Source organism: Mesorhizobium sp. LSJC269B00, from assembly GCF_000502815.1.
In the GTDB taxonomy this organism is placed as follows: domain Bacteria; phylum Pseudomonadota; class Alphaproteobacteria; order Rhizobiales; family Rhizobiaceae; genus Mesorhizobium.
In genome coordinates this window covers 111409-160503 of the sequence record NZ_AYVN01000013.1, presented here as the reverse complement: position 1 = coordinate 160503, position 49095 = coordinate 111409, and the positions used below count along the sequence as shown (strand labels likewise).

The window sequence follows — 49095 nt, the reverse complement described above, 5'->3', positions numbered from 1 at the left end:
TCTGCCACTTCAGCAAGGTGGCCGTAGTCGCAGTAGCGGCTTGAGCGATTTCTATGGGCGTTGCAACCATCGCATTCTCCCTAAAAAGGCAATGGTAAACGCAATCTTTATAGGCCCAACGAAACCCTTCTCCAATTAAAAACGACCATACGGCATACGGCAAAATGGCTATTCGTCGGGGCGCTCGACGGCAGCTTCGTCGACCTCGGCCTCCATCTCGTTGTTGACGGTTTTGGTCTTGCCAAAACCGTCCATCGCCACACCGTCAAAGCCCTGCAGCCACGCGTCGGCATGTTCCTGCCAGTAAGCTGGCACCTCACGCTCCTTGCCATCCTTGCGCGCTTGGGCGCCGTACATCCAGGCGTAGGTGGCGCGTTCCTGATCTTTCTTAGGCATGGCCATTTGCATCATCCTCCCGGAAATCCAGCAGCCTTGCGTGCCGCAGCTTCTCTTCGCCTTTGAGGGTCTCGACCCAGCCAACCAGTCCGGGCTTCAGCCACTCGGCCTTTTCCTTTTTATGTCCCTTCGGGACCGGGCCGCCAACCTTGCCCTGGACACGATCCCAAAGCGCTTGCCGCTCAGCGGCATTGAAGTTGACGAGTGCGCCGCCTTTGTAGAGGCCCTTTTCAGCCATGATCACCTGGATAGCTTTGCCGCGCTCGCGCTGTGCACCGATGATTTGCATTTCCTTTTCCTCAAAGCACTTGATCTTGCGCCAAGCGCTCGTTTGCCGCTGCGATATGGACTGCCCTTGAGCTTCGAGACCATGCCTTCTAGCCCGTCTCGTCGACCAGGTGGCAAACGGCGTCACCAGTGCGGCATCGCTCCGCTGAATTGAATGCGCCCGCCGGCAGGGATCATTTCGTGCAGGATCTCGCCGCGATCTTCGGTCGGCATCCCGCGCAGGTCATGATGCGTGGAACCCTGCCGGTTGCTGACCGTTCTCCGTCAATGGAAGCCCCGAACCAACAGAGCCAAACGATCCTCGTGGTTGACGGCGACGTCATCGCCCGATGCGTCATCGCGGACTATCTCCGCCACTGTGGCTACAGGGTGATTGAGGCCCATTTCGCACGTGAGGCGCAACAAGCGTTGAACTATGCGGAGTTCGGTGTGGACACCGTCTTGTGTGACGTTGACCTGCCGGGCAACATGAACGGGTTCCAACTGTCGAAGTGGGTTCGCGAGAACAAGCCCGAGGTCAAAATAGTGCTTTCTGCCGCAGTGGAACGAACTGCGATCGCGGCGGGCGACCTTTGTCAGGAAGGCCCGCACCTTGCGAAGCCGTATGAGCCGGCCAACGTAGTGGACCATATCAGGCGACTGCAGCGTGTTTGGAGCTTACGATCCAGGAACCCTAGTGCAAAGCGCAATTGATCTCTGTCCAGACGCCGAGAGGCTCGTCTGCATACCAATGGTGATTTAGCCCTGCGAACTGGACGCCGCTCAAAGGAAGAACGGCGTATAAGCCGCAGTCCTGCGTGCGGCCGCAACAGTGGACGGTTGTCGCGCGCAGGACGGAGGAAATTCGCCCTCCTGCCGCGGGCGGTGAACGGGATACCGTAGGAGCGTCAGCATAGCGCCGGCCACAGGACGGGACGCGGCACCGACTGTCCCCGTCCGGTAGTCCGCATGTTTTGGTCGAGCCGACCGGCTGAGATCGTGCGCATTTTGGTTCTCGACGGCACGGCCGCTGATCGGCGATGATGCGAGGACCGAGTTGCCTGGAAGAAATCGATCTGGTCTTGCACCTTTTTTGCTTCCTCATTCGCAGGGCAGCTTGTGATTTTCCAGCCTGACAGACCCTCCCCTGTCTATAAGAAATTTCCCGACGCAAGAGCGCACGTCCAACACAGTGCGGGCTCCAATGCTCACCGGCAGCGCGAGAATGGTAACCACCTACCTTGAGGGGAGCGCCACGTGCGTATTCAACGATGCAGGCGCTGCCAACCTCGGCATCCCCGGGAATAGCAGGCTTATAAATGTTATATCGTTGATCAACGCTATCGGCGCAGCCGCCGGGAGATGGACAGACCGCGTTCCAGCTAGGGGGATCGATGTTCCAGGCTAAAGGCATTGGCATGCCCGAATTAGAAAAAAGACCTGAATCCCGTAAAGCAGCAACAAAATGCCGAAAGCTATCCAGAAGCCGGGTCGCGTAAGCAATGCCAGATCTTTTCTTAGCTGCTCCATTCACATCAACTAACATGGCCAAGCGTCGTTCCCGTCCGCTGGGGACAAATTTCAACTAAGCTAATAGGCTTCGTCGCATAATGGCCGCGCCACTGCGGATCGAGACACCTCAGCGCCCCGCATGAGCACGCGCAACTCGATCGGAGGCGCAAGGAGAAAGTTCGGAACGGTTCCAAGAACCCCAAGCAAATTGAGCGCCGCAGCGGACGATAAGGTTCACGCATATCCCGGCGAACATCCGCACAGCAATGGTCAACATCAACGGCAGAAGGGCGTCCGAAAAGAAACGCATCTCTGCGTCACCGCCTCATCGAGAGTCACCGCTGCGGCATCTTGAATAAAGGTCGGCGATCCGAAGAGCATGCATTGCGCAAGATTTTCTAAATGACCTGATGCCGAGACCGGCCCAAGCGTCCACCCTAGCCTCCAGCCGGTCATTGCATGAGACTTCGACAGGCTGTTCACAATTATCGTCCGCTCTCTCATTCCGGGAATGGATGCTATTGAGGGAACTCGCCGTCGAACACTGTGCTGCGGTAAACCTCATCGCTGATGATCCATAGATTGTGCCGCTCGGCAAATGTGGCAATGGTTCCAGATCGTCCCTGCCGAACTCATATCCGCCGGGATTGTTTGGGGAATTCAGCAAGATCGCCCGCGTTCGATCTCCTACCGCTGCACTGAGAATATCCTCGGATGCCTTCCGCCGCGCATTTTGCAGCGATAGTTTGACGGGTCGGACCACTGCTCCACCGGCGCGTATTGCCGCTTCGTATGTAGATACCAAGGCTCAAGGCAAAGCACCTCGTCGCCAGCTCCGGCAACGGAAGCTTAGTGTGATTGGGCGGCCAGGCGGTCGGTCCCAATTCGTTCGAATGATGCGCTTGCCTCGCCAAGGTCGCATGGTGAGTCAGCCGGCAAACCAAAACACTCAACCGCCGGTTAGGCCCGGCCGCCTGATGCGCCCCACAAGAGGCTGTGCCGGGCCGTTCGTCGGGGCTTCTGCACCTGAGCGTTAATGTGCCCAGGCAACACACCATCGACGCCAAGACGATGGCAAGAAGGGGAGTCGCGCAGTCCTCAAGAATAAGTCAGCAGGCACCTAGACCGATGTAGGGCCTTCCAATCGCAGCTCTCGGCTCCTCGCGGCGCCGGCGCCCTGGCATCGTTTGATTGAACGAAGACGCTGAGTTGAGCTCTCGATACAAAAGCATCTCAGTCCTCGTGCCTCAATGGTTCCGGGCATGCGGCTGCAGGGGATGAAGTCATGAAGTTCAGGGATTTGATCAGACGCGCCGAGGACAATGTGGAGAGGTCGTTCGACGATCTCGAAGCTGACTTGGCTAACGCTGTCGACCAGTGCCTCGATTTGGAGGATGTCGCCGACGTGCCAAACATGGCAGGCGACAACAACGAACAGGATGACAGCGTACGGAGTGAGGGCGGTGCCGGCGACGACGATGATAGCTCGCCGATACCAGCGCATCGGCTGACCTCACACACGCAGAGCCGAATTGCTGCCGTGAGCTCGTTTAACGGCTTGTTCCACGATGCCAAGCTCCATTTCGAGGACATCAACGCAAAAATCTCCGAAATTACAGGCACATGTCAACTGACGTTCGAGTTTTTTCACATCCTTCACGCGGACATTCTCCGTGCGAACGAACTGGAGCTGGCGAATCAAAATCTGATCGCAGATCAAAGGAACTTGTCGGAAAGACTCAATGACCTGAACAGACGGTACTGTGAGCGTCAAGGCACCATCGAGACATTGCAGCAGCGCCAGGCAAGCCTTGTTCAGGAGTGTGAAGTGCTCCGTGGCGCGTTGGCCGCGGCAAGGCTGGAGCTGGTCGAAGCGGCGAACACCACCACAAAGAACGAAGCGGAATTTGGCGACCTCACGAACATGCTTGCCGCCGCAAATGTCGAGGCCGACAGGCGCTCCCGAGAGAACAAACAGCTGCGTGAAAAAAATGTGAGCCTGTCTATTGACCTGGAAAAGGCCATGAAGCGGGAGGAAGAGGCACGGCATAGGCTGGATGCCTTCTCGACGATCCATGCCAACGAAGCTGCGCGAAATTCCGAAATGCTGAGTGCGCTCGGCAAGAGCGAAAAAGAGGCAATCAAATTGCACACCTCACTCGAGGTTGCGCAGGCCAAGTTATGGGAGGTGACCGAAGCAGCCAGGATTATGCGGGCGGACATGGATGGCGAGCTTCAACGCTGCCAGGCTGAGAACCGAGGATTGCGCTCAGAAGTTCAAAGCCTCCAATCGCGCTTCGAACTCGCCTCAATCGCAAACAACGAGGCCGCGGCCGAGATCGCCAGGCTCCAGCTACAATGGAGCGACGCCCTGGCGGAAAAACAGGTGACTGACGAAAGGTTGGCCGCACTCGCTGAGGAGGCCGAAACCAACAAGGTGAACCTTTCCAAGATCACCGCAGATTTTGCGCAACTGTCCATGCAGCAGGCGTCCGATCAGATTGAACTCGATGTGAGACGGCAGGAATGTGAGGACTTGCGGGTCGAAATTGCCTCGGTCAATGCTCGGGTCAGGGAATTGCTGCCCTACAAGAGGTCGCATGGAAGCGCGAACGCCTTGCCGCATACATCTGACGTGGCAAATGTAGCGGTGACTGCAGACCGAACGGTGCATGCCGCACGCCGTGTCCGCCGGAGGGCCCTCGCCGCGTCGTAGGGGCAAAGAACCTCTCCTCGTGAGGCAATTGCCCCTGTCGATGATCGTGGAACGGTATGCGCTCTTTGTTGCGCAAAAGATGACAGGACGCTAACGCTGTTGTCGGAGCAGGACTTGGTGAGGCGGCCAGGAAAATCCTGTTGGGGCCTTGTAGCCGGGACAATGTCCCCAGACGAGCTCGCGCGTCGTCCGCCGGCGTCACCCCTGTCCGGCATCACGTCGCCTACCAGCCAGTATGTCAGCAAGCACGCCTGCAGTGTGCCCGCGGTCGACCGCCCACAGCCGCCATGTCATTGCCGGAAAGCCCTCGACATCTGGTCGGTAAGCGGCTTCAGCAGATAAGACCAGACGCTGTGTTCGTCCGTACTTATGTGAACCTCCGCTGGCATACCGGGTTTGAGCACTTTGGCATCGGTCAGACAGGTGGACTTGTCTTCGACATTGATGCGCGCCGAGAAATAAGAAAGCTGGCGCTGTTGATCTTTTATCAGGTCCGCCGAGATGCGCTTGACAGACCCTTGGCAGGCAGGCGTAGTGCCGGCGTCGAAAGCCGGAAACCGGATCGAGACCCGCTGACCTGGACGAACGTCATCTATGCGCGACGGCGCAATCAGCGCGTCGACGACAAGGTTGCCGGTGTCAGGGACAATCATCATGAGAACCTCGCCCGCGGCAATCACGCCGCCGATCGTGTGAATGGAAGATTCCTGTACGGTTCCCGATTGCGGCGCGCGGATGGTGGTTTTGGCCAGTTCGTCCTGTGCCACAACCTTGCGCTCGCTGAGTTCGGTTTGCTTGGCTTCCGTTTCACGAAGTTCGCTCGTTACGTCACTACGCCTTTGTTCATCGAGCTGAAGAATCTGCAATTCGGTCTCGCTGATCCGGGCCTGCGCCTCGGCAACTGCCGCCGCGAGGCGCCCTGATTCTCCGTGCGCCCGGGTGGCATCCAGTCTGATGTTGCTAAGTCGCTCTTTGGACACCAGTTTCTTTGTAAAAAGCGCCTGTACATCGACAAGATCGCCATCCAGCAGGACCACGGATTGTTCTTCCGCGGTCTGTTGCGCCTTGAGGCCCTCAACTTGGCGTTCGAGTTGCTTTGAGCGGCTTTGCAATTGTGCCTTCTGCCCGTTGAGGGCCGTAGCGCGGCTGTCGAACAGCGTGCGCTCGCCGTTCACCAGCGCAGCCAGCTCCGGCTCGCCCATTCGCGCTTGAAGGCTGAACGGAAGCTGCATCTCCGACAGGCCTTGCCGCTCTGCCTCCAGCCGCACAAGCCGAACCGTTGCCCGATCAAGATCCTTGCTAATTATCTGCAGATTGGCTCGTGTCAGTGTGTCGTCCAACCGTGCCATCACATCGCCGGCCCGTACATGATCCCCGTCTTGCGCGAAGATGCCACCTATCGTGCCGCCCGTCAGATGCTGCACCTTCTTTATGTTGCTCTCGACCACCACGGTCGCCGGCGCAATTACCGCGCCAGCAATCTTGGTCAGACCGAGCCAGAGCCCGCCGCCGGCAAGCAACATAACCGTGACCGCCGCACCCAGGATCAGGTTGGCCCCGATTCCATCGCGCGTGCCCGAAATCGCGTTGCGCCGGCTCCCATTGCCGATCGGGGCCGATGGAGCCATCGTCGCCTCAGACAAAAAAATATTCCTCATGCGTGACCGCTCACCCCTTTGTGCATCGCGACGGCCGCTGCCGGGCGTTCAACCGGCGCAGCAAAGGGGCGGATGACGTTGGCCAGGACCTCCTCGCGTGAGCCGAAGGCGTGAAGCATCCCATTGGACATTACGAGTACCCTGTCGATGTTGGTAAGGGCAGAAGGACGGTGCGCAACTACGATGACGATGCCTCCACGTCTGCGCACTGCCAGGATCGCGCCGGCCAAGGCGGTATCGCCATCGACGTCCAGATTTGAATTCGGCTCGTCCAGAACGACAAGAAACGGATCGCCGTAAAGTGCCCTGGCAAGCCCTACGAGTTGCCGCTGTCCAGCCGACAACGCTGTTCCTCCCTCGCCCATGCGAGTTTGAAAACCGTTCGGCAATCGCAGGATCATTTTGTCGACGCCCGCTGCCTTGGCAGCTGCGAGCACGCCCTTGGCGTCGCCCTTCCCGCCAAATCGCGAAATGTTATCGGCAACCGTTCCATCAAACAGTTCGACGTCCTGGGGCAGGTAGCCAATATGTGCGCCAAGACGTTCTTGGTCCCATTGGTCAAGCGAGGCGTCGTCCAGCCTCACCGTGCCGCGAAGTGGCTGCCAGACGCCCACCAGCGCGCGCACAAGCGTGCTTTTGCCAGAACCGCTCGGGCCGACAACGGCCATTCCCGTCCCTGCAGCCAGGCGGAAGCTGACATTGGCTACCGTCGGTTTTTGCTGGCCCGGTGGCGCTATAGTCAGGTCCTCGACCGCAAGCTCCGCTTGGGGGCGCGGAAGTTCCATATGTTCATCCCGGTCAGGAAAAGCGGCCAGGGCCGTTGCCAGTTGCGAATAGCTTTGCCGGAACGCGGCGAAGCCTCGCCAGTTCGCGATAGCGGCGTCAACAGGAGCCAATGAGCGGCCCAGCAAGATGGAGGATGCGATGATCACGCCTGGCGAGGCTTCGCCTCCTATCACCAGGTAGGCACCCAGTCCGAGAACGCAGGACTGCAAGGCCAAACGCAGTGCCCTAGAGAGTGCCCCGGTGGCGCCGACGACGTCGGAAAGCTTCTCTTGGTGCCTCAGATATGCGTTATTGATCTCGCCCCAGCGGTGGGCAAGCCGTGCGGAAAGGCCCATCGCGCGTACGACCTCCGCGTTGCGGCGTCCGGATTCGGCGAGATTGCGCTGCGACACCAGCGTCTCGGACGCGCGTGTCACCGATGTGCGGCCAAGAACTTCCGCCATGACCGTGAGCAGCACGACAATGATCGCACCGCTTGTGGACAACACACCGAGCGCGGGATGCAGGAAATAGATGATCAGCAGGTAAAATGGAATCCACGGCGCGTCGAAGATGACAGTCGGCCCCATTCCGGAAAGGAAGCCGCGTAGCTGATCGAGATCACGGAGGGGCTGTATCCGGTTCGCATCCTGCCCGCCAAAGAGCGGCAAGGACAGCGAGAGGCCGAACACCCTCTGCTTCAAATTCCTATGGACACGATTGCCCACTCGAACCAGCAGGCGCAGCCGCACGAAATCCAGCAGCCCGTAGACAGCGTAAAGACCCAGCATTCCGATGGTGAACCCGACAAGCGTCGGAACGCTCTGCGAAGGTAAAACGCGATCGTAAATTTGCAGCATATAGACCGAGCCGGTCAGGGCGAGAAGGTTTATGACTGCCGAGAAGACGCCGACGCCTACCAGGCCAGGCACGGTCCCAAGCATTGCGCCTCGCAGATCCGACGAACTCCTTCCACCAGGGTTCATGGGTTTCGACCTCCCGTGAGAGATCGTTGCGCAAGCTCACTGGCCCCACTGGGCACGGACATTCTCTTGCTGTTCAGGAGCGTATCCCCTTAGCCTTCTAATATTACGCCCCACTAACATGATTGGACTTTAGTCAAAATGTAGCAAAATCGTGGCGCTGACCCGAGAAACCCGGAACCCACATATTAAATCGGGGGAAAACTGCCGTTCCACCGTATTTAGACGGGGTTTCATGCCGGGCGAGCCACCCCAAGAAAACCGCTGCCTGCCGTTTTCGGGGCTTTCTCGGGATTTAGCGCTTCCTCGCAACAACCAGGAAGTGTTGCGCCAGCTGGCCAGGAACGCAAAGCCTTCTGCAGGCCTTCTCGACAGGCTGCATCATCATTTCACAGAACCCTGGCAACAGGTTTCCCGGCCGAGGCAGGTAACCGTACGGTATCGTCTGCTCGACGGTGAATCCCGAGGCAGTCAGGAGGGCCTTGAACCTCGCTGCGCTCAGCGTGTGGCGAATTGTGCGTCCAGACACTCGATTGAGCAGCCGGCACGCCAGGCCGACGGGCGACGTCGCATTCATGTGAACGTTGCACACAAGCCGCCCGCCATCTTTCAGGTGCTCATTGATCGCTTTCAGTGCATGCCATTTCAGTTCATCCTCTGCGTTCAGGAAAAAACGAAATGCGGTTACCACATCGAACGTCATACCCAACTGCTCCCTTGTAACGTCGACGTGACGCAAACTCACATTGGGCGGTACTTGAGCGCTGTCGAGCATAGTTCTGGAAACGTCGGCGCCAACCACCTCGCTGAAGAGGCCGGCGGCTACCTCGGCGATGCGACCTGTTCCGCATGCGAAATCGAGGCAGTTTCGGCTCGCTCCGCTCAAGGGGCGAAGAACGTCGAGGATCAGGGGCTTTTCGATGTTCCCCCAAAGCGCGCCATAATAGCCGGAACTGTGCGTTTTGTTGTAATGTAGGCCGTAGCCGGGCGCGCAATGGCTGGTCCTGTAGCCGTCCGACACCCAGCCGCCCTGCGCATTGCTCTCCTTGCTGGACGTAAATTCATGCCAATTTCCGGACTCACCGGCGCGCGACCTGGACCGCACAATTCGCGCTGACGGCATATGGGAAGCATAACTTGCAGACTGCGTCATCTGATCCGCGTTCGTTGAGGGTGTCAGGGTCGCTCCCTGGTTGAAAATGCGCCTCACCTTGGATCTCCGTTCAGTTGGGTTCGCCCCCCGATAGAACAGTAAGCTCCGCACGGACTGCGGCTGACGCCCTATTGGACCGCCACACTTTGCAGTTCACTGCTGAATCTGGCTTCGACAGTATCCCCCGGCAGCACAATGGCATCTTCGTCAGCCAACAGCTTGCGCCATTCATTGCCGATCTTGCGCACGATGGTCACCTGGGCCCGTACCGTTTCGCCGGCAATCGGCAATGGCTGTGTGGATGCTCCAGTCGGCTGCAGCTTCTCGCTGGCGGCATGGAGCCTGGCGGTGACATCCGCCAGCCGGGCGTTGGTGTCCTTCAGATCCGTCAGCAAGCCAATCCTCCTTTGATTGTCGTTGCGTTCGTGCTGTCTGACAAAGTCCTCCTGCTGGCGCCGCGCCCTCATCAGCTCGACCGAGGTTTGAAGCGCGCCGCTTGAAGACAGAAGCAACGCGCGCCTGACATCCGCGAGCCGGGTGTTGGTCAGATTGCCTGCATCGAATGCCTTCGTCACTCGCGCCAAATCTTGCTCATCCGCCTTCACGCTCTCGCCCTCTACTCGTTCGCGTTTCTGCAAAACGTCAATCTGCTCGGCAGCGTCCGTCCGGCCCTTCTCCAGAAAATCCTGTTCCTGCCGGAAATCGCTCAGCGCAACCTTCAGCGCCTCTGCTTCAGCCTGTGCCATCGCGGCTACAACGCTCGGCGAAAGAGGTGATCCCTGTGGTGTCTTCTTGTCGAAATCCGCCTGGCCCTGAAGCTCGGCGCGAATGCGGGCAGCGTGAAGGTATTCTTTCGTGTAATCTCCCCAGAGCATTTCGTAATCGCGCTTGAGATCAACCGGATCAGGCCCGGCCTGGCCTGCCCGTGATCGCAAAAGACTGAAGCCGCCGGAAACGGCCAGCGCCTGCCGTACAGTCATGAGCGGACGGTAGGCCTGTTGTCCTGGGGTGAGCACATCGCCCGTTACATAGATCGGGCGATAGTCCGCTATGATTGCTGTGACATCGTCGGGCTCGACAGTAACTGTCTGCTCCCGCCCGTCAGTCAGACGCACGTGAAAAATCTTGCTTGGCAAGAGCTCTTGCATTCGCCTTTGCAATTGAGACGCCGTCAGGCCTGCGACCATGATCATCCCCGCCTCCGGAAGGGCGATATTGCCATCCATCTGGACTACGGCGCGCTGCGTCCGATCAGGGATCGGCGCTATTCCTATCTCGACCGTATCGCCAGGTGAGAGTTGATAGGGCTCGACCTCGCCTGCGCAAGCCATCGAGGTTAGCGACATCATCACGACTGCGCCAAGAACGTATCGTCTACTGAAGGTCATTTGCGACAATCTCCTTCCGGTCGAACACCGGCTTCAAAGGCCATTCAACACGAGTAACGAAATCGTATACCGGGCCACCGGGCACGCCCCAGTTGCTGGACCAGACCACCTGGGTGCCGTCTGGAGACGGAGAGGCATGCGTCTCGCTCCAGTAGTCGAAGGGCGCGTTGTGCGTGTCTGCGACACGGCGGACCTCTCCACTGCCGTCTAGACGCAGCGCAATGACTTGCTGAGCGTAAGGCGCCCAATCCGGGTGCTGCGATAGTTCGGCTGGCGCGCCGCCATAACTCAGAAACACCCAGCCGGGCCTGCCGAGCGACCTGAGTGACGCATGCATGGCCTCGCCATATTTCATCAGCGAGGTAGCCTTGCCATCAGCCAAGCGGCGCTTGATCACCTGATATTTGTCAGGATCCGATTTGCTGATCCCGACATAGATTTCGCTTCCGTCGGAATCGACCGTCATGTCGCCATGGCCTGGTCGATGGTGCTCCATCCACTTCTGGCGCAATATGCCGTCTATGGAGAAGACGAAACTCGCTTCGATTCCGTCCGGTAATTGCTGGGAACACAATATGTTGATTCCGAGTGGTGAGATCGAGCAGGAGCCGGTTGTTCCCGGGAATTCGGCAAGATCGATATCGGGGAATTTCTGCCGTAGCTTTAGATCGTAGCCAAAGACCACCGCTCTGCCGTCATTGTTCGTTGCACGCACCGCAATCCGGCTGCCGTCGCGGCTCGGATTGCCTTTGTTGGGTCCAAATTTGAGGTTGGAGTACGCTGCGGAGGCAAACACGACGTCCTCATGATCGGTACGTGGCGCCCATGTCGCAATCTGCCGGCCCCCGACGCAGATCATCAACTCGGGATCGGTGGGATGCCATTCGCATTCGGTAGCGCGGTTGCGGTGGAACAAAGGCAAGTAGGTTTGTCCGTCGAGAAAGCACAGGCCACCGCAACCATTGGCGATCAGGAGCAGGCTCTGGTCGGCATTCCAAGCCTGTGCGCTTGAGTAACGGTGGGTGCAGTACTTCTTCCCGCATACACCTGCCCGGCCGAGAACGCCCGGTCTGGTGATCCGTGCGAAAACCATGCCAGACCAAGGATCCCTTGTTTCGTGCACATAGCCCGGCAGGTTGTCCACAACCGCTGTGGCCGCCGCCTCCGCTGCCTTGCTTTGACGGCCGCCGGCAACGTAGATGTTGGGAGATATGGCACCGGCAGCCAGCAACAGCGCCAACGCATGACGGCCGCCCAGGGTCATGTCATGTAACCCACTTCGCGCCGTACCCGGCCTTCACTAAGGCGCTCGCGCCACCACGTGATTGTTCGCTCCAGCCCATCGCGCAGGCTGGTCTGTGTCCGCCATCCAGTCTCACGTTCAAAGCGCGAGGAATCGGCGAGCAAGGCGCGAACTTCGGAATTTTGCGGCCTCAGGCGGCTTTCATCACGACGGACCGGCTTTTTGCAATCGGTCAACTCAAGAACAATGGCCAATACGTCCGAGACGGTCGCAGCGCGTTGGCTGCCAGCGTTGTACGCGTGGCCGAACTCGAGCTGGGCGAGACCTGCGGTCAGGAACGCTGTCGCGGTGTCTTCGACATAGGTCAGGTCGCGGATCGGGCTGGTATCCCCGACCATGATCGCAGGACATTTCGGGTCGAGGACTTGCCGGATAATGGTCGGCACGATGGCGCGCTCACTCTGGCGCGGGCCATACGTGTTGAAGGGTCGCATGATGACCACAGGGACATCGAACGACCTGGCGTAGGACTCCGCCATCATGTCGGCGCCGATTTTGGATGCCGAATATGGTGACTGTCCCTGCAGGGGGTGTGTTTCGCCGATCGGCATGGTTTGGGCAGTTCCATAGACCTCGCTCGTCGAGGTATGGATCACCCGCTCCGTCTCCCATAGGCGCGCCGCTTCGAGGACATTCACCGTGCCTAAGATGTTGGTTTCCACATAGGACTGGGCAGCGGCGTAGGAGTATGGAATCGCAATAAGCGCCGCCAGATGAAAAACCGCGGCTTGGCCGCGCATGATCCGGTTAAGGAACGCACTGTCGCGGACGTCACCACGGACGAGCCTCAACTGGCTGCGGATGGTGTCCGGCAGATCGTCTAGCCATCCATGGCTGTCAAAGGAATTGTAAAGGGCAAGGGCTGTGACATCTGCCCCGTTGCGAACAAGCGCCTCCGTGACATGCGAACCGATGAATCCGTCCGCGCCGGTCACCAGGACTTTCTTTCCATTGTAGCTCATCACTGCGCATTCTCTTGGCTGTTTGGAACGCTTCCCTTGGATATTCAAACGTCGATCGGCGGTACCGGAACCCAACCGACCACTGCCAGCACTCCCCGCACCATCCACGCGAGGTCGGAGACGATGGTGCGTCGCGGATAATATGAGAGGTCCAGTGTTGCCTTGGCGGGGAACATGACCTCCCGGTAGAACACGATCGGATCCACGGATTGGGGGAAGTAATGTGCTTCGTGCCGAAAAACGACCTGGGCTGGACCCAGCAGGCCTGGCTTGTATTGCAGCACGGCCCTAAGCTCGCCCCGGAAACAATCGGCGAAAGCTAGGCTCTCGGGTCGTGGACCGACTATCGCCATTTCGCCTTTGAGGACATTCCACAGCTGCGGTAATTCGTCCAGCTTCGTCGCTGCGAGAAAGCGGCCAACGGTGGTCATGCGTGTATCGCCCACGACCGTCAGCGCAAGGCCTTGAGAGCCGCAGTTCACACCGAATTTGCGAAATTTGTACATGCGGAAGGTTCGGCCGCCGGCCCCGATGCGGGTCTGAGCGAACAAGATCGAGCCACCGCCCTCGAGCAGAAGCGCTCCGGCGATCAGCAGCATCAATGGCGCCAATGCGACGGTAGCGATGCCCGCCACCGCAAGATCGATTGCGCGTCTCGCAAAGCCGTGATCAGGATTTGGAACGAACATCCGGTGAAAGGCAGGGTCTAACGCATTCATGCAGCAGTTCCTCTTTGGGCGCCTGCTTTGAGCGCGCCTGTTTTGAGCGCGGCTGCCAGGGCAGCCACGACTGATTCGGCGGCGGCGGAAGTGACCTGGGGGTGCAGCGGAATTGTGAGCTCTCGCTGAGCGAAATCCTCTGTGTGGGGCAAACTCACGCCGGGAAGGCGCTCGCGGTAGAACGTCATTTGGTGCACCGGCGGGTAGTGGATGGTGGTTTGTATGCCCTGTGTCCGCAACTCGTCGATGACATCCTGCCGGCTCACGTAGCGCGGCAGGACGATCGGCATGATGTGGTAAGCCGACGTCCGGGGTTCGCTGAATGGAATGACAATAGCTGGGCAACGGTCCGCGATCAGGCGTCGGTACAAGACAGCTATGATACGCCTGATTTCGTTCCACTCTTGCAGGTTCTGCAGCTGAACCAGGCCTATTGCCGCTCGCATCTCGTCCATTCGGTAGTTGAACCCAAGCATCGTGACATCATATTGCGGCGTACGACTGTTCAGCCGCTGATGCGTCCCCGTGGTCATTCCGTGCCCGCGGGCCAGGCGAACCCTGTCGAGCAGATCGGGGTCACGTGCAATCACGGCGCCCCCTTCGGCCGTTGTCATGTTCTTGTTGCCATAGAAGCTGAACGCGGCCGCGGCGCCGAAGGTCCCGACTTCCCTAAGCCCGGGCGCGTGCGCAGCGTCCTCGATGATATGCAGCCCGCGAAGCCGGGCGAACCGCTGCCATTGTTCCCGATCGGCGAGATACCCGGCGAAGTGAACGAGAATGACCGCTTTCGTGCGCGTCGTGCACCGCGCTTCGGCTTCCGCAACCGAGATCAACGGCACGTCGACGGACTCGATGTCGACGAAGACCGGCGTCGCCCCTACATACAGCACCGCATTCGCCGTCGCCACGAACGTCAGCGAAGGAACCAGTACTTCGTCGCCAGGGCCGATGCCCAAAGCATGGAGGAGAAGATGGAGCGCTGCGGTGCAGGAACCAACCGCGACGCAATCTCGCGCGCCATGCATGCTGGCAAAGGCCTGTTCGAACTCTCGTACCCTGTCCCCCATCGTAAGCCAGCCGCTATCAATCACCTGCGACAGGGCTGCCTTCTCTGGCACGCCTAGGATCGGGGCGCTCACCAAGAGCATCTTGACCTCCTGAAAGCCTTGTTAGTGGCTAGACCTCTGCATCAGACTATCATGCGGCTGCAGCGGCAGCCGCGACCTCGATTGAGGACGACTGATCTTCCCAGGCAATTGCCTGTGCATTCTGGAAGTCATCGACACGACCGATGTCGAGCCAAAGACCGTCATGCTTGTAAACATGCACGGTCGTGCCGCCCTGCATCATCTGCAGCATCAGGTCATCGAACCCAAATGGGATCCCGGACGGAATGAACCGCAGGACATCTGGGTTCATGCAGTAAATCCCCATGCTGACGAGATGGGAAAGCGTCGGCTTTTCCCGGAAGAGCTGGACGGTATTGTCGATCTCGTCGATGACCCCGAAGTCCATCTTGATATGACGGCACGCCGTGGCGATCGTAACGGGATCCCTATGCAAGCGGTGCGCGGCTACAAACCGGCTCAGGCTTAGATCTGTGAGGACATCGCCGTTCAGAACGACAAATGTTTCGTTCAGTTCATCCCTAATCAGAGAGAGAGGTCCGACGGTGCCGAGTGGCTCCATTTCCTGGGTATATTTGATCTTCAAGTTCCATTGCGATCCGTCGCCGCAGACGCTCCGGATCAAATGTCCTAGATACCCTGTCGTAATATATACCTCTTCAATGCCGTTGCGCCGCAGCCACTTCAAAAGCAACTCAAGAACAGGCCTGGCCCCTATCGGCATTAATGGTTTCGGCAGGACCGATGTAAACGGTCGAAGGCGCGTACCCATCCCACCACATTGAATCACCGCTTTCATTCGATCCTCCTGATCTGCAGTTGGCTTTGTTCGGGATCGGTGTTCCATTGTCCGGCCAGGGCACACCCTCAAATCCGGCCAAACCTCGGCGGCAATCCGAACATCATATGCGAAAAGGTATGTGACAGCCGGGGCGGCTGTCGTCGTGCATTCGAATGGTAGGGATTCAAAACGTTCAAGGTATTAGATGGCCACGAGATCAACAGCCGATAGAAGCGCGATTGGGCACTGATCATGACGCCGATAAAAACGAAAGCAGTTGCTTTCAAGAAAGCTGCGATCCGCCAGGGCCGGACCGGCCTACAGGTCCGGCGACAGCGGGTGGCGACATAACAGATGTCACATGATTACGATGGTCCTGAACAGCTGGCTTTGGACCCAGAAATGGGAAGCCGGCATCGTTTTGCGGACGGGCTCCGCACGCCAGGGTTAAAAATCTATGGATGAGCTTCGCAATTTAGTATTATATTAGACGTTCTGGATGTGCGTGGATGGGACGCTGCGGACATCACTGTGATGCGTTGACCAGTGGATGGCCGCCATTTTAGGACCACCACGGATTGTCGATCATAGGCGAATGGGAGGTTCCAGCGGGTTTTCTCGTCGGGAACCGAGTAACGCGTTGGGGTAGTTGCATGGCTCGGATCGTCATTGCCGACGATCACGGCTTATATCGGCGTGGCCTCCGGCTGGCACTCATGGCTGGAATTCCAAGCGCCGAAATATTCGAAGCTTCGTGTTTCGATGCCGCGGTCAATCTTCTAGAGGAGCAGGCGTCCATCGATCTTGCGATCCTCGATCTGAACATGCCTGGGCTGTTCCATCAGGAAGTGCTCAGCGACTTTATGGCTGCCTATCCTGACACTCGCTTTGCGATCGTTTCCGGGGATGATTCCCGCTCGGAGATACTGACCGCGCTTTCGATCGGACTTCACGGGTATATCGTCAAATCGCAGAGCGACGAAGAAGTCGTGCTGGCTGTAAACGAAATCCTCGCTGGCCGGATCTATGTGCCATCTCTCCTATCTCGAACGTCTGCCGACCAGAGATCGCATGCCCCCCCACCTCCGGTTCAAAATCCCAGCCGCCGGCACGAGGGCTCGGGCGACGTCGCTAGGCTGACGTCTAGACAGAAGGACGTCCTCAAGCTGATGGCAGAGGGGTACTCGAATAAGGAGATTGCCCGCAATCTGGACATTGCCGAGGCGACAACGAAAATCCATGCCGCAGCCGTGCTGCGTGAGCTTGGGGTTAGAAACCGTACCGAAGCAGCTGTGTTGCTCCAAAGCTGGCTGACGAGACAGGCGAGTTGACGTATGCCCCTCGAACCGGCCCGAGTTTGCTTGCAGGAAATCGCAGCAAAGGGCCCACACCATCGGTTAATTGGCCAATTCGGCTTCGACTTGGAGGGGCTCTATTGCAATCCAAATTCCTCAATTTCTTTGCGCGATACACGCAGCGAATATCGAAGGCCATCTTCGGTTATTTCCATATTCGGGGAATGACCGACAAGCGGCGTGCTGTCCACACCGATTATCAGTGACCCGAACCCGCGGCGTACGACTTTTGAACTCTTCCGTCGGCCCGATTCCACCCAATCGAACACGAGGTCGTCACCTTCGTCCTCGGATGCAAATCGCCACTTAACTTCGACCTTGCCATTCGGGTCACCCAGCGCACCATGTTTCACCGAGTTTGTCGTCAACTCGTGAAGGATCATCGCCAAGCCCTCGGCGGCGCCGCTTGGCACAGTGAGGGAAGGTCCACTGATCGTAATGTCGCGTGTCTCCTTGAAGGGCTGCAATTCCCGGTCCACGAGTTCATGGAGCATCCCTGACAGGTTGGCATGACGAGAAAGGATGCGATGGGTCGCCTCCAGTGTTCGAATCCAATCGATCAACATCTCCTTGTATTTGGCAACATCATTGTCGGGAGTATCGATCATGTTGACCAGAGCTCTAATCACTGGAAACACATTGCTGAACCGATGGCGCTCTTCGCGCATTATGCGCTCGCGTCTCTTTACGGCGGCGCGAAGCAAAGTTGTTTGTCGACGTTCGGTCAGATCCGCCGCCACCCCGATGCGCATTTTGCGGTCGCCGTGCTCTTCCTGCCGTCCACGCAATGCAATCCAGCGTGTGTGACCATCCACTTGCCGGACGCGAATCTCGACGTCAAAGTTCAATGCCGATGAAGGCTTTGCCGAGGCGGACAACTTCGGCCAGTCGACGGGATGGATTACGGCCGAGAGTTCTTCCAAGCGGCGGACTGGGGCCGGAGGCAGACCAAGGATGTCCCAGAACTTGCCGGAGCCGGCGACTGTCCCATCCTCAATGTCTATTTGCCATGTGCCCAGGCGCCCGGCAGATACGGCGAGATCGAGCCATTCCTTCTGAGCCCGAAGGGCCTCGCGTGCCGCTTGTCGCTCGGAAATATCGTCAACCACCACGAATACGCTCTCATTTGGCGCCTCGTCCGGCCGCGACGAAGACAGGGCCAGGTGAGCCCAAAATGCCGTGCCATCCTTGCGCAAAACGCGGATATCCGTCGCCGACGCGGTCCCATTGCCCAAATCTTGCAAAAGTTTCCGCACAGTACCTCGATCGTCGGGGAAAATGAGTTCCTCCAGCTCCAGTTGGGCAAGTTCCTTGTGCGCGTAGCCGGTCATCTCCAAAAGCCGTCTGTTCGACTGCAGCAGTTCGCCATGGCGATTGGTATTAGCAAAGCCCAAGGCGGCAGCATCGATGGCAGCGAGCCTCGCTTCTGCCACCCTGAGCGCGCCGTGCAGATCTTGTCGCAGGCGGTGGAACACGGTTGCGATCAGGCTACCCGAACCCAGAAGGAAGACGGCCCCGGTCCAGTCTCGACCAGTGAGGTGACCGTCCAACAGGTGTCGCATCCACAAGCCGGCGACCGCCATCAGAAGCGTTGCTGCGATGGCAACAAAACGGCCCTCAAGATACACGATGACAACGGTTATGGGGATAAACGCAACAAGCGGCAACGGCTGGCCGCCATATACCGTACTTATCGCCTCGAATGCTATCGATGCTGCAAACACCAAAAGCGAAGCTAGATGAGCCCACGTAGTGCTCGACACATTCGATTTGAGCCAGCGCAGGTCCGAACCCATGCGCAAAGACTACAACTTTCGGTCTAGTCCGTCGAGACTAGGCCGAAGGGGTGGCACCTAATCCCAATGCCCGATTGCCATGACTTTGCCGGCGAATAAAATCATGGTGTCAGGAGCGCTCTTCAGAAAGATATATCCAAGAGACGCTGCGGAAAAACCATTCGCAGATTTCTCGCAGTATGTGGAAATTCAAGTTGAAGCAGCAACTTCATCAGATTTGATTTGCGTCAGTAGCAATGGGTTGGGTGGAAGCGATGACACTGATTGAAACGCGAAACGATGCGCTTGCAGGCAGGCAATACATTGTATTGAACGATACCCGCCACGAAAGGCCGATAAGCCTTGTGGACCGACCGGACGCAAGGGTCGGCGGATCTCGACGACGCAGCCTGGAATCCATCACCGGCATGCTTGATCGTATGGGTTGCGGCTATCTCGTCCTGGACCGAGACAAGAAAGTAATAGAATGGAACGCTGCCGCTCGGGACACCCTCGCACGCCAGGGCGAAGCAACTGATACAGCCGTCGAGCTTGCTGCCGGGTTGAGGCGGCTGGTCGCGAATGTTCCGGTCCACCTCCAGCCGGGCTCACTCTCATGGGTAGTGATCCACAGCAGAGGCGACAGGCCGGTGACCATGAACGAGACGGGGGTCGTTACACCGGACGGGACAACCGTCGTCGCATTGCTGGACCGGGATAACAAATCGGCGGCCAACCCTCGCACGTTGCAAAGGATGTTCGGTTTGACCAGCGCGGAAACGCAGTTGGCGCTACGCCTGGCCCATGGCGACGCGCCCCTGGAGATCGCCCGCAGCTGGCATCTCAGTCGCACGACTATCCGCTCTCAGCTCGCCTCGCTGTTCGCCAAGACCGACACGAGGCGTCAGGCGGAACTAGTGGCTCTTTTGGGGCGCATTTCGGTTTTGCCATGAGAAATCGACTGCTGTCTGCATCCGCTTTGATTCAGACAGCGGCGGCCCGCATTGAGCGCGCTGTCGCGTAGATCACAAGGCCGGCGGCGCCATTTCCGATCGTTCAGGCGCTGCCGAGATAGCGCGGAACGCGGAACCTGGAAACGGGAGTGACTTGCCATGGCCGAGGCAGATTCGAAGGTCAACAAGCTGGCGGATATCGTTCACGCGCTGCAGGATGGTGCTGCGTCGAACCTTACGCACACGGGGCCGATCATCGTCACGGGCGCCGCTGGGTTCATCGGATTTCATGTTGCGTCACGCCTTTTGCGGCTCGGCGCCGAGGTCATCGGCGTCGACAACTTCACGCCTTACTACGACCTGAAGCTGAAGGAGGCGCGATTTACACGGCTCTGCGCCGAGCCGAGGTTCACGCCGATGCGCTTCGACCTGGCGGACCGGTCGCTGGTGAAAGCGCTGTTCTGCGAATTCCAGCCATCGCACTTCGTGCATCTGGCCGCCCAGGCCGGGGTACGTCATTCGCTCGTCGACCCGCATGCCTATGTGGAGTCAAACATAGTCGCGTTTCTCAACGTTCTGGAGGGCTGCCGACACACCGGCGTCAGCCATCTCGTTTATGCCTCGTCGAGCTCCGTATATGGTGCCAATCGACGCATACCCTTTTCCGAGCATCATGGTGCCAATCATCCGGTGAGCTTCTACGCCGCCACCAAGGCCGCCAACGAGTGCATGGCGCATTCCTACAGCCATCTGTTCGGCTTGCCCGCAACCGGACTGCGCTTCTTCACCGTCTATGGTCCCTGGGGCAGGCCCGACATGGCTGTCTATACTTTCACCCATGCCATCGCCGAGGGCCGAACGATCGAAATCGCCAATGCCGGGCGCGTATGGCGGGATTTCACCTATATCGACGACATCGTAGAGGGGGTTGTTCGCGTGCTCGCCAAACCACCGTGTCAGGATCCCGGTTGGGACGGTCGCGCTGCCGATCCTGCCACCAGCTCGGCGCCGTATCGGCTCTACAATATCGGCAATGATCGGCCTGAAGAAATCAACCATCTGATCGCGCTCATCGAGACGGCCCTTGGTCGCCGCGCCCTTCGCGTCAACGTACCTTTACCACCAGGTGACGTCCTGGAAACCCGCGCCGATGTCAGGGACCTCCGCCGCGCCGTTGGCTTCGCACCGGCGACAACACTGGAGGACGGCGTGCAACGTTTCGTGGAATGGTATCGGGAATTCCATGCACGCCCTGTGGGGCAGGTGCGACCAGCTGGCCTTCCGGCAACGGCATAGTGAGCACAACGCCGCCATTTCCTTGGTGTGGCAGGGTCGCGGCTCGCCTTCAATCTGTCTTGGGATACGCCGGCACTGGAAGGGGCCCAAGCTGCCGTCCTGTACTGTGCCCGACCCCCAAAAGGCGCCGCGCATAGCGGGTGAGCGGCTTCTCGAACAGACGATGGGTGATAAATGCCACGCCGAGGGTTATCGCCAAGGCCGAACCGATGAAGGCCCACGGGCCGAGCACAAAGATCAACCCTGTACGCCAGAACAATATGCGCATGGCGCGGATCACGAATGGATGCATGAGGTAAAGAGCGTATGACGCATCGCCAACGCCAGCGGCCCACCTCGCCGCCAGGCTGTCATGCCTCAGTTTACCCGGCGGTGCCAAGGCAGCACTCCAAACAATTAGAGACGCCGGAATGCCATACACGACAGAGCGACCAAAGCCGGCCGAGATATCGGGAAACGCCGCCGCAAGCATCAGGGCACCCAGTCCCGTTGCGGCCATACAGGCCCTGATTGGGCCGGAAGGCCGCAGGCCTGAGGCGCACATGACCCCGATCATCGCGCCGAAAGCGAATTCGAGGATGATCGGATTGGTCCAGAAACCCCAGGGCTCAGGCAAAGGAGCCCCAAGAGCGCCCGAGAGCACCATCCCAACCAGGATCGCGAGCAGGACCGTAACTGCCCACCGCATGGGCAGCACGATCGTCGCCGTGAACAGCACGTAAAACAGCATCTCATAATTGAGCGTCCAACCCAACTCGTAGACCGGCTGAACGACGCCGTCAGGGCGACTGGCCGGAACGAATAAGTAGGATTCGACTACAAACCTGAAATCGACGTAGCTCTGGTTGAGAAGATTTGGGGCGGCCACCGCTACCGCAATGTAGAGCGAGGTGAGCGCCCAATATAGCGGAACAATTCGCGCGATCCGGCGGGAAATGAAGAGACGCGCGCCCCCGGGCTTTGCGAACAGCTGTCGCGACGTATGCACCATGATAAGCCCGGAAATCACGAAGAAAATATCGACTCCAGCGCTCCATGGTATCGGATTCCAGCTCTGAAAGGTGCGGCCGGCCTGTAATTCCAGGGTGGCCGCATCATGCTGGGCGTGTCGCAGCGCGACCGAACTAGCCGCGAGGGCGCGCAGGACCTGAACTTGGGTGAGGGTTTCGCGTTGGCTGCGCTCGACAGGCGTCGATCTCTCCGAGCGACGGCGCACTGCAGGCGCCGAGGCGCTCGCCATTCGGGCTTGTTCCATGGATGCTCCGCAGATTGTGAGCACACCGTGGTGCACCTCCGAAACTGATGCATCCTTCAAATGACGGACACCGCCCGCAAAGTATCGGCTGCCCGCGGGGACGCGGGTGTCCGGAACAGGTATACGCCGAAGCGTCTGCGCAGCCCTATGGCCTTTGTGCGATCCGGGCTTCGTGACTTCCTGCCCGAACGACGGCGATCACCGTAGCGAAAACAGTGGTCTCATTTGCTCGCCCTCAAGAACCAATGCCATTGACGGGCATCGACCGCGCTCGGCCTCATCGACAGCAAGGCAAAAACCAAGCCTGGCATGATTTTCAGTCGCTTGCGGATATAAACGGCCATGGCAATGCTCCAGATGCTCAGTGCAAGTGCCACACCCACCGCAGCGCCAAGCAGGCCGTACACCGCAACTCCGGCTGCACAGGCAATTATATTGGCCACAGCACCCGCTACCATCGTCGTTGCCGCAGCCCATTCATTTCCAGTCATGGTCAGGAGATTCTGTTGGGGCCCGCACAGCGCGACAAAGACATATCCCAAAATCAGAACCCGTGCGATCGGCGCTCCCGCGCTATAACCCTCACCGAAATAGCTCAAGAACGGCTCGACTATCACCATCATTGGGACGGCCACCAGGATGGCACCGCCAGCAGAAAGCAGGGTTGCGCGCGCGAACAGCTGTTGTAGGCCTCTGCGATCGCCTCTGACGTAGAGATCGGCTGCTGTTGGCGAAAACATGGTTGCCACGGCGATACGGGACAGGCCCACGAGCATCGCGACATTCAAGGCCAGTGCGAAAATACCCGCTTCAGCAATATGGCTTGTCCAGCCCAAAACCAGGACTCCTGCCCGACTGACGAAAACATCGAGCCCAGTGATGAGCATGAGCGGGGGGACGGCAAGCCACCATTCCCTCGAGGCATAACTTGGCTTGGCGTGTCCCAGGCCGGGTGGTTCAAACCTCCTAGCGATGATGAACACCAGCGCCGCTGTGAAAGCGGAACTCACAAGCACCGCCAGCGTGACCGAGGGCGCATCCACTGTTCGAAATCCCGACAATGCCAGGAGCGCTACCAACACGAGCAGGAGCCCGTCTCGCATGATGCGCTCCGGCAACAACGCCGAGACAACGCCGCCGAAAGCACGCACAAGCGTGGCTCCGAGAGCATAGGCCGTAACCAAGGGCACAGCCATCATGCCGAGCACGATGCTTGTCTCAAGCCCTCTTTCCGTTGGATCTGAAAGGAACAGGACGGACGCAGCGCCGATCATCCCGAACAAGGTTGCCGCTATCAGCGATCTCTGCAGCGCAAATCTTATCACCCCGCGGGCCAGATCAAGCCTGCCACTGGCCCTATAGGCCGGGAGGAAACGCAACAATGATACATTAAAACCAAGCGTTGCCAGATAGGCGAGCACTGACGTCCAAGCCTGAACGTAGGAATAGATGCCGTAGTTGTGAGGTCCGATAAGGCGTGCAATTGCCAACTGGGCAAGACTGGTCAAACCAGCGCCACCAATATAGATCAGCAAGGCGAATATGCTTGCCCAAGCGAGCCGCGAGCCCATGTCCTTGTTGCGCGGCGGTGCGGTTGCTGAACCAGTTACATCTGCGCGATGAGCCGGCAACTCAATTTGCTTTTCGCCGACCGCCCTATCGAAGCGCGACAATGCAGAAAGTATTTGTCTCTCAATCCGACAAATACTTTTAAAGGTCGATGGACCATCGGTGTTTTCGACGGAGATGATTTCCCGGCCAGATGTTGTCAGGAGGTCATGCATCGCTTCAAAAACGGCGAACGAGCGCATGTTCACGTTCAAGTCGGCCTCGAAAATCCGTTCCGCCGGCGGCTCAAGCTCCATCCGCCGACGAAGGCGACTTTCCACGACCGCAGCTGGCACCAAGAGCCTGACGGTGAGATCGGCCGCCGGTGCGAGGCTGAGCGCCTTTTCCAGCGTTCTGGGGTTGGTGCTCCCATTGAACATCGCAAGCGAACCAATCGCTTGAACATATCCTTGATCGAAAATCGTAATTTCGGGCGATTGCTCCGCAGACTTCCAGCAACGCGAAAGGTGCAGGATGTATCGCCAGATTCGCGCGCGCCATATTCGGTTTTTTGGCGGTATCATCCTCACCATTGCAAAGGAATTGGAAATATCATCGGCTCGCCCTGCCGAAAAAAGCAATATTCTGGCTGTTGAAAATATCGCCGATACGATCCGTGATATGAACAGAAAGACTCCGAGATCATATTTGGCGGCCCTGGTGCTTGGCTTGTAGCTGAGGGCGACCTTGGCGTGATAGCCTTTCCCGCGCAGCTGCTGCGCAAGCGCATGTGCGAAGGTTGTTTTGCCGGATCCTGGAGGTCCGAAAAATTCAATGATCATCGTGTAGCTGGCTCGATTTAGGGGCGCGATCGCTCCCTGGAGATTCTGTTGAAGATCGCAGACGCATCTTCAAACCCTCTCCAACAGAAGATCGGCGTTGTCTCCGAGCCTGGAGCCGGCTAGCCTCTTCAGGTTCACCCGGGTGAGCACACTCCCTACTGGAACGGTGGCGGATCCGCCGGCCCCTATTGCATCCAGAGCACCACGGGCAATGCTGCGCCTCGTCCTTGCCCAGCGAACGGCAAAAAGCACCGAATCGGCCCAGCGCTTAAGCAGCCTGGTTTCAGGCCCCCCGAGGCCCAGGGGACCGTTCATGATGACCACGTCGTAGGCCGAACGCAGCTCCTCGGTGAACTGGCATTTGTCGACGGTGGACAGAAGCGTCAGGAGATCATCGGAAGGTGCTGGAGCGGCCATGAGGTCGATACCGATTTCCGGCATCCTCGTGATTGCATCCTTCAGCACGCAACGTTCATTCACATAGTCGCCGAAGGAGTTCCGGGCCTTGTCGGTGCTGAATTCACCACGAAATCCGTTCGTGAGCCGTACATCCTTGCGATCGAGATCGAGGAAAAGCACTCTTCCTCCCAGCCGCGTTGCCGCCAGCGCCAGGCTCCATGCCAACTCGGTCTTGGCATCGTCCTGGATGCTGGACGTCACGAGAATGATATGCGGCGGCTGCCCCTTCCCCTGAGTTGGCGCCGCAGTGACGAGCAGCGAAGTCACGGCGCGGCTGAACGGCAAGTTCTGCTGGCTCAGAACCAGATGCCGTAGCTTTCTGGCGTTAAGTCCCGCAACCCTGGGAAGCAGTCCTACGCACGGGACCCCAAGCTCGGCCTCGGCTTCGGCTTCACTGCGCAAGGTTTGGTTGAAACCGTTGCGGACCAGGACAATGACCGCCCCCATGAGACCAAAGACGACCATGCCGGGGGGAATCAGGAAAATTGGCGACAATGTCATGGGGGTCGACGGCGGCCAGGCGGTCGAAAGGACCGCTACGCCTGGGGAAGGAGCGGCGATGCGACGTGTCAAGTCCTGCTGCCGGCTCAGGAGTTCGTTGTAATGCTGCGTCACGATGGCTACCCGAGGCTCAAGGGAACGCAGCCCCGAAAGTTGGCTCGCCGTGTCGGCCACGGCCGCGTCGAGCATCGCTTTGCGACTTTCAAGAGCCGTAGCCTGGGACCGGTAGACATTTGCCTCGGCAGCGATTCGGGCAACGCTTTGCTCCATTTCGCGGGCGATCGCGTTGCGCAGATCGCCGTCGGCGGCGGCACCCGACTGGCGTGTCACCAGGTCCGTCAACACGGGCGACCCGATTTCTTCAGCGATGGCCGTGACCGGGGCGCCCGCCTTGCGCAGGTCCTCAATACGGCGAAGGCGCGCTTCCGACGCGGAAAGACTGGCTTTCGATAGGAATATCTGCCGGCCGAGTTCCGCTGTCTCACTGGCTGCGTTGTTGGCCGCAGTCTGATCGACGGCGCCATGCGTGAGCCGGTATGTCTCCAGCCGATCTGTCGCTTCGACAAGATCCCTTTGTACTTGCGGAAGGCTGGCGACTATCGAATCCAGATGAACCTGATCCGATGCCCGGCTTTTTTGTACCAGATCTTGAATGTAGACCTGGGCAAACGTGTTCGCGACAAGTGCCGCACGCGCCGGAGTTGGATCGGTGAAGCCGATGGTGATGACGCGCGATCGCAGCTCTTGTCCGACCCTCATTCCGTTGCGTAGCGCCTTCAACTCGGGCGCGTCCGCTGCGTCCGGATTTTCCGCCACTGTTTTATCCTGTCTCCAGGCCCTGTTCAGGAGGTCGATGAGGAACGAGCCAGCCGCGGGCGGGACGGCATTGACGACGCTCTTTCCGGTACCGTCGACTGGTTGGGCTTTGCGCAGTGCTGCCAGGACCCGACGCAGGTGGCCTTGCGAGGAGAGCATCGTCAGATGATCATCGATGTTCGATTCCAGCGAGTCCTGGGCGGATGCCACGCCGCCCGAAGCACTGCTGCTCGGGGCATCGATAATGACCTGGGTCGTTGCCTCGAACAGCACCGGGCGGGTGAAGCCTGCCAGTCCGGCCAGGATGCCGCCCAGAAGGGCCATGGCAAGCAAGAACCATTTTCGCGTCGTCAGGATGATGACGAGCTGGTGTAAGGGTGACGATTGCGTTGGCTCGCGTGGCGGCCGCATCAAGCGCAGATTGGTTTCAAGTGTCCCAACTTCCATCTGCTTGGCGCGCGGACGCCGGGCGCGGTTGGCTATGGAACCTTCCATCTCAATCCCCTGTCAGTTCGATATGGTAAGAAGGGTGCGTGGCGACCGTCGATGGCCGCATGGCTTCGTTGCGCCACGCCTGAAACATGAGCACCGGCCACAGGTCGCGGAAATTATCTTGGCTTCCATGCAGATGATTGCGCCAGCATGCGTCGACCTTCTCACGGTCGATGATCCCGTCCCCGGAGCGGCCGATCGTGGCAATGATATCGGTTGCCCAGCCGCGCAAGGGCCCTTTCAACCAAGTCCCGACCGGAACGTCGAAACCTTGCTTGGGCCGGTCGACCAGTCGGCGTGGTACATAACGATCAAGCAGTCGGCGAAGCAACCATTTGCCCTTCCCGTTTCGGACTTTGGCACGGGCTGGCAAGCGCCAGGCGAATTCAACGACGCGATGGTCCAGGATCGGGCATCGCCCCTCGAGGCTGTTGGCCATGGTGGCTCGATCGAGCTTCACCAAAATGTCGCCCGGTAGATAGCCTGTCATGTCGGCGAATAGGAGACGCGAGAGCAGGCCGTCGAGCTTTGTCGTGTCGGTAGCTGCTGTCGACGGCTTGCGATGAACAAGGTCGTTGGCTGAAGATTTTGTCAGTTGCAGAAGGAGTTCGTCCTCATCTCGCGCCGCGAGCAGGCGGGCAAGGCGAGCCAGGCGGTCACCGCGCAAGCCATGCCGCATATTCGCCGAAAGCGGCAGATTGCCGAAGATATCTTTCTGAGAGGCCTGGGCCAGCAACCCAGCCCCCGATGCCAACAGCCGGCGAAATGACAATGGCAGCTCATGCTGCTTTGTGAGGCGGGTTGCCAGGAAGTGTCGAGAATAGCCTGCGAAGCACTCGTCGCCGCCATCGCCTGAAAGCGCCACGGTTACGTGTTGCCGCGCGAGGCGCGACACCAGCAGCGTCGGTATCTGCGATTCATCGGCAAACGGCTCGTCCCAAATCCGGGGCAGCTCCGGAACGACCTCAAGCGCGGCGGCCGGCGAGAGATGAAGTTCCGTATGATCGGTGCCCAGATGCCGAGCAACCGCGGCCGCATGGGGAGCTTCATCAAACCCACCTTCGCCGAACGCTATGGTGAACGTCCGAACGGGGTTTCGGGACTGTGCCTGCATCAGGGCGACGACAGTCGAGCTGTCGATCCCGCCCGACAGAAAGGCGCCCAGCGGCACATCTGCAACCATTCGTTCCTTGACGGCCAGTCGGAGCAGGCTGTCGAGCTCGGTCGCGAGGTCCTCGTCGCTGGCGGCTATCGGATCGCGCTGTCCCTTGCCGGCGACATCGGCCAGCGACCACCAAGGGTGAATGCGATGCGCAAGCGAACCGGTGCCTCGGGCGTTGGCGAATTGCGCCGCAGTGACCGACAGGACTGAACCAGGCGGCAACTTGAACACGCCCTGCCAAATGCAACGGTCATCCGGCACCCAGCCGTTGGAAACCATCGTCGTCGCCGCATCGACATCGAGTTCCGGGGTGAAGCCTGGGAAGCAAGTGATCGCCTTCAGCTCCGAGGCGAAGACAAGCGCGTCACGTGTCAAGGCGACATAGAGTGGCTTCTTGCCCATTCGGTCGCGGGCAAGCTGAAGCGTTCGGTTCTCCAGGTCCCACAGCCCGAAAGCAAACATGCCAGCGAAGCGCGCGAGGGCTGCATCAAGGCCCCAGCTTTCGATCGCGCACAGCATGACCTCCGTGTCGCTGGCGCCGCGGAAATGATGGCCCGCCCCTTCCAGTTCACGGCGCAGATCGCGAAAATTGTATATCTCGCCATTGAACGTGATGACATACCGACCGCTCGCGGAGAGCATTGGCTGGCGACCCGCTCCGGACAGGTCGACGATGGCCAGTCGCCGGTGGCCGAAGGCTACCCCCCCTTCACGGCTCACCCAGAAGGCCTCACCGTCAGGTCCGCGATGACGAAGCGCCGTCGCCATCGGCCCGATGGCCCTGAGCGCACTTGCGTTGGCTGCATCGGGCGCCAACAAAATTCCGGCGATCCCACACATTCTAGCATCTCCTCTGGCGAACAATCGCGGGGATCGCTTCCGGCGTCCCAGCGGCAAGGCAGAGGGTCAGACAGAACCACACGATCGGATGGCGGATGACCAAATGCGGAGCACTGAAAACGGCGATCGATGCCACGAGCGCCACCAGAGCGTCCAGCTTCGCCCGCCAGGCGGACAACGCAGCCGAGCCGAAGATCCACATCAGGGCTAGAACCGAAATCAGGCCGCCCTGAGTGTAGAGATCCAGGATGGTGCTGTGCGCCTCGAAGGGCCGCGGCAAAAACTGTTGATTGACCACGGGCGGACTATCTAGGTGCGGGCCCGGACCCAGTCCAAGCGATCCCGATCGTGCCCCCTTCTCCAAGGCTGCATTCCAGAGGTAGAGGCGAAGCGCCGCGGTTTGGGCAGTCGCTTCCCCGCCCTTGTCTTTGGTCAGGCTCTTGGCGAAGTCTTCGGCGCTGGAGGCCTCGCTGAGGGCATAGGGCGCTATAGACAGGGCCAGCGGCAGGAAGCCAACGGCCATCAGGACGGCAAGCTGCCTTGAAAGGCTCGCCTTATTGCCGTCGCTCGTCAGCCAGGCCCGGACCCGCAGCCCGAGAAGGATCAGACAAGCCAGGACCGTGGTATAAAGGTAGGTATCGCTTTTTGTCAGCCTTCCGACGTAAACGGTGAATATGAGGCTGCATAGGGCAAGGCATCTTCCCCATTTATTGCTGGTGGTTGTGGCAAGATGCAAGGCCAGTGGACCGAGTAGGGCGCAGTAGAGCGCAAGCTGGTTCGGATTGTCGGACCATCCGCAGAAGCGGTCCCAGTACCAGGGCTCGACCCCAGCCTGATGGAGCCAGCCGAAGCCAAGCCCTACCTGAATGATGAAGCCCGCATTCGCGATAGCAACCATCCACCAGGCGATACGACGCAAACGGAAAGACGCGTTGGGCTCCGCAGCGGCCAGACAGGTGACGCACGCCAACAGCACATAGGCCAGCGTGTCGTGCAACAACGGATCCAGGAACAACGTGGTTGTCAGAAAACCGATGATGTAACCCACGCCCATGGCAAGCGCCAGGATCAGCCAGAAAAGCCCAAGCTTGGCCAGGGCCGGCGTAACCTCCAGTTGGCCGCCAGCAAGGATTCGCGTCATCGACAGCATTATCCATAGCGTGAGGCATAGTTCGCTGTAGCCGAAGGGCAGCCCTGGGATGCTGAGTTGCGCCGCGTAGGACATCGCGACGCCGAAGGCCAGAAGCGCATCACGCATCATTGCCGCGCCTCGCCCAGTCGATGGGGGCTCGGCACCGCCTCTTCCCTCGGATTCGCCTGCGCAGCTTGAACAAGCCTGCTGCGATATCTGCCACCCAGGATTGTCTTGTACAGGTCGCAATACTGGTCGATGACCCACGACAACGAGAACCGCTCCCGCACGAATCCGACGGAACGGCTCCCCATGGTCTTGCCACGGGCGGGGTCGGAAAGAATATCGACTATCCGGGAGGCCAAGCCATCCGCATCGCGCGGCGCCACGAGATAGCCGTTCCAGCCATCCTCAACCACATCGTTGCAGCCCGGCATGTTGGAGGCGACGATCGGTAATCCGGACAATCCCGCCTCCAGCAGGACACGCGGAATTCCCTCGCGATATTGCGTCGGAAACGCAAACAGATCCGCCATCCCAAGGAGGGCTGGAATGTCGCGCCTTGGCCCCAATGCGACAACGTGGGGAACATGGCGCTCGATATCGGCTCTGCTGACGGCAAACGGACCTTCGGAGTCTTGCGGGCCGACAAGTACGAAACGCGCGTTGGGCCTCTCGCGGATAACGCGAGGAACCGCCTCGATGAGGGTTGGAATCCCCTTCTGCCGCGTGAGCCGGCCGACAAATATTATGACCTGGGCCGATTGAAGGCCAAGTTCCTCGCGCATCGTGGCAGCCGAAGGACCACGATACCTTGCCATCGAGAATGCATCGGGGTCGATGCCAGAACTCCGGATCAGTCGCCCTTTGCCGCGAGTCACCAGCCGGTAGCGCTCGAAGAAGGCCTGATCATCACTATTCTGGAAGACGGTCATGGCTGTCCAACGAGACGCCACCCCCTGAAGGCCGCAAAAGAAAGGACGCAGTGCCAGGGCCCGCGGCTCCCGCGACGAGAATGTCCAACCAAGCCCGTTGATGGTGCGAACGACGGGAACGTGCCCGCGCACCGCCAGTGGAGTTAGGATATTGGGCTTGGTGTCGAAACTTTGAATGATGTCCGGACGCAGTTCGGACATCAGTTCACGGATCGCGCTGACAGCACCCCATTCTGCACCGCCGCTGCCAAAGCGGTCGAACCCAAATCGGCGATGGGCAATGCCATGGGGTGAGAAGGCGGCTCCGAGATCACTCGAAACGGCAGTGACTTGAAAACCCCTTTCGCGAAGCGCCAAAAGGAACGGGATTCTTAGTCTATGATCCTCGCCTCCAACGCAAACCAGATGCGGACTCATCCTGTCGCTCCTGGATGCGATCCCAATCGCGTAAAACAGCTGATCCTATCCGCAGTTTCCATGGCCGGTTTCATCGCCCCTGAACACACAACAGCCAGTCCCACGCTAGGAGCACGCTTTCGTGCTGTCCTCGTCTGTTTGCATGAAGCAAGCTGATCAACGATGCGGCAATGCAGCCACAACCGCTGTCGCCTCGGTCAGTGAGTTGGATTCATCCGGTCTGACGGTGCAAGGACGACATCTTCGCGTACAACACGGCGGGCCGGATATAGAAAAGGGCTGTGTTCGAAAGGTCCGCGCGCCGCGTTCAAAGCAACTTCCGCCCGCCTTCTCTCGCCGGATCAACATCGCGACCAGGCGGTGTGATGACTCGCACCGCCAGTTCTCCCGATCGCTTCGTCTGGAAACAGGCTTTCACCCGGTCTCTGGATATGGTCGGACCCACCAGCCGCATCTTCCCGCGGCTAGGCGACCGCGTTGAGGAGCATCGAGCGGCTGCAATGGGAGGCTCTTCGCCAGGGCGCGATTCCTTTGCTGCCTGGGCTCAAATAAATCCTGCGGAAGCGCGCATTTGGGCGGTGCTCGCGCAACCGAAGCGCGCATTGGCCGATTGCCGCCACGGCAACGCACAAGGCGCTCCGGCAGACTCGCTGCAATGCTTTCGTTGCAGGCTTGAGCACCCCATACTTGGATCATCTACATACCTCTGAGGCAAGCGTAGCATCGAGGCTGTTGTGTTTTCCGGCGTATGATCAAAGATTCTATCAAGGGGCGCCGGTATTTGATTTGTCGCTAATGGATCCTTTCCCTAGGCAGGTGTGGGGCGCCTACCGAATCGGACGAAGGGTATGTCAATGACAACACTCCATTACGCCTCGGGCGGGTCGGCCTCCGAGGTCGCGAAAGCCGGATTCAATCTTGTTGATGTATCTTCCTTGGACCAGCTCAACGCCTTGCCGGCCGGCCAGAAAGGCCTGGTGTGGCTCAATGAAGCCGATGGTGCAACCTCCTCCTTTATCCAGAAGGTCACGCCCTTCATCGGCAATCCGAAAGTGTTTGGCTTCTTCCTGGTCGATGAGCCGGACCCGACCGGCAAATGGGGAACTTATGCCACCGCCGCTGATCTGAAGGCGGAGTCAGACTGGATCCACAGCCACCTGCCGGGCGCCAAGACCTTCATAACCATGATGAACATGGGGTCTTCCGCTAACCCCGACTTTTCAAACACATTCAATCCTGCCAACACGCATATCGACTATTACGGCTTGGATCCCTACCCGGTACGGACCGGAACAAGCACGATTGATTACAACATGATCGACAGGACTGTGGCGGCGGCCGTCGCCTCGGGCATCCCGCTCAGTCAGGTCGTTCCCGTGTATCAGACCTTCGGCGGCGGCGACTGGACGACCGACACGGGCGGTCGCTATGTCCTGCCCAGCGTTGCTCAGGAAAAGACCATGTTGGACCACTGGGCCAAGGTAGCGCCTTCGCCGGCCTTCGACTATGCCTATGCTTGGGGTTCTCAACAGGGCGACACGGCGCTTGAGAGCTCGCCGACGCTGCAGGCTCTGTTCCTTCAACACAACCAGAGCACCGCAAGCGGTCCTTCGGCCAGCGAACCGACGCCGCCGCCTACCAGCACAGCGCCTCCGCCCACAAGTGTCCCTCCGACCAGCACCGGCGATCACATTTTCTACGGCACGGGTAGCGCGGATGTGCTTCGCGGCACCGCTGGCGCGGACACGATGATGGGCCGCGGCTACAACGACACCTACTATGTCAACAACGCCGGCGACAAGGTGGTGGAACTGCGGCACAGCGGCAACGACAGCGTGCTGGCATCGGTGAGCTACGCGCTGTCGGCCGGCTCGCAGGTCGAGCATCTTGCGACCACCAGCAAATTGGGAACTGCCGCTATCAAGCTCACGGGAAACGAATTCGCCCAAACCATCGATGGCGATTCCGGGAGCAACACTATCAACGGCGGTGGCGGGAGAGACGTTCTGACCGGACATGGCGGCAACGACGTCTTTGTCTTCGATTCGGCTCTCAAGCTCGGCAATATCGACAAGGTCACCGATTTCAAAGTGGGCCACGACAAGATCCAACTCGACCACACCGTGTTTGCCGGCCTGCATACCGGCGCCCTTCCCTCTTCGGCGTTCTACGCCGGCAGGGCCGCGCACGACAGCGGCGATCACATCGTCTATAACAGCACGACCGGCGCGCTTTCCTTTGACAGCGACGGCTCGGGCGGCGCACATCAGATCCAATTTGCCACTCTATCGCCACATCTGGCTCTGACGGCGTCCTCGTTCATCGTGACGTGACCGTGGGAACGTCAGCCTGAGCAAGATGGTCTGACGTTCTTGAATATGGCTGACGGAACCAAGAAGCCCCGCCGAGCTTGTACTTGGTATGAGCGCGCGCGGCATCGAATTCCTGCAGAAATGGGTAGAGGATAAGATCCCACTCTACACCAAGGCCGATCCGGCTCTTGCGGCGAAACTTGCGGACCAAGCAACGGCGGATGCCATCAGAGCGGGGATCCGCCCCGAGGAAATCTCTGAGGAAGTCGGAAGCATGTTGACGACCATGCTCGAAGTGCTCGATCAGCACGATTCGACATGATTGCGCGCTTGGCGGCAGATGCTGCCCGGCTTGGCGCCAAATGCATAAATGTGTCATGGATCATAGGTCATGGGCCAGCCTAGGCAGCATGACCAACATGCTCTCCCAGAACGCGCGCGACGACCCCGTCCACGTCGTGAGGTTCAGCACCATTGACTTGTATCAACGGCCATCGGTCCTGGCGCAGGCACTCGCCGACCTCTCTTGAGATTTCGGCCTGCCTTAATCCTTTGTCCACGCCAAGTTCGAACAGCATAACCTCGAGGAGCGGTTGCTGCGCATGCCTATCCACAAGACGGCGGCGTAACGTTTCCTGCGGCGCGTCAAGTTGCACAACGAGATCCGGCCGCGGCAGGAACGCCAGGCACTTGCGGACCGCGTCGAGGCTTGGAGTTCTAGCCAGCACACCCAGCGCACACAAAGCCTGAATCATGCCCTCTTCGAAGATGAAGCATCCGGGCGACTCCCGCGCTTGGAGCCAGGACTGGCACAGTTGGGCGATGTCGACCTTCATGCGCCATGACCACACGCGGCTTCGAAGAGGGATCGATGCCAGAAGCCGGGCCGCGACACTGTCCTTTGGCAAGGTCGACAGCAAGATAGGACCGGATGTGGCAATCTTCTTGCCAATTCGCCCTATGCCGTGGCGGATTTCCGGAGCGTCATCCTGAGCCGATCCATGTTCAATCAGGCGATACCCATTTACTGTCTTCACATTGATGCCGTGTCTCGCCAGCCCTTGGCAGAGGCCGCGAAGCAGCGTGGTTTTACCCGCGCCAGGCGGCCCAAACAACTCGATGATCATATGCTCAAGCGTCTCCGAAACGAGCAGTCATTCCCCTACGGATCAAGCTTAGCCGGATTTCCGATCACACCAACGTTCATTTGAATGATTGTTCCAGTCAGTGAATCTTGGCACCGAGCCCGGATTCTAGCGGAGATGCCGATCGCATCCGTTCGCCTGGGCAAGCCGTCTGGCGCTCCACGGAGCTTGCAAGGAAAACGACCGGTGCTGGACACAAATGGCAAAACTTCTGAAGGACGCTCGGGAAGCGCTGGCTAGGCAAGATCGAGGCATCATCCGAATGATTGATGAAAAGATCTCCGCGGCGAGCGATGTTCGACCGTCAGCTTGGCGGGGCCCTGAATGTCCTCAGTGTGTTTGCATTCGGAAGTGGCAAATCAAAACCTACAGGTGGATCTGCGACCCACCCGAAGGTGGTCAGTCGTTCCCGAATATGACCTTGACCAAGGGGGGCCAGTCTGGCGCCGTTACCGACAGATGGGTGCCAAATTTGCGGACATTCCAATCTTCGACCACCTTGGAGATGTCGCCAGGCGGCATCCTGACAAGCTCGCAATCAGCGACGGCGCCAACCGCCTGACTTTTTCTGAGCTTTTCCGGGCGGTCGAGACGCTGGCAACTCATATCAGTGCCGTCGTCCCCGAAGGGCAGGCCATCGGCATCCTGCAAGCAAACTCCGCTTGGTATCCTGTGGCGATGTTGGCGACCATGACGGCGGGACGGCCTTCGGTTCCGCTCAACACAAGAGATCCCGCCTCTCGCATTTTCGATATAGTCAGTGCCGCGCGGCTCGGCGCGATTTTAGGCGCCGAAAATGTTCGCCCGGTCGAATTGGCCCAAGAGATCGTCTGGATCGATATTGCCGCCGCCGTGGCGCCCAACGATCAACACCCAGAACAGCAGCATAAGCCCCCTATCGTTTCGGTCGATGCGCCTGCATTGGTGCTTTACACTTCAGGTAGCACCGGGCGCCCCAAGGGAATCGTCAACAGCCAACGCAGCCTGCTATGGCGGGTCCGGCAATATGTCGATGCGTGCCATATCAGTGCGGATGACGTTTTCCTGCCGCTGACCGGGCCAGCCACGATCGCCGGTTGCCGGGAGATCTTTGCGGCGCTGCTGACGGGCGCCACATTGCATCTTCTCGAGGTGGAAGCTGTTGGCCTGCGCGCTACGCGCGCTCGATTGCAGTCCGAAGGTGTGACGATCGCCTATCTTGTGCCGGCACTGCTTCGAGCCCTCCTGGCTGAGGCGCCCGCCGACGCTTCCTGGCCGCTCAGAGTGGCCCGGATCGGTGGGGAGAAAGTGTCATGGACGGACATCGCTTTGCTGCGCAAAGCCGTTTCGGACCAGTGCCTGATCCAGATCGGCTACTCATCGACTGAAACCATCGGTTCGCAATGGTTCTTGCCGCCTGACTGGCCCGAGCAAGACGCGTCGGTTCCCGTCGGCAGGCTGCTCCCTGGTATGACATTCGCTATCGTCGACGAAGCGGAGCGCAATGTAGGGCCAGGCGAAAGTGGAGAGCTTCTGATCAAAAGCCGCTATGTCCTGCTTGGTCATTGGGAGAACGGTGTGGTCGTTCCCGCGCAGCCGGACCCCGACGATCCCGAGGCTCGGCTTTTTTCGACCGGGGACCTCGTTCGGCTGGACGATGATGGCATCTTGAGGATCGTCGGCCGCAAAGGGCGCCAGATCAAGATCAATGGTCGACGCATCGAGCCCGCCGAACTCGAACGGGTCTTGCGTTGCGCGCCTTCAGTGGCGGATGCCGTGGTGATGGTAACGGCCGCGCAGGAACTCATCGCCTTCGCGGTTCCCCAGTGCTTCGCAGGCGGCGCTTTTGCAGACGACCTTCGCCAGCTCCTCAGGATGACCTTGCCGACACCATTGCGTCCCTTGCGATTGCACACCGTTGACGCAATCCCACGCCTGTCGGGAGGTAAGGTCGATTTGGCAACTCTGGCCGAGATAGATCGTTCGCACGGAAGGAGGGCGCGAGCCGCCCGGTCGTCCACTCTCGATGCTCCGCCCGCCGGAGGAGCAAAGGACACGCGTCAAATAGTGCAGCACGCGTGGACGCAGGTTCTCAACACAGGCACTGCCACGGGAAACTGGGATGATGCTGGAGGAGATTCGCTGCAGCTGCTGCACTGCGTCATGGCGATCGAAAACGCCATCGGGCAAGAGGTGGGCCTCGAAGCATTCACCGTCGGCATGAGCTTGGACGAGATGGTTGAGGCGGTCGTCTCTGCACGGTTAGGCGAAGGGCGCGAAAAGAAGCACCACCCCCCGGTTCTTTTCCTGTTTCCAGGGTCCGTTGGCTATGGCCCGAGCCTGGCTGCGTTCGCAGCCGCCATAGGGAAAGTCGCCCGTGTAAACCCGATCCGATATCCGAGCCTTGCGGCGATACTGGACGGACACAACACCCTCAGCGCCATGGCTGGCGCCGCACTCGAGCAGATAAGCCGCATCCAACCTGCGGGCCCCGTGCGACTTCTCGGCCATTCTCTGGGTGGCGCGGTTGCATTCGAGGTTGCCGCACGGCTCATGAAGGCCGGGCGAACGGTGCGGTTCCTGGGCATCCTCGACACGAGCCTTCTGGACGAGCCGAGCAACCATTGGGAGACTCTTACCCGTACGTTCTATCGTATTCGCACCAACCGCATATCCGCGCACCGGATGGCTTGCAGAGCCCTTGCGAAGATCACCGTCGCCGTGGGCGGCGAAGCGCGTCTGGCCAGGATTCTGGACAGATTTGCCAATGGAGAGTTCAACCCGACGATCTTCAGGACCAAACTGGAACTGCAGGAGGTTTTAAGGGCGAAGTCATTCTTCCAGTGGCTTGAGGCACCGAAACCGGCTCTGCCCCTCTCCGGTACCTTGTTCCGATGTCGCAGGGAGGGAATGCCGCGGGCCTTGGGCTGGGACAGCGTCTTGGCACACCTGGACGTCATTTCGATCATGGGCAGCCACATCGACCTTGTCGTCGAACCAAACCTTGCCACCAACCGTCCGCTTATCGAGACGGCCATCGTGCAGACCTATTCCCCCGCCGAATCTCGCAAAAGGGAGGACTTGTCATCGACATAATTCCGGAATTCAGCAAGGACATGCTGACGCTCGATGCCGGCGCGGAGGTCGATCGCATCGTTGACACCTTGCGCACTCAGGTTCTCGGCACCCTGCATCGTCGCGGCGTGGTTGTCGGTCTTTCCGGCGGTATCGACAGCTCCGTCGTCGCGACCTTGTGCATGCGCGCGTTCGGGAAAGACAAGGTCCTGGGACTGTTCATGCCGGAGCGGGATTCTTCCGGTGACTCCCTGAGACTTGGCCGCCGCGTCGCGGCACAGCTTGGCATTGAAAGCGTCCTGGAGGACATTGCACCGGTACTGGAGGCCATTGGCGCCTACCGCCGGCAGATCGATGCGATCCAGACCGTCGTTCCCGACTATGGGGAAGGGTGGAAATGCAAGCTGGTGATCGCGTCGGTTCTGGAGAGCAGCGGGCTCAATATAACCCGCCTCACGGTCCAGGATCCGCAGGGTAAAGTAGATACCGTGCGTCTGCCGCCAGCTGCCTATCTGCAGATCGTTGCTGCGACAAACTACAAGCAGCGCCTGCGCAAGATGACGGAATACTATCACGCCGACCGCCTCAAATACGCGGTTGTCGGCACTCCAAATCGCCTCGAGTACGACCAGGGCTTTTTTGTCAAGCAGGGCGACGGAGCCGCCGACGTGATGCCGATCGTTCACCTTTACAAAACCCAGGTTTATCAACTCGCGGAATATCTCGAGGTGGATGATGAAATCCGGCGGCGGCCACCGACCACCGACACTTTTTCCATGGCCCAAAGCCAGGAAGAATTCTATTTCGCGCTGCCCTATCACCTGATGGATCTATGCCTCTACGGCCTGAACCACGGGGTCGCCAGCAATGAGCTCGCGGCGGTTGCTGGCCTCACCGAGCCCCAGCTTCAGAAAGTGTTCAAGGACATCGAAGCGAAACGAAGGGCGGCCCACTATCTTCACGCGCGGCCTTTGCTGTCCGCGGAAGGCGGAGATTGACCGAGCATGTGCGGCATCGCTGGAATCGTGGCGCTGAATGCCACAGCGGCTTCTCCTTCGCGGCAGGCGCTGATGCAGATGATGGGCGCGCTGGCGCATCGCGGCCCCGACGGGCGCGGTCTCTACCGGGACAGACGCGCGGGGCTGGCGCATGTGCGCCTGTCCATCGTCGATCTTTCCAGTGGCCATCAACCGATGGCGGACACAGGCGATACGACGTGGATCGTGTTCAACGGCGAGATATTCAACTACGTCGAATTGCGTGAAAAACTCACGGCGCTCGGCCACCGCTTCCGAACCCGCAGCGACACGGAGGTCGCGCTACACGCCTATCGTGAGTGGGGAGAAACGGCCTTCGAGCGGATGAACGGCCAATGGGCAATTGCGATCTGGGATTCAGTGGCCAATCGTCTCATATTGTCGCGCGACCGCTTCGGCATTTGCCCGCTGTATTTCAGCGAGCATGCGCACCGGCTTTATTTCGCCAGCGAAGTGAAAGCCATTTTCGCGGCCGATCGAACCATACCTCGCGCCCTTGATCCAGCCGGCATCGATCAGACGTTCACGCTCTGGACGGTCGTTCCGCCGCAAGGAGTTTTCCACGGAATCAACGAACTCGAGCCGGGTCATGTCCGCATCTATCAGGATGGCACCGTTCGTGAGCGGATTTTTTGGCAGCCTTCCTATCCCGACAAGTTCGGATCGCGGCAGGGCGAGTTCACCGGGTCCAGCGATGACGCGGTGGACCGCGTATCTAGCGCTCTTGAAGCCGCGACGGCGCTCAGAATGGCGCGCGCAGACGTGCCTGTCGGGTGCTACCTCTCCGGAGGGCTGGACAGTTCGCTTGTGGCCGCGCTCGCAAGGCGCTTCGCGGGCGAGCGCTTCCAAACCTTCTCCTTGCGTTTTGCTGACGCCGAATATGACGAGACCCGCTTCCAGCGTATGGTTGCCGAGACGATCGGCAGTGAGCACCATGAAGTGGTCGTTTCGCGCAGAGATATAGCCGGAATCTTTCCGGAGGTAATCCAACACACCGAACGCCCGATACTGAGGACTGCCCCGGCGCCGCTCTTCCTGCTCTCGCGCCTGGTGCGCGAGCGTGGCATCAAGGTCGTGCTGACCGGCGAAGGCGCTGACGAAATGTTCGCCGGCTACGACCTGTTCCGCGAAGGCAAGGTCCGCCGCTTCTGGGGGCGCCACCCGACATCGACACGCCGCTCTCGGCTCCTGGAACGCCTTTACCCCTATCTCACCCGCTCGCCGGTGCAACAGCAGGCGATGGCGCGTCAGTTCTTCGGGCGAAATATTCAGGCTTACGACGCGCCGGGCTTTGCTCATGAAACGCGCTGGCAAACCACCAGGGCCATCAAGCGCTTGTTTACGACCGACATGCGCGCTCAAACGCAGGGCCGCGACGCCGTGTCCGAGTTGCTCGCCCGTCTGCCCGCGCAGTTTGCCCGTTGGGGCCCTCTTGCGCAGGACCAGTATCTCGAGGTCCAAACACTGATGTCGGGCTATCTGCTCTCCTCGCAAGGCGACAGGATGCTGATGGCTCACTCCGTCGAGGGCCGCTTCCCGTTCCTGGACGATGAACTTGTGAGGCTCGCGAATTCGCTGCCGCCCTCCTTCAAACTCCGCGGCCTCGATGAGAAGCACGTGCTGAAGCGCATGGCGGCACCCATCCTGCCCTCCGAGATCGTAGCCCGCAAGAAGCAGCCCTTCCGCGCGCCCAACGCGCTTTGCTTCGTCGGCGCAGACGCTCCGGATTACGCTCGCGAGGCGGTTTCGCAGGCGGCCCTGCGCGAGGCGAATGTCTTCGATCCAAAGGCGGTCACGCACCTGCTTGCCAAATGCCAGGCCAGAACTGGCGATGGCGACCTGTCCAATGCCGACAACATGGCGCTGGTCGGCGTGTTGTCGACCCAACTTCTTCATCAGCAGTTCGTCGCGGGTTGTCCCAGTGCAACGCTCGAATGCACGCTCAGCGTCGACGTCGACTGCGAACATCGGGAAGAGCGCCTGTATGTTGCATGATGCCGTACCACTGCTGCATGACTACCTCGCCCATTCCGCCGTCCGACACGGAAGTAAGGTGGCGCTGGTGTGCAACAAGCAGCGTGTCACTTACCTCGAACTCGAAACGCGAGCCAACGCGATCGCCCGGGACCTGGCCGCATGCGGAGTCGTTCGCGGTGATCGCGTGATGATCTTCGCCGACAACACCGTCGAGACGGTGGTTAGCTTCTGGGCGGTGCTAAAGGCGAATGCGGTGGTGTGCATCGTCAACCCGCTCACCAAGAGCGACAAGCTCGATTATCTGCTCAACGACTGCCGGCCGACGGCGCTCATCACGGACGGCCATCTGCACGCGATCTTCCGCGAGCCGGCGCGCGGCTGCCCGTCACTTCTGCGGGTGATCGTATCGGGACCGATCGACGACGTCGAACTCGCCCAGCTGCCGTTTGCCGTGCGCTGGGACGCCGCCCTCGCTAATGGCGCGGATACGCCGCCGGCACGGCAGTGCATCGATGTTGATCTGGCAGCCATCATCTACACGTCCGGGTCGACGGGCGAACCCAAGGGCGTGATGCTGACGCACAGAAACATGATGACCGCGTGCGCGTCTATCGCTTCCTACCTGGCGATTGCCGAGGACGAGGTGATCCTCAATGTCCTACCCCTCGCCTTCGACTATGGACTGTACCAGATGATCATGGCTTTTCGTACCGGCGCCCGGCTGGTGCTCGAACGCTCGTTCGCTTTCCCGGCACAGATCCTCGGGTTGATCAGGCAGGAGGGGGTTACGGGCTTTCCCGGCGTGCCCACAATCTTTGCCGCACTCTCCGAACTCAGGTCCCTCAAAGACCAGGATTTCTCGAGCATCCGCTACGTCACAAACACTGCGGCAGCCCTACCCCTCAAGCATATTTTCATGCTTCGCGAGCTGTTTTCGGGTGCACGCATCTATTCGATGTACGGTCTCACCGAATGCAAACGTTGCACCTATTTGCCGCCAGAGGACCTCGAGCGAAAGCCATTGAGCGTAGGGATCGCAATCCCGAATACGGAGATGTGGATCGTTGACGAGCATGACAGGCGGATAGGCCCAGGCGTTGTCGGCCAACTCGTCATTCGCGGCGCAACGGTGATGAAGGGGTATTGGGGCAAGCCCGAGGCAACGGCCAGGAAACTCAAACCCGGCCCGCTGCCCGGCGAGCAGGTCCTATACACCGGCGACTACTGCCGGATGGATACGGAGGGTTACCTCTACTTCGTCGGCCGTGGGGATGAGATCATAAAGTCGCGAGGCGAGAAGGTGGCGCCAAGGGAAGTGGAAAACGTACTCATGGACATTCCAGGAGTCCGAGAAGCGGCTGTCATCGGTGTTCCCGACGAGCTCCTCGGGCAAGCGGTGAAAGCTTTTGTGGTGATGGAGCATGGAAGAGCCATTGGCGAAAGGGAACTGCAGAAGGAGTGCCAGAAGCGTCTGGAAAACTTCATGGTCCCGAAATCCATCGTCGTTGTGGCGAACCTGCCGATGACGGACACGGGAAAACTCAAGAAAACGGCGCTGTCATGATGCGGGGCCAGAACCAAGTCGCTGATTTAATGGTGACGCCACGGAGGACGAATTCATGTTGACCATCAAGGAACGCACCGGAATCTACAGCGAGCAGATTCGTAGTTTCTTGGTTTCAAATTTCTACGTCAGCGACGTCAAGGCATTGCTGGATGACGCATCCTTGCTCGATCAAGGCATTGTCGACTCGACGGGTGTGCTTGAGATTATCGGCTTCATCGAGGAGACCTTTGGCATTACCGTCGAGGATAGCGAACTTCTGCCTGAAAACCTCGATTCCATCCAGGGGATCGAGCAATACATCATCCGCAAAATGAACTGATGAGTAAGCGTAATGCCCAGAGCAGCCCCGTATTTGGTCTGATTGTCGCAGGATTCATGCCTGCGTCTTGACTTGCCCCAGAACCACCCGGCCCTCGCCCGCTTCGTTCGAGACCGAACGGATGTTCTCGAATGCCTTGCTGCGTTCCAGCAGACCCGCTACCTGTCGGTCTTGGCCAAGCCCGACCTCGAAGAGCAGGATGCCGCCACGCCGCAGGTATCGCGGTGCGTCTTTCAGTACGCGCATATGAATGCTCAGGCCGTAAGGGCCGGCTGCGAACGCCTCGCGCGGCTCAAGCTCGATCAGATGGGCGCGGTCGCCCTCGAGCCGCTTTTCAGAAATGTAAGGCGGATTGCAGACGATTACGTCGATAGTTCCGTCTAGCCCAAGGCCGATGAGAGAGTCGAACAAGTCGCCCTGAAGCACCGAAAGACGCTCAGCCATGCCGTGATGTGAGGTGTTGCGGCGTGCCGTTTCGACGCATTCATCGGTGAGATCGCTTGCCCAGACAAGGGCGCTGGGCACATGGTAGGCGATCGCGCACGCCAGATTCCCAGTGCCGCAGCACATATCAACTATGCGCGGAGCCGGCAGGTTCATCTGATGCAACACACCAAGCGCGGTCTTGCCGAGCAACTCGGTCTCAGGTCTGGGGACGAGCGCACCGGGCGAAACCAGCAGTTCAAGTCCCATGAACATGGCGCGGCCGGCGCCATAGGCATCAGCTACACTGAACTCTTTGCTCATGGCCGACCCCATCGCTTGATCTCCCCAGTATAGATCTGCGGCGCTCATGCGCCAGCCAAACCTGCTCCGAAATCATGAATTCTCAAGCCTTTCCTTCGAAAAACTGCAGGCACAAACTCGGTGCATCGCTCTTCTGACGCTCATTGACCGATTGCAATCTCAGGTCGCCCAAGATGGAGAGAGAGGTGCTGCTCATGCTTTGAAGAGCCAATGGCGCGGTACGGCGGCTTTTAGATTTTGTGGATCGTGGAGAGGGGTAAACGCCTATCCAACTCTGATGGAGCGGAGGCGCGGACCGCAGCTCCTTTGACGCGCTAATCTTCGGCTCCGGTAATTCAGCAAGTGGTCGGTGGAAGCGCCTCCGCTCCAGCATCAGCCTCACCTTGCTGCATGGAGAGGTTACCTATAGGTTTGCGGACATGTCGAAACAACTGTCCGAAGGTCTCGGATCGACATCTCATTTCCGGTCAATCGCAGAGAGGGGCCGTGAGCGAAAGCGTGAGTGTTCTGATTGTTGAGGATCAATGGCTAGTCGCGCAGGACACTGCCGCGCGGCTGCGTCGCGCCGGTTATCAGGTGGTCGGACCTGTGCCGTCGGTATCCGCCGCTCTGCGTCTTGTTGAATCGGACAAGATTGACGTGGCGTTGCTAGACATCCAGCTGAACGGTGAAACGGGTCTGCCGGTGGCGAGGATATTGCAGGCGCGAGGCATCCCCTTTGCCTTCTTGTCGGGATTTGGCCCCGCCGACGTTCCCGCGGCTTTCCGCGACTGCAGATTCCTGCCGAAGCCGGCAACCGATGCTGTCATCCTTGCTGCTGTCAGCGAGTTGGCGTCCCTGCGCACAGCTTCGCGCTGACATTCGCTCCGCCGCATTATTACCGGAGTTGCGCCCTGGCGACCTGGTAGGCCGGACGAGGTCAGTCTCACAAAGGGCAACATTGGCGCTTTGGCCATGAGGACGGCGGACTACGACCGGCGAGGACGGAAATTCAGCGTTCAAAAAGCATCCGCCGGGGTTCCACTTCTCGGCCTGTTGGCGGCGATTTGGACTTAGGTCCGATCCCGGTCGCCAGAGGTCGGATTGCGGAACATCTGCCAAGGACCCACGTTCGGGGTTTGAGCACGGAGGTGCCGGCCGATCTCGAAGCGCAAGTTTCACGGGCAACTGTTGGGGAGTGTCGTAGTGCCGATTTCAAACGATATGGGGGACGAGTACCTGGAACTGGAATGTCCAAACTGTTCTCATGTCATCATAAAAAAGGGATCGTGGTTGAAGGTGATATCCAACTTCAACTGCACCCAATGCCATGCAAAAATCAGAATTGGTTATATGACCAAGCTCGCGCTTTTCGAGAAAAAAAGGCAAAGCATGAACCCGGCTGCGCAGTGAGCGTCCTGGCGGCCCGACAGTCGTTTGGGGTGGTGCGTTGAACCGTCGGGCCTGACCGGCCCGATGGCGGGGGAGCCAGGCCGGCTGGGTGAATCGTATACATTAGATCGTGCTTATCAAGCCCAAATACGCGGCGCGACATCGCCTGGTGACGCAACGGTGAACCCCGCGCCCGTATACGCGCTAGCAGGAACGTCGGCGGTCAACATGCCGCTCATTCGTAGAGAGTGCGAACAGCTTCATCAAACAGCTCCACCTCGGCTTCAACCTTTTCAGCCGCTTTATCGACCTTGTCGAAACGCTTCAGCATTCGATTGTGGAGCATGGACAAGCGTGCCGCATGGTAGACCACGCTGCGCTTGTAACCTTCAGAGTCGAGTGGTTCGAACAACATTGTCATGGCAGAAATCCTCAATGTTTTTCGTCCTGCAATCCTTCCCTAGTAAACCGCCAGTTAACTCTTTCGTTCCGCTGGTGATGCGAAGGCGCCCGAATGAATAACTCGTTGCGCTGTCTCCAGACTGCACGAGCGTGCTTCGTCTGTCTGAGGTTGGGCCCCAAGGCTTGCGCTTGCCTCGCCTGTTCGGCTCATGCTGCGTCAGTCACGACATCGACGGCCAGCTTCAGTTCAATCGCTTTGGGCGTGAGTTGAATACCGGCGCTGCCAAAAATTGCCGAATGATCATCCTGCTGTGGTGGGACCGCCGAACCCGTCAGGAGCGACGAACCGAGCCGGCTTGGATAGTCGCCCCGCCGCAAGGACGCGAGCGATCGAAGATCACGTCGGCAGGTGCTCTGCCCTCTCTAGGAAGCCGGCGCCGCGCGCACTTACTGAAAAAACCCAAACAGAATAAGAGCGAGAAAGGCAAACAGCAGCGCTGCAGCCGCTAGCAACACACCTTTGTTGGAGCCGCGCCGAGGTTGAGGGTCAGGCACGAGTTCTTTCCGGTTTGGGAGTTCATTCATTGGACATTAATTTGCGGCTGCAAATTAGGTTCCGCTCATGCTTGAATGCCTACAATGCCGCCCCACAGCGCCCTACAGGCGCACGACCTTCGCTAGCCCTAGGCGTATCCGCTGGCCTTCTGCAAAGGACAACGCGAACGATTCCTGATTGAATGACCTGGCAATTTCCTGATCTTTCTCAACCACGCGGACGAACCATTCGCCGCAGGTTTCTGTCACTTCGACGCAAGGCACGGCCTTGCGGAATGGAACCACGTTATCCATCACAGCCGACCTACGAGCAATGGCAACATCGGTCTTATAAGGCCACCGAATTCGGGATTTCAATAAAAAAGTCGGTACGTGATCATGTAATTTACGGGATCAAGTAATTAGTGAGCAGCGGATCGCATTTGAAGTCCGCTAAGATCACCTATGTGCTCACCGAAGCATTGGGGCTCGGCCGACACGGTGATTTTGAACGCCTACGGCAATTCCTTCTCGGAGAGGTCGCTGACCGGCATGATGGCGCACCGAACCAAGATGGCGGGCATGGGGCCCGGCTGCACGCTGCATGGACTTCGGAAGACGCTGGGGAAGTACCTGGCCAAGGAGGGGCGCGACCTCGAAACAATCGGCAGGCATTCTCGGCCACGACGACCTGGACCACGTAGAGCTTTACAGCAAGGACGGAGCAGGAGCGGCTCGCCATGGATGGCATGGCGAAGCTTCTGAAGCGGTTTGTCTAACCGACTGTCTAACCGACTGTCTAACCAGGTTGTCTACCCTCGACGCAAAGCCTTGTGCACCAAGGCGACTGGTGGGCCCGGAGGGACTCGAACCCCCAACCAAGCGGTTATGAGCCGCCGGCTCTAACCATTGAGCTACAGGCCCCACGCGCGCTGGATTAGTGTTTTTCCTTGCGCGGCACAAGGCTTTCCGGACGGGCTGGCCGAGATCGCCCAAATCAGCCCATATTCGCGCCCTAGTCGACAGGCGCGACTGGATCGCACACCGAGGAGATTTTCATGACCAGACATATTTTGCCGCTCGCACTTGCCGCCGCGATCGCTTTTCCGGCGATGGCAAGCGCTGCCGATTCGCTGCCCCCGCCCCGCATCATCGTGTCGGGTGAAGGCCAGTCGACCGTGGCGCCTGACCTGGCGCTGCTGACGCTCAGCGTCATGCGCGAGGCCAAGACCGCACGCGCGGCACTCGACGCCAACAACGACGCCATGGCCGCCGTGATCGCGGCAATGAAGTCGGCAGGGATCAAGGACCGCGACCTGCAGACCGCCGGCATCCAGATTAACCCGCGTTACAACTACACCAACAAACCGGACGGCAGCCAGGAAGCCGAGCTTGTCGCCTACCAGGTGACCAACACACTCTCGGTGCGCATCCGCGACATCGACAAAACAGGTGAGATTCTCGACAAGGCTGTGTCGCTCGGCGTCAACCAGGGCGGCGGCATTTCGTTCTCCAACGAGGATCCGAAAGCTGCCGTCACCGAAGCCCGCAGGAAGGCGGTCGCCGATGCCATGGCCAAGGCCAAGACGCTGGCCGAAGCCGCCGGCGTCAGCATCGGCCGGGTGCTGGAAATCACCGACCAGAACGCTGCGCCGGCGCCGATGCCGATCAATGCCAAGGCCTTCGATGCGGCAGGCGCCGCGGTTCCCGTGCAGGCCGGCGAGAATGCCTACGCCGTGCAGGTAACAGTTACATTCGAGCTTAAGTAGCAGGCCGCCGGGCCGGGCGCGGTTCTGCTGAACCCGTCGGCCGGAACCGCAGATTTCCGACATGAAAAACCCCGGAGGACTGGCCTCCGGGGTTTTTTCGAGCCGCACCTTTCCGCGGAGGGAAAGGGGCTCCTGGCTGACCCTAGAAGGGTCATGCCGCTACTCCAGGCTGATCCTCGCAGAGGAACATGCCTCCGGATCGACCTTCGCAGAAGGTCGTATCCCAGACTGATCTTCGCAGAAGATCAGTCTGGTTCTCTTAGCGATAGATAACCGGGCAGCCGCGCTCATTGGCGAACACGACCACTACGCGATCGCCATACTGGCGGCCGGCGACCTTCACCACGCGGCGATTGACATCGACGATGCGGACGCGGTGCAGGCCCATGCGCTCGGCCTTGTCGAGGGCGCGGTCCGGCGAGCAGCGGCGCCAATTGCGGTCACGGCGAAAGCCGTCCTCATCGTCGCCGGTGTAGACGCCGACGCGGCGGTCATGGTTGTTGCCGAAGCCGAGATAGATCGAGTCCGCCTGAGCGGGCACTGCGGCAAGGGTGCCGAGAGCTACGAGACCCGAAAGGGCTGCCGTCTTGAATGAGTTGAACATTGTCTTCTCTCCTTGTTGAGGGCTTGCGCCCGTCTTGGTCGAACCGATGGGGGGAGAATGCTCCTTGCAATCTGAACTCTTCGCGAACCGGCCGTTCATTTTCGGTTAATCTGCCCGACAGGTTGAAAGCAACCGCCCCTTCCACCGCTGCAAACGATCCTGACCGTCAAAAACGTCCAATGGCGCAGAACGCCCTATGGCAGCGTCCGTTCCAGAATGCTCAGGGCTCGTCATCGAGCATATAGTCGAAATAGTCGTCCGGCTCGGCCAGATCGGTCTCACTGGCGCGGACGCGGCCGCGCATGGAGATGCCGGCATCATGAACGGTCTCGGCACTTCCCGACACCAGCCTGNTCGTCCGGCTCGGCCAGATCGGTCTCACTGGCGCGGACGCGGCCGCGCATGGAGATGCCGGCATCATGAACGGTCTCGGCACTTCCCGACACCAGCCTGTGCCACCAATAGAGGTCGTGCCCCTCGGCAACCAGCCGGTAGGCACAGGTTTTCGGCAGCCACGTGATGGTGCGCACATTCTGCGGCGTCAGCCCGACACAGTCCGGCACGCGCGCCAGCCGGTTGGCATAGTCCGAACAGCGGCAGCTTTGCCCATCGAACAGCCGGCAGCCGACTGATGTCCAGTAGATCTCGCCGGTATCCTCGTCCTCGAGTTTAGACAGGCAGCATTTTCCGCAGCCGTCGCACAGCGATTCCCACTCGGTGGGCGTCATCGCTTCCAGCGTCTTGGTCTT

Annotated in this window: 40 protein-coding genes and 1 tRNA gene (1 of these 41 only partly in view); 15 read left to right on the top strand and 26 right to left on the bottom strand. The window is 59.4% G+C overall.

Going from position 1 to position 49095, the window contains the following annotated elements; all coding sequences use genetic code 11:
• Positions 1–168: 168 nt before the first annotated feature.
• Together X771_RS140730 and X771_RS01000000165410 are read right to left on the bottom strand one after the other, a co-directional pair.
• Positions 169–402 carry a hypothetical protein gene (locus tag X771_RS140730; RefSeq protein ID WP_023670915.1) on the bottom strand — a complete coding sequence of 78 codons (234 nt, stop codon included), beginning with the start codon at positions 400–402 and terminating at the stop codon, positions 169–171.
• Positions 389–811, bottom strand: a complete 423-nt coding sequence (locus tag X771_RS01000000165410; protein WP_245262756.1) for a hypothetical protein — start codon at positions 809–811, stop codon at positions 389–391. Before X771_RS01000000165410 ends, X771_RS140730 begins: the two co-directional genes overlap by 14 nt.
• A gap of 53 nt (positions 812–864) precedes the next feature.
• On the opposite strand from X771_RS01000000165410, the gene X771_RS140735 reads away from it, so the two are divergent.
• Positions 865–1377 carry a response regulator gene (locus X771_RS140735; protein WP_023670913.1) on the top strand — a complete coding sequence of 171 codons (513 nt, stop codon included), beginning with the start codon at positions 865–867 and terminating at the stop codon, positions 1375–1377.
• A gap of 2083 nt (positions 1378–3460) precedes the next feature.
• Positions 3461–4891 (top strand): hypothetical protein, encoded by a 1431-nt coding sequence (locus X771_RS140740; RefSeq protein ID WP_023689789.1) that lies wholly within the window; start codon positions 3461–3463, stop codon positions 4889–4891.
• A gap of 290 nt (positions 4892–5181) precedes the next feature.
• Here the strand turns inward: X771_RS140740 and X771_RS140745 are convergent, their stop codons facing one another.
• The 9 genes from X771_RS140745 to X771_RS140785 form a co-directional block, all read right to left on the bottom strand.
• Complete coding sequence (locus X771_RS140745; RefSeq protein ID WP_023689788.1) at positions 5182–6519, bottom strand: HlyD family type I secretion periplasmic adaptor subunit; 1338 nt, start codon at positions 6517–6519, stop codon at positions 5182–5184.
• 26 nt (positions 6520–6545) lie between these two features.
• Positions 6546–8258 carry a type I secretion system permease/ATPase gene (locus tag X771_RS140750; RefSeq protein WP_023689787.1) on the bottom strand — a complete coding sequence of 571 codons (1713 nt, stop codon included), beginning with the start codon at positions 8256–8258 and terminating at the stop codon, positions 6546–6548.
• Positions 8259–8592: 334 nt separating this feature from the next.
• Positions 8593–9507, bottom strand: a complete 915-nt coding sequence (locus X771_RS140755) for a class I SAM-dependent methyltransferase (protein ID WP_023714702.1) — start codon at positions 9505–9507, stop codon at positions 8593–8595.
• A 71-nt stretch (positions 9508–9578) separates the two neighbouring features.
• Positions 9579–10838, bottom strand: a complete 1260-nt coding sequence (locus X771_RS140760) for a polysaccharide biosynthesis/export family protein (protein ID WP_023689785.1) — start codon at positions 10836–10838, stop codon at positions 9579–9581.
• On the bottom strand, positions 10825–12102 hold the full coding sequence (locus tag X771_RS140765; protein ID WP_023689784.1) for a hypothetical protein: 1278 nt from the start codon (positions 12100–12102) through the stop codon (positions 10825–10827). Before X771_RS140765 ends, X771_RS140760 begins: the two co-directional genes overlap by 14 nt.
• Positions 12099–13103, bottom strand: a complete 1005-nt coding sequence (locus X771_RS140770) for an SDR family NAD(P)-dependent oxidoreductase (RefSeq protein ID WP_023681044.1) — start codon at positions 13101–13103, stop codon at positions 12099–12101. Before X771_RS140770 ends, X771_RS140765 begins: the two co-directional genes overlap by 4 nt.
• 44 nt (positions 13104–13147) lie before the next feature.
• Complete coding sequence (locus tag X771_RS140775; protein ID WP_023681043.1) at positions 13148–13822, bottom strand: sugar transferase; 675 nt, start codon at positions 13820–13822, stop codon at positions 13148–13150.
• Positions 13819–14970 (bottom strand): DegT/DnrJ/EryC1/StrS aminotransferase family protein, encoded by a 1152-nt coding sequence (locus tag X771_RS140780; RefSeq protein ID WP_023689783.1) that lies wholly within the window; start codon positions 14968–14970, stop codon positions 13819–13821. Before X771_RS140780 ends, X771_RS140775 begins: the two co-directional genes overlap by 4 nt.
• A 49-nt stretch (positions 14971–15019) precedes the next feature.
• The gene (locus X771_RS140785; RefSeq protein WP_023681041.1) at positions 15020–15748 is read right to left on the bottom strand and encodes an NDP-sugar synthase; all 729 of its coding nucleotides are present in this window, start codon (positions 15746–15748) and stop codon (positions 15020–15022) included.
• A 635-nt stretch (positions 15749–16383) separates the two neighbouring features.
• Here X771_RS140785 and X771_RS140790 point away from each other — a divergent pair.
• Positions 16384–17061, top strand: a complete 678-nt coding sequence (locus X771_RS140790; protein ID WP_023670902.1) for a response regulator transcription factor — start codon at positions 16384–16386, stop codon at positions 17059–17061.
• A 101-nt stretch (positions 17062–17162) separates the two neighbouring features.
• Here X771_RS140790 and X771_RS140795 read toward each other — a convergent pair whose 3' ends face one another.
• The gene (locus X771_RS140795) at positions 17163–18881 is read right to left on the bottom strand and encodes a PAS domain S-box protein (RefSeq protein ID WP_023689782.1); all 1719 of its coding nucleotides are present in this window, start codon (positions 18879–18881) and stop codon (positions 17163–17165) included.
• A 254-nt stretch (positions 18882–19135) separates the two neighbouring features.
• Between X771_RS140795 and X771_RS140800 the strand changes: the two genes are divergently transcribed.
• Both X771_RS140800 and X771_RS140805 read left to right on the top strand, forming a co-directional pair.
• On the top strand, positions 19136–19813 hold the full coding sequence (locus tag X771_RS140800; protein WP_023689781.1) for a helix-turn-helix transcriptional regulator: 678 nt from the start codon (positions 19136–19138) through the stop codon (positions 19811–19813).
• Positions 19814–19972: 159 nt separating this feature from the next.
• Positions 19973–21109 (top strand): NAD-dependent epimerase/dehydratase family protein, encoded by a 1137-nt coding sequence (locus X771_RS140805; protein WP_084566823.1) that lies wholly within the window; start codon positions 19973–19975, stop codon positions 21107–21109.
• 49 nt (positions 21110–21158) lie between these two features.
• On the opposite strand, the gene X771_RS140810 is transcribed toward X771_RS140805, so the two are convergent.
• The 6 genes from X771_RS140810 to X771_RS140830 form a co-directional block, all read right to left on the bottom strand.
• Positions 21159–22364 (bottom strand): acyltransferase, encoded by a 1206-nt coding sequence (locus tag X771_RS140810; RefSeq protein ID WP_050588050.1) that lies wholly within the window; start codon positions 22362–22364, stop codon positions 21159–21161.
• Between the two features lie 221 nt (positions 22365–22585).
• The gene (locus X771_RS1000000166000) at positions 22586–24754 is read right to left on the bottom strand and encodes a polysaccharide biosynthesis C-terminal domain-containing protein (protein WP_023737044.1); all 2169 of its coding nucleotides are present in this window, start codon (positions 24752–24754) and stop codon (positions 22586–22588) included.
• Between the two features lie 69 nt (positions 24755–24823).
• Positions 24824–27025: an exopolysaccharide transport family protein gene (locus X771_RS140815; protein WP_023689776.1), complete on the bottom strand. Its 2202-nt coding sequence runs from the start codon at positions 27023–27025 to the stop codon at positions 24824–24826.
• A 1-nt stretch (position 27026) separates the two neighbouring features.
• Positions 27027–29024, bottom strand: coding sequence for an asparagine synthase (glutamine-hydrolyzing) (gene asnB / locus X771_RS140820; RefSeq protein ID WP_023689775.1), 1998 nt, complete (start codon positions 29022–29024; stop codon positions 27027–27029).
• Between the two features lies 1 nt (position 29025).
• Positions 29026–30285: a polymerase gene (locus X771_RS140825; RefSeq protein ID WP_023681031.1), complete on the bottom strand. Its 1260-nt coding sequence runs from the start codon at positions 30283–30285 to the stop codon at positions 29026–29028.
• The gene (locus X771_RS140830) at positions 30282–31508 is read right to left on the bottom strand and encodes a glycosyltransferase family 4 protein (protein ID WP_023689774.1); all 1227 of its coding nucleotides are present in this window, start codon (positions 31506–31508) and stop codon (positions 30282–30284) included. Before X771_RS140830 ends, X771_RS140825 begins: the two co-directional genes overlap by 4 nt.
• 854 nt (positions 31509–32362) lie before the next feature.
• Between X771_RS140830 and X771_RS140835 the strand changes: the two genes are divergently transcribed.
• Entirely contained in the window at positions 32363–33841 is a 1479-nt protein-coding gene (locus X771_RS140835) for a calcium-binding protein (protein ID WP_023689773.1), read from the top strand.
• An 88-nt stretch (positions 33842–33929) separates the two neighbouring features.
• On the top strand, positions 33930–34142 hold the full coding sequence (locus X771_RS140840) for a DUF768 domain-containing protein (RefSeq protein ID WP_023670889.1): 213 nt from the start codon (positions 33930–33932) through the stop codon (positions 34140–34142).
• A gap of 79 nt (positions 34143–34221) precedes the next feature.
• Here the strand turns inward: X771_RS140840 and X771_RS140845 are convergent, their stop codons facing one another.
• Positions 34222–34947 (bottom strand): AAA family ATPase, encoded by a 726-nt coding sequence (locus tag X771_RS140845; protein ID WP_023689772.1) that lies wholly within the window; start codon positions 34945–34947, stop codon positions 34222–34224.
• A gap of 477 nt (positions 34948–35424) precedes the next feature.
• Here X771_RS140845 and X771_RS140850 point away from each other — a divergent pair, with 477 nt between their 5' ends.
• Genes X771_RS140850 through X771_RS140870 form a run of 5 tightly spaced genes read left to right on the top strand, consistent with a single transcriptional unit; the run spans position 35425 to position 42919 of the window.
• A complete protein-coding gene (locus X771_RS140850) occupies positions 35425–38040 on the top strand; it encodes an AMP-binding protein (protein ID WP_348625478.1) in 2616 nt (871 codons plus the stop codon).
• On the top strand, positions 38037–39017 hold the full coding sequence (gene nadE / locus X771_RS140855) for an NAD(+) synthase (RefSeq protein WP_280942215.1): 981 nt from the start codon (positions 38037–38039) through the stop codon (positions 39015–39017). The genes X771_RS140850 and nadE overlap by 4 nt, the downstream gene beginning before the upstream one ends.
• Before the next feature lie 6 nt (positions 39018–39023).
• Complete coding sequence (gene asnB, locus X771_RS140860; protein WP_023689769.1) at positions 39024–41051, top strand: asparagine synthase (glutamine-hydrolyzing); 2028 nt, start codon at positions 39024–39026, stop codon at positions 41049–41051.
• Positions 41041–42597 carry an AMP-binding protein gene (locus X771_RS140865; RefSeq protein WP_031199243.1) on the top strand — a complete coding sequence of 519 codons (1557 nt, stop codon included), beginning with the start codon at positions 41041–41043 and terminating at the stop codon, positions 42595–42597. The genes asnB (X771_RS140860) and X771_RS140865 overlap by 11 nt, the downstream gene beginning before the upstream one ends.
• Positions 42598–42652: 55 nt before the next feature.
• Positions 42653–42919, top strand: a complete 267-nt coding sequence (locus X771_RS140870) for an acyl carrier protein (RefSeq protein ID WP_023670883.1) — start codon at positions 42653–42655, stop codon at positions 42917–42919.
• Positions 42920–42973: 54 nt separating this feature from the next.
• Here the strand turns inward: X771_RS140870 and X771_RS140875 are convergent, their stop codons facing one another.
• Positions 42974–43666: a class I SAM-dependent methyltransferase gene (locus X771_RS140875; protein WP_023689767.1), complete on the bottom strand. Its 693-nt coding sequence runs from the start codon at positions 43664–43666 to the stop codon at positions 42974–42976.
• 486 nt (positions 43667–44152) lie between these two features.
• Between X771_RS140875 and X771_RS140880 the strand changes: the two genes are divergently transcribed.
• Together X771_RS140880 and X771_RS0134900 are read left to right on the top strand one after the other, a co-directional pair.
• On the top strand, positions 44153–44524 hold the full coding sequence (locus X771_RS140880) for a response regulator (RefSeq protein ID WP_023670881.1): 372 nt from the start codon (positions 44153–44155) through the stop codon (positions 44522–44524).
• A 371-nt stretch (positions 44525–44895) separates the two neighbouring features.
• Positions 44896–45099, top strand: a complete 204-nt coding sequence (locus tag X771_RS0134900) for a hypothetical protein (RefSeq protein ID WP_155921622.1) — start codon at positions 44896–44898, stop codon at positions 45097–45099.
• A 173-nt stretch (positions 45100–45272) separates the two neighbouring features.
• On the opposite strand, the gene X771_RS05245 is transcribed toward X771_RS0134900, so the two are convergent.
• From X771_RS05245 to X771_RS140885, 3 genes are all read right to left on the bottom strand, one after another.
• Positions 45273–45458, bottom strand: coding sequence for a hypothetical protein (locus X771_RS05245; RefSeq protein ID WP_023681021.1), 186 nt, complete (start codon positions 45456–45458; stop codon positions 45273–45275).
• Between the two features lie 638 nt (positions 45459–46096).
• The gene (locus X771_RS1000000167330) at positions 46097–46288 is read right to left on the bottom strand and encodes a hypothetical protein (protein WP_023670878.1); all 192 of its coding nucleotides are present in this window, start codon (positions 46286–46288) and stop codon (positions 46097–46099) included.
• Between the two features lie 533 nt (positions 46289–46821).
• A tRNA-Ile gene (locus tag X771_RS140885) sits at positions 46822–46897 on the bottom strand.
• A 134-nt stretch (positions 46898–47031) separates the two neighbouring features.
• Between X771_RS140885 and X771_RS140890 the strand changes: the two genes are divergently transcribed.
• A complete protein-coding gene (locus X771_RS140890) occupies positions 47032–47742 on the top strand; it encodes an SIMPL domain-containing protein (protein WP_023689765.1) in 711 nt (236 codons plus the stop codon).
• Positions 47743–48001: 259 nt separating this feature from the next.
• Here X771_RS140890 and X771_RS01000000165400 read toward each other — a convergent pair whose 3' ends face one another.
• The 3 genes from X771_RS01000000165400 to X771_RS140895 all read right to left on the bottom strand — a co-directional run.
• The gene (locus tag X771_RS01000000165400) at positions 48002–48346 is read right to left on the bottom strand and encodes a hypothetical protein (protein ID WP_023672466.1); all 345 of its coding nucleotides are present in this window, start codon (positions 48344–48346) and stop codon (positions 48002–48004) included.
• Between the two features lie 220 nt (positions 48347–48566).
• On the bottom strand, positions 48567–48692 hold the full coding sequence (locus X771_RS1000000169820; RefSeq protein WP_023815033.1) for a hypothetical protein: 126 nt from the start codon (positions 48690–48692) through the stop codon (positions 48567–48569).
• A protein-coding gene (locus X771_RS140895; protein WP_023689764.1) for a YcgN family cysteine cluster protein crosses the window boundary here: on the bottom strand, positions 48664–49095 show its 3' portion. It continues 18 nt past the right edge of the window; the window shows 432 of its 450 coding nt (coding positions 19–450); its start codon lies off the right edge, out of view — the gene reads right to left on this strand; its stop codon occupies positions 48664–48666. Before X771_RS140895 ends, X771_RS1000000169820 begins: the two co-directional genes overlap by 29 nt.

Bases quoted from the DNA above. Each gene is read 5' to 3' on its own strand.
- X771_RS140730 (WP_023670915.1), bottom strand. From the start codon at position 402: ATGGCCATGCCTAAGAAAGATCAGGAACGCGCCACCTACGCCTGGATG.
- X771_RS140740 (WP_023689789.1), top strand. From the start codon at position 3,461: ATGAAGTTCAGGGATTTGATCAGACGCGCCGAGGACAATGTGGAGAGG.
- X771_RS140745 (WP_023689788.1), bottom strand. From the start codon at position 6,519: ATGGCTCCATCGGCCCCGATCGGCAATGGGAGCCGGCGCAACGCGATT.
- X771_RS140750 (WP_023689787.1), bottom strand. From the start codon at position 8,258: ATGCTTGGGACCGTGCCTGGCCTGGTAGGCGTCGGCGTCTTCTCGGCA.
- X771_RS140760 (WP_023689785.1), bottom strand. From the start codon at position 10,838: ATGACCTTCAGTAGACGATACGTTCTTGGCGCAGTCGTGATGATGTCG.
- X771_RS140765 (WP_023689784.1), bottom strand. From the start codon at position 12,102: ATGACCCTGGGCGGCCGTCATGCGTTGGCGCTGTTGCTGGCTGCCGGT.
- X771_RS140770 (WP_023681044.1), bottom strand. From the start codon at position 13,103: ATGAGCTACAATGGAAAGAAAGTCCTGGTGACCGGCGCGGACGGATTC.
- X771_RS140775 (WP_023681043.1), bottom strand. From the start codon at position 13,822: ATGAATGCGTTAGACCCTGCCTTTCACCGGATGTTCGTTCCAAATCCT.
- X771_RS140780 (WP_023689783.1), bottom strand. From the start codon at position 14,970: ATGCTCTTGGTGAGCGCCCCGATCCTAGGCGTGCCAGAGAAGGCAGCC.
- X771_RS140785 (WP_023681041.1), bottom strand. From the start codon at position 15,748: ATGAAAGCGGTGATTCAATGTGGTGGGATGGGTACGCGCCTTCGACCG.
- X771_RS140790 (WP_023670902.1), top strand. From the start codon at position 16,384: ATGGCTCGGATCGTCATTGCCGACGATCACGGCTTATATCGGCGTGGC.
- X771_RS140795 (WP_023689782.1), bottom strand. From the start codon at position 18,881: ATGGGTTCGGACCTGCGCTGGCTCAAATCGAATGTGTCGAGCACTACG.
- X771_RS140800 (WP_023689781.1), top strand. From the start codon at position 19,136: ATGACACTGATTGAAACGCGAAACGATGCGCTTGCAGGCAGGCAATAC.
- X771_RS140805 (WP_084566823.1), top strand. From the start codon at position 19,973: ATGGCCGAGGCAGATTCGAAGGTCAACAAGCTGGCGGATATCGTTCAC.
- X771_RS140810 (WP_050588050.1), bottom strand. From the start codon at position 22,364: ATGGAACAAGCCCGAATGGCGAGCGCCTCGGCGCCTGCAGTGCGCCGT.
- X771_RS1000000166000 (WP_023737044.1), bottom strand. From the start codon at position 24,754: ATGATCATTGAATTTTTCGGACCTCCAGGATCCGGCAAAACAACCTTC.
- X771_RS140815 (WP_023689776.1), bottom strand. From the start codon at position 27,025: ATGGAAGGTTCCATAGCCAACCGCGCCCGGCGTCCGCGCGCCAAGCAG.
- asnB (WP_023689775.1), bottom strand. From the start codon at position 29,024: ATGTGTGGGATCGCCGGAATTTTGTTGGCGCCCGATGCAGCCAACGCA.
- X771_RS140825 (WP_023681031.1), bottom strand. From the start codon at position 30,285: ATGATGCGTGATGCGCTTCTGGCCTTCGGCGTCGCGATGTCCTACGCG.
- X771_RS140830 (WP_023689774.1), bottom strand. From the start codon at position 31,508: ATGAGTCCGCATCTGGTTTGCGTTGGAGGCGAGGATCATAGACTAAGA.
- X771_RS140835 (WP_023689773.1), top strand. From the start codon at position 32,363: ATGACAACACTCCATTACGCCTCGGGCGGGTCGGCCTCCGAGGTCGCG.
- X771_RS140840 (WP_023670889.1), top strand. From the start codon at position 33,930: ATGAGCGCGCGCGGCATCGAATTCCTGCAGAAATGGGTAGAGGATAAG.
- X771_RS140845 (WP_023689772.1), bottom strand. From the start codon at position 34,947: ATGATCATCGAGTTGTTTGGGCCGCCTGGCGCGGGTAAAACCACGCTG.
- X771_RS140850 (WP_348625478.1), top strand. From the start codon at position 35,425: ATGGGTGCCAAATTTGCGGACATTCCAATCTTCGACCACCTTGGAGAT.
- asnB (WP_023689769.1), top strand. From the start codon at position 39,024: ATGTGCGGCATCGCTGGAATCGTGGCGCTGAATGCCACAGCGGCTTCT.
- X771_RS140865 (WP_031199243.1), top strand. From the start codon at position 41,041: ATGTTGCATGATGCCGTACCACTGCTGCATGACTACCTCGCCCATTCC.
- X771_RS140870 (WP_023670883.1), top strand. From the start codon at position 42,653: ATGTTGACCATCAAGGAACGCACCGGAATCTACAGCGAGCAGATTCGT.
- X771_RS140875 (WP_023689767.1), bottom strand. From the start codon at position 43,666: ATGAGCAAAGAGTTCAGTGTAGCTGATGCCTATGGCGCCGGCCGCGCC.
- X771_RS0134900 (WP_155921622.1), top strand. From the start codon at position 44,896: ATGTCCAAACTGTTCTCATGTCATCATAAAAAAGGGATCGTGGTTGAA.
- X771_RS05245 (WP_023681021.1), bottom strand. From the start codon at position 45,458: ATGACAATGTTGTTCGAACCACTCGACTCTGAAGGTTACAAGCGCAGC.
- X771_RS1000000167330 (WP_023670878.1), bottom strand. From the start codon at position 46,288: ATGGATAACGTGGTTCCATTCCGCAAGGCCGTGCCTTGCGTCGAAGTG.
- X771_RS140890 (WP_023689765.1), top strand. From the start codon at position 47,032: ATGACCAGACATATTTTGCCGCTCGCACTTGCCGCCGCGATCGCTTTT.
- X771_RS01000000165400 (WP_023672466.1), bottom strand. From the start codon at position 48,346: ATGTTCAACTCATTCAAGACGGCAGCCCTTTCGGGTCTCGTAGCTCTC.